Origin of the sequence: Vibrio sp. IB15 (assembly GCF_016406055.1) — a bacterium.
Taxonomy (GTDB): Bacteria; Pseudomonadota; Gammaproteobacteria; order Enterobacterales; family Vibrionaceae; genus Vibrio; species Vibrio chagasii.
The window spans coordinates 1-57,671 of the sequence record NZ_JAEFCE010000014.1 but is presented as its reverse complement, the minus strand read 5'-3'; the positions used below and the strand labels follow the sequence as shown (position 1 = coordinate 57,671).

Here is a 57,671-nt window from a genome sequence, read left to right as displayed (position 1 = left end):
TTTTTGCGCGATGAAGGTGATATGCATATTATTGTTTAATAGCCAAAACATCTTATAGGATAATTTTATAGATTTCGATGTTCTAACAGAAACAATAAACATCAGAATGCATAACAATTTAGCGGCTGTGCTCGAACGAAAGATTACATTCTTGATACTTATTGGCCTGTTATCGTGACCATAATCTTATAAAAAACAATCCATTAAAACGCTCAATGATTGTGTGATCTACCAATAAGTAACGCATTGAACATAAAGACAAAATAACCCTAGTCCACATTTTTAGCAGGCTTGCTTATGTTGTATTTTGAGTTTCTATTTTTGCTTATTGTCCTCTATATCGGTTCTCGTTATGGCGGTATTGGTTTAGGGGTTGTTTCGGGCATTGGTTTGGTGATTGAGGTCTTTATCTTCAAGATGCCTCCAACATCGCCACCGGTCACTGTAATGCTGATTATTCTCGCGGTCGTGACTTGTGCGTCGATCCTCGAAGCGGCTGGTGGCCTGAACTACATGTTACAAGTCGCTGAAAGGGTGCTAAGAAAGAACCCGAAGCGCGTCACCATGATAGCCCCATTTGTTACTTATTCGATGACGTTCCTATTGGGCACTGGCCACGCGGTTTACTCAATCATGCCTATCATTGGTGATGTGGCATTGAAGAACGGGATTCGTCCTGAGCGCCCGATGGCAGCAGCTTCTGTTGCATCTCAACTAGCGATCACAGCATCGCCAATCTCGGCAGCCGTCGTTTATTACTTAGCGCAGCTATCGGATATTCAACATTCTATCACTCTGCTTTCGATTCTATTGGTGACGGTGCCTGCAACACTATTCGGTACTTTTTTACTTTCTCTGTACAGCCTAAAGCGCGGTAAAGAACTGAATGACGATCCTGAGTACCAAGAGCGTTTGAAAGATCCTGAGTGGAAAAAGCGTATTGAGAGCACTACAACAACATCATTAGATGAAGTGCTACCTAGTTCAGCTCGTAATGCGGTATTAATTTTCCTACTTTCTATTGTCGTGATCGTTATTGTGGCGATGGTGCCTGAGATTAGAACCATTGTAGACGGCGACAAGCCAATCAAGATGTCGGTCATCATCCAAATGATGATGCTCTGCTTCGGCGGTATCATTTTGCTGGCAACCAAAACTGACCCACGTGATGTACCAAATGGTGTGGTATTTAAATCGGGTATGGTGGCGGCCATTGCTATCTTCGGTATCGCTTGGATGTCAGATACTTATTTCCAATACGCAATGCCTCAGTTCAAATCTGGCATCGTGGAAATGGTGACCAACTACCCTTGGACGTTCGCACTAGCACTATTCATCGTATCGGTTGTTGTAAACTCGCAAGCGGCAACGGCACGTATGATGTTGCCTGTTGGTCTTGGTCTAGGGTTAGACCCAGCGCTGCTTATCGGCTTGATGCCAGCGGTTTACGGCTATTTCTTCATCCCGAACTACCCATCAGATATCGCAACAGTGAACTTCGATGTGTCTGGTACCACCAAGATTGGCAAGTGGTACTTCAACCACTCATTCATGTCGGTGGGTTTAATCGGCGTCGTAGGCGCATGTTGTTTAGGCTACGCATTGGCTCAGATTTTTATCGCTTAATCTAGCTTTCGGTCGCTCAATTTAACTAGCGATAACGAGATAAGAAACGAAAAACAGCGCCTATTTAGGCGCTGTTTTTGTTTTAACAGGTCTCGTTTATTAGCTTTCAGGGGAGCTATTAACGTGGCTCAAAAGCCAAAGATTGAATTGCTTCTTCAATCGTTGGGAAGTGGATCTTCATCAAGCACACTTCTACCTTCTGGAATTCATGATTTCGAATCAGTTTGGTCACGCTTTCAACCGAATATTGCTCAGGTCGTTTGGTGAGAGATAGTTCATTTGAGCTGGATTGAAGTGAATAGCTTTTACCCTCAGAATCAATGAGGTAATCATCTTCGCTCAAGATCATGTCTGAGCATTCTGCTTGAAAGTCACTTTCGGATGCGACGTAAATCAGCTCATCATCGCCGTCTAGTTTTACTAAAGATGGCCAATGGATCATTACAGCCTCTGAATCATATATGTTGAAGTGTATCGACTATAAACAGTTTTGAGCCTTGGATCATCTATTGATCTAGCTGTCCAAAACGTTACTTACTTAAAGAGCTACTTGCTCAAAGAGCGGCCTAGCGGTGCAAAATAGCCTTGTATCGCGTTGTAGATTTCCTTTCTATGCGCGAGGTCTGGATAGAGGGGGAACATATCCGGCTTTGTTGTGCCATCGACTAGGTACGAGTTTTCGATATCTGAGCAAGATTCAATGGCAGACTCAAAAGCGCGAGCCATCATCTCTGTTGGTAATGAGAAGTAACGGGCAGACGTCGCTTTGTCGGCTATGACACTTCGGGCGACGTAATCGTGTTTATCCAAGTTATTTTCGCTGAGTAGCGTGGCATCGAACAGCGACATCAGACTCTCGTTTAATGGATGAGGTCGCACCTTTCTATCGTGTAACCAACAATCGCTGGCAAACAAGATGTGTTTGCGAGGTCCTGAAGTATCGCCAATCTCAAACGCCTTTTCAGCGATGTAGTGGTCAAATGCATGCCAAAACTCGTGAGCGAGCGCACCTGCACCTGCGTTTTTCGCGAGTGCCAATTCACGCTGGTTGGGCGCGTAATGTGCTTGTACGCCTTTTCTGCCACCACTGCCAAATGCCAACCCAAGTGTGCCACGAAGGCCTATCGTTTCAGGTGGCAGAGCCAAAATATAAGCCAGGTCTGCTAATGAATCGAATATTAAGTTCGCAGCTAAGTCCTTTTCTTCTTTGGTTACCCAAGCGCCCACACGAATGCTTCCCATACCGAAGGTCTGTTTAATATCCATGAAAGACACCTGCTCGCCGTGTCGGTAGTCAGGGCCTTTACGGGTTTTGTACTTAAAGTGGGTTAACTTCAAAGGAGTCCTTAGAAATGAGTGTATAACGTAAATACTACCAGGTACGGCTCAGTGCCTTACAAACCTAAGCCGAGGAAGTTACCACTTTTCGTATCCAATTTCTGAACAAAATGACTTTGAGTTAGGTTGAAGGACCTACCATGAGGTGGGATCGCCTTCGCGTGTGAGCGGAAACAATGGTTCATCGGGTTTAGCGTAACTTAGTCGGTGTAGCCGTTGTGTCACGTGATAGCTGTCTAGCCCTGATATGGCGACTGTGTCAAAAGCCTCTAAATCCAAGTATCCATCAGGCATAAAGGCATTTTTTGGTGCGTGAAGCGTGACGACTTCGCCAATCAACATTTGGGTGTGATTACTTTCAATCTGAATATGCTCTTTCAATTCCAACCCAATTTTCAAAGCGCTTTCTAATACAAACGGCGCTGAGAAGTCATCGTCATAATAAGGTGTTAGGCCGACCGACTCGAACTCAGATACTTCTTTAGGATATCGCGCCGAGGTTTGGTGAGCCTTCTTGAAAAAGTCAGCGCCAATACTGTTAATCGTGAACTGCTTGGTTTCGAGAATGTTGTCCAAGGTGTGGCGGCGTCTTTTACATGGGCGGACAATAAAACCAAATAGTGGAGGGTGAGAGCCTAAATGTACCACCGAGCTTATCACGGCCAAGTTTGCTGCCCCTTGACTGTCACAGCTACCAATCAAATTCGCACTCTTGAATCCTGACAATGAGTTGACTAGACGAGTGCGCTCTCGCTGCTCCATGGCTTGAAGATCGTTCTTTGACAGGGTGATGTCCTTCATACCTTTCTCTTCCTACTTGATTAAATGAACCTGTGTTTTATGAGCCTATATGTACGAACATGGGCTTTTTATCGATCAGGAAAATTATCCGTTTCGTGAGCTATCATTACGTCTGCATGAAAGGTGAGTCTTTTGGGGTTACTGGAACTGATTGGAAGGCGTTAAGTTGTGGAGTAGCACCAAGAAAGTACTACTCCGTTGTTGTTTTGTTAGAAGCACCTGTTGTGTATTAAAGCCGATTTACAGTGATGCATTTTGAATATCATCCAAGGCATCGCAATAGAAAGGGCCACTAAACTCCAATAAGGCTTGCGGCATCTCTATGGTTTCTGCCAAAACGTTGTGCTCATATAAAGATACATTGACCGCAGCCTTCATCGATTTCATGTACTTCTGCTCTCCGCCAAAGATAATCACAGAAGGGAAGGCTAACGGGTAAAAGCTTTCCAGTTCGGATTTTACTTCCATGACCATCTTGTACTTAATTTTGTTCATTTCGAATTTTAAGTACCCTGCGCAGGAATCTACCTCTCTTTTCAGTGAAATATTGCCAATCGCCGGGTAGAAGATCAGGTCATAATTAGGAGAGATATAGCGGCCAGCCCACAGTTCAATATTAGAATTCCCAACTTTTGCGCCTGTAAACATGTAATAGAGTTCATCAGAAAGTCCCATGGTGTAGATCATTCCTGCGCTAGACTCTTTGTCATACCACCCTTTATCAAGCTGAGCGTATCCGCTTCCAAATAGAGATTGCTCACCATCGTAGAAACTGTATTGAATCGGCGTGCCAACGGTGTAAAGAAACCATTTACCTCCGACTCCCGGTAATTCAGGAATAATACCGAAAGGCGTTTGCCCCGGATTTCTGCCACGCCAATAATGAGTATGTTCGCCATCCCAACGCATCGAGAATTGGAAGTCTTCGAAAGTTACATTCAGTGTGTCTTTATTGGCGACGACAATCCCCGGTATTTCGTAATGGAACTGTTCCGAGTCGTTAAAACCACGAAGTATTAACTCATCACGAAAGATGTCGTATTTCACTGTCTTGCCGTTTACCGGTGTAAACGCGAGGTGCACGTATGCCTTAGGCGTTGGGTCAGTAAAGTTAGGAGCGATGTAGGTTTGTAGGCTGATTTTAAAGTAGCCGACCTCTGGAACGGCGATATTGTAGAACCATTGTTCAGCCCAAGTTTGTTGAGATGATGGAGTATGAGGGCGTATATCCTCGAGTGTGGTAGCAAATCCTTGTGCTACGAACAGGCAGCAACATGTTAGCCCTAAGCGCAGTAGTTGGCAGAGGTTCATTGAAGTGATGTCCTTTGTTGGATCCTTTGGAAAAACGAGTATCAGGCATAGAGCGCAGTGCTATATGCCCGACGAGCCGGTTATTTTCGGCAGATGCGAGCGTCAGTGAAGTAGAGCCCTGACTGACAAGTCGTCCCTGATTGACAGTGGGCATCTTCTTGACAGTAACATTCGCCACGCACGTTACATCCTGGTTTTAGATAATCTTCTAATAGCGTTTCACCACTCACACGCTCCCAGAATGGGTTGGTGAAGGTATCGAAAGGGTCCAGCTCCGCTTTGGCTTGCAAGAACTCAGGCCACATCGGGAAGCGAGAGGGCATGTCCTCAAAAATAGCGACTGAGTTTTTACCCCAGTGAGGTCGCGCATCATATTTTCGCAGCGACATTTGCTCTATTTCTAGGTTCACGAAGTAGTTTTTAGGTTCTTTCTTACCCTCTTTACGCAGTGTGTATTCAATGCCGACGAAAGCGGTATCTCGCCCTGCGCTCATTCCTAAATAACTGTCAGAAGCTTTACCAAATCGGAAGTAAATACCATTGAGTGGGAAGCAAGTACGTGGGTGTGCGTCGACGATCTGGCGGACATCATTGATCCAGTTTGGTAGGCGCTCAATGTCGATAGCAACTTCTTGAAGCGCGATAGGCAGACGATCCCAGATACATTTGTTCGGGTCTTTGCATTCGAAGTACTGCATTTGGTCTGAATAGCCGATAGGCTCATCAACTTTCTTACCTGTGACACTGTCTCTGAAGTAGGACTTTGCTCGGCCATTGTAACGAGCGACGGCAGCAAGACATTGCAAACCAGCCCCCGGGAATTCGTGTGCGGCATTAAACAGTAACCCGAAGAAAAACTCTTCCGCATCTGTGACATCGGCTTGTGCATTGTAGGCTTGGCCTTCTGTCTCGATTGGTACTGGGTTGTAAAGTGTGGTGGTGTAACGCCCTAGACCGGGGAACCATGCGATGTTCGCTGAGTAGTTGTTGTGTGCAATATCCAGTACCACGTCTTCAAGGTCGGAATCATCTCGATAACCGGTGACTTCTGCTTTCACTTTAAAGGCATCTTCAAGTTTTAATGTCGCTTCAACCACTACGCCAAGCACACCAAGGTTCACTCTTGCGGCGTCCAGTAAATCGCCCTCAAGTACTCTTACCTCGCCTTGCCCGTCAACAATTTTAAGCTGGGTAACGTAGTCAGCGAGCATGTTGCTTGGTCTATCCAATGTAGAGCCGTGTGTGCCACTGCCCAGCATGCCACCAACGGTAAAGATAGCTAACTCAGTCACCATGTTGATCGCGTAACCTTGCCCGCGCAAGAAGTCATTGAGATCGTTGAACCGCATACCAGCTTCAACGGTGACGGTCTTACTTGTTGCATCGAAGTGAACAATCTTATTCATATTCTTCAGAGTGATTTGAACTTGGTCGTCACCGGCACAAGCAGCATCGATTTGGCTGGCGAACTTGCGATTTCCCGTCATTACTTTTTTACCGCGTATCAGAGCGTCTTGGACGATGTTTTGCACTTCATCAATAGAACGTGGGTCGTAGATCGCTTCGGGGTGGCAAGTGTATGTTCCTTGGTAGTTCGAAATCTCTCTTTCCGGTTCATTGGAATGAAGAGAGAAAGCTGTCCCCATTACAGCAGCAAGCAAAGCGTTACCAAGTACCATGGTTTTTATTTTCATTAAGACTTCCTTGTGGTTTAGTCGAAGTTGATTTTTAAAGGTGGTTTTCTTCATCGAATGGATTAGCCAAATCGAGGCAGAATGTGTTGCTGAATGACTTCTTGAACAGCGCTGCGATGGCTTGATAAACGTGAACTGAAGAAGTCTCCTACGTTGGCTTTATAGGCATCAGCAGGTCTCGGCCCTATCTCTGCTACCCAGAGCGCATGATTCGTCGTCGCAAAATTGAGTTGCGGGTGCCCTAAGATCGCTAATGGACCTTGTGCTAAGTTTTGTGCGTCAAAGATCCAGATCTCTTTGCCATTTCCAATGCCGTAAGTAGGGTGACTACGAACCACGGCTGTGAATATGTAGCCGTCGTCTTGAGAGGTGCTGTTAGGGCGAGCCATAAACTGAGGCGTTCGCATCACACAATCTGAGGGAAATTGATACGCATCGGCGAGATTCATCGAAAGGCAGTCCATGTGCACGAGAGCCGAGGGTTGGTCGGCTTGAGGTAATGAATCGTTGGTGAACCTTCTATTGGGGTAGTGTTCATACGCCTCTGCGACACGCTTAATGACATGGTCTTTGCGATAGCCAACGGCAGCCCAATAAATATGTTCAAATTGCTCTGGGAACTGGAAGTGTCCACGGTACGCGGGATCATTCATATCCCAAAAAAGTTGGTCGTCTCGTATCAGCCTGAAGTCTTCATTTATGTGTCGGACGGATTGCGACTGAACTTGGATCCTTGCGCGTACTAAGCCGCCGACATCAATGGGTGCTGCCGGGTAACCTGCCAATTGACTCGGAGTTCTTCCACCAAACCATCGCTTATCGCGTGTGTATTGGGGCTCCGATTTGTCCATCGCTCCTAGGTATTGACCGTATAGGGTGATTTCGTTGTCATGGTCATCGTAATTACACATGATGTCTGAGGTATCGAAATCCAGTTCTAGGTAGTCGGCAACCACATAATCGCGCCCGAGGTAGAGATCTTTCTTACGAATAATCCAAGTTGGAGTCCGATGTTGCTGAGCATAAACCGACGGTATACCGATCATACGCAGCGGCTCGATTTGCGCTGCAGTTTCAAATACGAGGATGTGGTGGCGTGTTACACCAAGAGAGTGAGCGGTTGCTGCGATAAAGGCAGGCTTACCGTTACGGCCAATAATGTTCCAGCCTTGTAGAGGGTTGTGCTTATCCCATTTCAGAAGCCGTATAAATCCATTTTTAGTACCCGTGTTGGAAATGTTTCCACCGTAGTTAATGGTGAAACATTCATCCGACTCGAGATCAAAATACGGATGGCCTGTGGTACGAACTTGTGGAAACAGCAATTTGTCAGGAATAAAAGGGCTCATCCAAGGTGGAAGACTGCTCTGCCACTCATCATAGTGACCAATCGGTGTGATCAGGTCTAAGCTGAGCGCATCAAATTCGTAGGGAACCCCGCCTTCGTAGCTGAGCGCGAATCGGTTGTCACCTAGGTAGTTGGGCGCGGTATTACAATAGTTGACGAATCCCATCGTCGGGCTGTAATAAGCCATACCACCAAGCAGTTTAAAGCTGTCATAGCCATACGAGATATGCTGTTGCATGATGGCTGACGGGGTGTCAATCATCTTACGCAAGAAAGAAACTTTGCTTGGCGAAAAGTCGAGACGGGTTAGAGCGCCGCGGCCGTTCGGACTCAGGTGGTCTGGCTCCAGTGGTATCCCTTCAGAAAAAAACACATGACCATGGATATCAGCTGGCAATTCTCCACTAAGAAGGTGCAAATCTCCCGAGGTTGCGCTGCGCCCAGCCTGCATAATTGAGACTGGAAATAAGGAAGGATTGTTGCCTTGCGAAGCCAAAAGTTGGGTTGGTACAAAGGCAGCCCCAGCTACGCTTTTCAAAAATGTACGTCTTTTCATTGCTCTGATTTATATGTTTGCCCATGCATATAAACAAAGTAGGTGAGTTTTATTGGCTAGAATGAGTAATGTACAAAACTATGAAAGAGTGCAAAGAAGTCGTGTAATCTGACGGGTGGATTACACGGATTAATATCAATAAGCTATTGATTTAAATGTTTTTAATTTCGTTTTACTTGTATTTGGTTTGGCGAATTTTAACGGTGTGGTTAGCTCTTTATTTCGTTTCTAACGCCTATATTTGAAGAGAGGGTGCTTCTTGATGCGTGGCACCATTACTTTCTGTAGCGTTGTATTTAAAGGCGTGAGATAAGTTAATTTGCTATTGCAGCCATTCGCTATTGAGCGATACCATATAGGGCTATTTCTTTGGAAAAGATTCGATTATGTCAGATGAAAAACTCGCACTAGAGTGGATGCGCCAACAGGCACATAAAGTAGACCCATACGTTATCAACCCATCGTTTGATGAGTGCGTTGAGCTGCTTGATCCTGCTTTTAAGAAGGGCAAGAGTGTTGCGCAGTTAAAGTATCTGTTATCAGAAGCGGATCGTAGAGCTGGCGCGGCAGAACGTAAGCATGCGGCTTTAAAATACGCCAAAGAGAAAAGCCCAAATGCTGGTCAAATCTTGCGACTGCAAAGCAAGCTTCAACAAGTTCAGTTGGCTCTCAAGCTTGCCACTGGCGATAACAATATGACCATATCTCAGTTCTGTGCAGAGTACGATGTCTCTAAGCGTGATGGCAACACCGCATGGAATGAAAAGCTGGTAGAGCAGAACAAAAGAAGATAGTAAAACAAAAAAAGATAGCAAAATGAGCCCTTTGAACGGGCTCATTTTCGTTGTGCGCTTAAGAAAACCTGCTAAGGCCGGATGTTATTGAAGCTGACCTTCTGCATTCCCCCCTCAAGCATCTCCAACTTAACCACATCGCCTTGATATGGTATCTCGCTGTTAGCTGGTCTCGCGTAGTGAAGCACTGCAGGTTTGCCTTCCACTTGTCTGGCATATAAGTAACCAATCAACGCATGCTCAAATTGATGGTAGCCGTTGCCCCAATGAAAAGCCTTAGTGCGCTTAGGTTCAAGCCCTACACCACCATATTTGTGGTCGACCCACACATCGTGAAAAGTCGGCAACGTGTATTGTAGGGTTTCTTTCATCGAACCATCTACAAGCGATACCGTCATTGCCGCTTGGTCGAGCTCAGCCCATTCCCATGACGAAGCCCAATGAGTGTTTGGTCTGCTTTGCCAGCCAGTAATCTCTCGTCCTTGCCATGCCTTCTGAAGCTTGCCGCCAAAGTATTGGGATATATCGGTGAAGTCTTTCTGGTACTGGGCTTGGGCTAAAGTGTCCTTCATCCCTTGCATACCGAACTCTTTCCATTCGGAGTTATCCAGAGTTTGCCCGGTAAGGTAAGTCATCCAATACGCTTTGATGGTGTGACCAAAATCATTGTGATTGGCATTCGGCATCATGGCTGCTTTGCTGTGAATGGCACCGTAGAAGCGTTGTTCATCTTCGGAGTGGTAGTGCTCGATCATGGTTTGTGTCAGCCAATTCAGATCATCAAGCCATTTTGTCTTGGTAGGATCTTTCAGTAGTGGAGCTATTAACAGCATGTAGCCGTTAATCTGGTCAAGTTGTGCAACCAATTCCCGCTGAGTGACTTTGCCATCTTCACCGTCGGCAAGCACCCACGCAAGGCCACTGTTATCGTTAAGTCGGTATTGTTCGAAGATAAAAGCTTGTTGAGCGATGAGAGCGTCTTCTACCTTCTTATCTTGAGTTAGGTAGTAGTACATGGCTAAGCCAACTAGCGCATATGCTTGATCTTGAGCCGTTCGATGTTGCCACTCAAGCCCTGCTTTGCCGTCTTTGGTGAAGCTGATGAAACCACCATTTTGTTTATCTTCTAAGTGTTCAATGAGGTAGTAAGCCCCTTGCTTAGCGAGCGCTAATGCTTGTCTGTCTCCGGTTAGGTGGTAGAGCACGCCATAAGCATAGGTTTGGCGTGACTTCATCCGAGTGAACTCTTTGCCGAAGTGTGGCGTGATCCAGCCTCGATCTAACTCAGGACAAACGTTGGTCACATCAAGCAATATCCCATCATCACAGCGGAAAGTCGGGAAGTTGCCTATCGGTTCTCCTTGAGCACTCGGCATCATCCAATAAGGCGCTAATCCTTCGCTGGCATGAGCTATCCAGTCCTCATCTGAGGGGAGGGATATATTGGCAGATACAGCCAAGCTTGTGACACTGAGTAATACGATAGAGGCTCGTAACATGATGTTTATCTTAATGAATTGAATTTGCTTGAATATAAACAATCAGGTCTGCACATTGTGATTAGGCGATCACAGTCGACAAAATTATTGCGATTTGGGTAAAGGTTCAGGTGACCGGTGGCTAAGTGAATCGACTCGAGAGTGAGCTAGAACCTTCATCATTAACGGATAAATCTAACATTTTTTTATTTGCTTTGTTAAGATGCTAAAAGGAAATAAATTATCGCAAAACGATAATTTATTGTTGATCATCGTTTGTTTTGATCTTAGGATCCTCCTGTAAACTTAACAGGAACATTAACTATGTCTAACATCCAAAAACAAAGCCGACGTGTTCGCATGCTATTGCAGTCTTTTCTTGTGCTTACTCCTATCATGGTGTGCTACTTCTGGTTAACCGTTGAGACTCCCTATGACTTTATAAGTTCGACTGGTATTTTTTACCTCACTTATGACATCGGGAGTTACACGATGTTGCCACTTACTATGACAACAAGAATGGTTGCTGCGTTCACAAGCTTAGCGATGTCTAGCATCCTGATATACGCACTACTCGTTCTGATACGTTTATTCCGTAACTATGAGCGAGGCGAAATCTTCTCTTTTGAAAATGCACTGTCATACCAGAAGCTCGGGTATAGCTTGTTTTATTGGGTATTCGGCTCCGTTATCTATGGCTCATTGATGTCAGTGATTTTGTCGTTCAATAATCCACCAGGTGAGCGTATCTTTGCGATTAGTTTTGAGGGAATGGACTTTTTGACACTTATATTAGGTATAATTATTTTGATCATCTCATGGGTGATGAAAGAAGGTTATATTCTGGCTGATGAGCACAGCCAAACGATTTAAAGGACTTGTCATGACTATCCGCATTAATTTAGACATTATGATGGCCAAGCGAAAAATGCGATTAAAGACATTGGCACAAGAGGTTGGGATAACCGAAGCCAACTTGTCGGTGTTAAAGAATGGCAAGGCCAAAGCGGTAAGGCTATCGACACTAGACAAGTTGTGTGAAGTGTTAGAGTGCCAACCGGGTGACATATTGGAATTTGAAGCGAACGTTCACCAAGAGAGCGTTACTGCTGAATAGCGAGTCAGTAAATCGTATTCCCTTATGAAAACAATGAGTCTCGAAGTTATTCGAGACTCATTCGCTACATGTTAAACAGGCTCTCCTGCCTCGTCTTCTTCAACGATATCTTTTTCTAAACTCGCCTCTGCCAACCATTTCTTTATCGACGGACTATTCAACACACGTTGTTGATACTGTTGGGCTTTATCCGAAAGCTTTATGCCGTAGGTTTCGACTCGCAGTGCTAGAGGTGCAAACATCGCATCGGCAATCGACCATTCTCCAAATAGCCAACCCTCTGGGTATCTCTCCATTTGCTCAGACCAAATGGCATCGATGCGAGCAATATCTTTCTGGGCACCTTCACTCAAAACCAGCTTTCTTTTGGCTCGGCAGTTCATTGGTAACTCATTTCTGATGTTGAAAAAACCAGAATGCATTTCTGCCGAGATAGCTCGGGCTAAGGCGCGTTCAGCAATGGAACTTGGCCATGCAGTACCGTTTAGGTAGGCATCGTTAACGTATTCGAGAATCGCCAATGAATCCCACACTGCAACGTCACCATCAACCAGAGTCGGCACTTTTGCAGTGGGTGTCACTTTCGCTAACGTGTTATAAAAATCTGGGGTGAATAGCTTAAGTTTGATGACGTCTGCGGCGAGGTTGTAGTGATCGAATATTAGCCATGCGCGCAGTGACCAAGTTGAGTAGTTCTGATTAGCGATATAAAGCTGCATAAATGCTTCCTTGCGTCTGGTGGGTATGCATTTGAGCTTAAGGGATTGTATTGCGGCGCACTAACGGATAATTTTGATGCAATACATTAATAAAAACGATGGGTGGTGATTTCAATATGGATATTGATGCGTTGAGAGGCTTTCTTGCGTTTGTGGAGACCAGCAGTTTTACACGTGCTGCAAAGCAGATTAATCGCACCCAGTCGGCCTTTAGCGCTCAGATGCGTAAGTTAGAGGAAGAACTTAACGTTACTCTGTTTCAAAAGGAAGGACGCAACCTAGTATTGACTGAGGCGGGCTTGGCATTGCGTTCTCATGCGGAGCAGCTCGTCGCACTCCACAATACGGCATTGAAACAAGTAAAGCGTTATGAAGACAAACAGCCACTGCGATTAGGTTGCCCTGAAGACTATAACGACAGCATCTTGCCGAAAGTGATTAAGCTGTTGCAGAACGCAGAACCCACGTGCTCCATTCAAGTATTTAGCTTGCCGAGTATTACGCTTAGAGAGTGGCTTGATGATGGTAGGCTTGATGCTGCGATTGTGACCCGCGCTCCCGATAGTGAAGAGGGATATTGGCTAACCAATGATGCGGGCGTTTGGATAAGCAGCCCTGATTTTGTGTTTGATGATTCTAAAACTGTCCCACTCGCATTGTTCCAGACGGATTGTAAATACCATGCTGCGGCAGTGAATGGTTTAACCAAACAAGATACGCAATATCAGCTTTTAGCGTGCAGTAATACGGCTTCAGCGCAGCGTGCAATCGTCAAAGCTGGATTGGCAATTGGTGCGATGGGCAAGCTCAGTGTCACGCCTGATTTGAAGATTCTCGATGATATGCCGCCGTTACCTGCGGTAGACATCGTACTGTTGCTCGCGAGTAAGTATCATCCAGTATTGGACAAAGAGGTACTCAATCAGCTGGTTGAATTGGATTCTAATTAGATCTTGCTCGGTGAGAGGCATTGATTTCGAGAGTGAACAATATATAGAAAGGCCGAGAACATTGCGTTTCTCGGCCTTGTTTTTATGGAAGAGAGGGTGAATTACGAGAGCTTAAATTTGCTCAACTCTCCGTGTAAATCTCCGGCTTTTACTGTCAGCTCATTACTGATTTCTACCGAGGATGTCATGGTGTCCATCACTTCCACAGCGGTGTCGTTAATGATGACTACGTTACGGTTAATCTCTTCAGATACTGAACTTTGCTCTTCAGCTGCAGAAGCGATTTGATTGTTCATGTCGTTGATGACTTCAATGGCTTGGTTAATCTCAGACAGCGCTAAATGTGCTGCTTGAGTTTCGCCCTTGGTATCATTCGCTTGCTTTTGACTTTGTTCCATCAATACCACGATAGATTGGGTCTCTTGCTCTAGGCGCGCTAGCATTGAGCGAATCTCTTCGGTCGAACCTTGAGTACGGTTTGCTAGATTACGCACTTCATCGGCCACCACCGCAAAGCCTCGCCCTGCTGAACCCGCGCGAGCAGCCTCAATGGCAGCGTTCAGAGCCAGTAGGTTCGTTTGTTCTGCAATCCCCCCAATTTCGCTCAAAATACCTTGAATAGCGGTGCTCGAATCGACCAAATTTTGCGTTTGTTGCTGCGCATCATTCACTTGAATGGCTAAGCTATCAACTGCGCTGGCGGCATTGTCCATGCGTGTCATGCCGTTAAGGCTATTACTTTGTACCTGGCTAGCGGCCGCAGCGGCTTGAACGGCTGAGTTCGCTACTTCTTGTGCAGTGGCACTCATCTCATTGATTGCAGTGGCGAGTGAGTTCACTTCGTTTACTTGAGCGTTCAACTGGTCACGGGATACCTCTGCACGCGCTTGACCCTCAGTCGCATTCTTATCGACTTGGTCTGCTGTCGCCATTACAGTAAGCAGCATCTCTTGTATGCGAGATAGGAAGGTATTGAACCAGTGAGCCAGTTGCGCGGTCTCATCTTTTCCTTTTACTTCGATGCGGTAGGTTAAATCGCCTTCGCCCTGTGCGGCATCTTTGAATCGCTCGACCAAGTTATTGAGAACTTTGCCCAGAGAGTTGGCAATCAATGCCATTGAGATGATGCCTAGAAGAACGGCGACGATCCCCGCCCACACACCTTTTTCAAGCGCTTTCGAATTCTGTTCATCACTCCACTGGGTGTATTCGTCGACACTTTTTGCAAGGTGACTACTGGGAACCGACACCATGACTACCCACGGTGCGTCGCTAGTTTCGATTGCAGTTATGGCGTATTCCTCTCCGCCAAATGTAACCAACCCAGCCCCAGACTGTTTAGCGATAGACTGAACTCGCGACCATTCTTTTTCTAGCTCTGGCGAGACTTTCTTACCCACCATGTTTCCAGCGCTGCTGTTGGCTAGGGTGATACCTTTCCATGAAGTGATGAGGATTCTACCTTGTCCGTCGAATAGGTGACGAGCAAGACCTTCACTCTGGCTTTGCAGTTCATGAAGTGACAAATCGAAGCCAAGTGAGCCGATGATCTTACCGTTTTGCTTAATCGGCTGGCTGATGGTCGTGATGAGTTCTTGCTTACCACGAACCGGATAGAAGTACGGCTCCATTACGAATGTTTTACCAGTTTGGTAAGGCATTAAGTGCCAGTCGTCTTTGCGTTCACCATTGCTGTTTAGCTCGGTATTGCTGTAGCTCTCCATTGCGACCGCGTCAAAGCTGTTTTCGTCATTGGGAGAGAAGAAAGGGGCAAGGTAGCCCTGACTATTAAAGCCTAATTCGCTGTCCAAGCTGTTTTCGTCATTGAGATCGGTTTGTTGTGGCCAAGTCTTGTTTTCCCACACCATGTAGCCGGCAAATACGGCTTTGTTTTGTGCTTCTAGCGCGGCAGTAAACTGTTTAACGATAAGGTCTGCGCTAGCGTCCGTTTCTGAACTCAACTCAATGATTGAACGTGCTTGTGTTAAGTTGGCTAGTACCGGGTTCAGTTGGTTGGAAATGTTTAACCCTTGCTGAAGTGCCGTATTTTGTAAGTCGGTTGTCGTAGCATCGGTTAACTGTAGTTTTACTTTCTCTGTGACTTGTTTGTTCACATCAGTAAAAGCGCTAGTGGTCATGCCCATTGCGATCAACAGGGTGAAAGCCATCGCCCCGCCCGCACTCACCGCAATTCGCGTTCGTATACTGTTAAACATATGATCTCTCTAGCTAAATAGTGGTAGTTTGCAGAGATTTTAAACAAGATAAGTGAACGGAAAATGCAAAAAAATGAACACAAAAAGAATAGAGAGATCAAAAATATAAACAAGATTGCATAATGTGCAGTTTTGGCTTTGCTCGCAACGCTTAGATGAATATGAAAATCATCATTTAGTAATCGCTAACTTTATGTATTTATTAGTTTTAGTGATGATTAGGTGAGTTTAATGTTTTAGTAAGGCTGCAATTTTGCCTCTCTAGTTTGTGACCGCGAGTCTATTACTCATTATATGACGACGATCACAATTAAATTTATTTAACCCAATGAATTACCACTCTTTTTATAAGTGATTTAAAGAGGGAACACGTTGTATTAGCTTGCCCGTGTTGTTTTGCTTTGTTTCTTCGGTGGCCTAACGTGGCGTGACAAAATACGACTGCGTTCTTGTTTCACTTCCGTCAGCTTTCTCCATGACCATAAACGCACTCGTGCTTCCTTGGCGCTCACTTCGAGGTCGACGACTGGATTAAGGTAAGGGGAGTCTGGTTCAAGCTCGTGCATCATGACTTCCATAGGTGTCATCTTCCAAGGCTCAAACAGAAGTGGAGTGGGTATGTCTAAAAGTTCGGGTACCCATTTTCGGATGAAGTCCCCATCGGAATCGTGCTCTAGGGCTTGCTTTGTTGGGTTGTAAATTCGGATGGTGTTGATGCCCGTTACCCCAGCTTGCATTTGAAACTGTGGGTAATGAATGCCGGGTTCAAAATCGAGGAACAGCTGCGCTAAGTGTGTGACACCATCACGCCAGTCCATGTTCATATGGTGAGTGAGAAAGCTCACCAGCATTGAGCGCATGCGGAAATTAATGTACCCCGTATGATGTAGGCAGCGCATACAGGCATCGACCAATGGCACACCTGTCATCCCCATCTTCCATGCCTGAAGATGTATCGGATCTTTTACCGTCTCTTTTTGCAAGAGTGCTTCGTAGGCGTGATTGATACAGCGATATTCCATCGCGCATTCCGATTCAAACTTCTGCATGAAATGACAGTGCCAGTGAAGCCTTGATGAGAGCGCAATCAAGCTGCGACGAAACCCTGCGACTTGCCAGTGCCCCAACAGGTGTTGATAAACCTCACGCAGCGATATATTGCCCCAAGCCAAATATGGGGATAGACGTGTACAGGCATGTCGTGAAGCTTCTGGGCTTGAGATGCTGCGATAGTAATCGCGACCACGGCGCTCAAAGAAGTCATTTAATGTTGCCCATGCCAGTGCGCTTCCACCCGTTTGTATGCCTTTAACTTTGGTTAACCAAGCTGGTGGAGGCTCGATTGCGAATATAAGCTCCTGTGCATCAAGGGTATGTAGTGATTCTGTCGTTAACTGATTTTCTTCTATGGGAGCACGCATGACATTGTTCCAGTGCTTGTCCCAACCGATTCTGTCTTTCGACCCTCTTACGACAGCGCCTTGTGCGAACTCTTGCCATGGGATGTTGTGATCTGTAAACCAAGCAGAGAGTTCTCTGTCACGCTCAAAAGTGCAATTTAATCCTATCTCTTGATGAGAGAAGACGTTTTTGATGCGGTAACGAGATTGAATCGCTTTGAAGCAGTCCATCGCACTGCCATGAAGTATTGAAACCTGATGTCCATACTCTTTCAGCGACCGATTCATGCATTGCAGCGACTGCCAAACAAACCGCCAATGTCGCTCAGAGTAGTGGGCATTGTTTAGCAGCATAGGTTCGAAAATGTAGAGCAATATCGTTGGGGGGTGACCTGATAAAGCGTGTTGTAAAGGTGCGTGGTCGGTGAGTCTTAAATCACGCTTTAGCCACACTATGTTGATTGTTTGCATCTGAGCCCTCTTTCGTTTTCAAGCATTACGAATCAGAGGGCAAAACGTCTCACTGGAAGTGAGTTTTATTTTCGATAATGAAAGGGCAGGTTATGATCTCCTGTTTTCATTATTAGAGAATGCCTAAGCTTTTTAGTTTTCGATAAATCGTATTACGGCTGATACCAAGTATGCGTGACGTCTTACTGATGTTGCCTTGGTTGGCTTGATAAGTTTGCAACAAGGTTTCTTCAACGGTGCTTCTTAAATCGTTACTCGCTGTACCTTTTATGGCATTAGAGGTTGTCGATTGGTGGTGATTATCATGCGCTAACGACGTGAGGTGTTGAGCTAGATGGCTGGGCACATGCTCGAGTGTGAGTTGTGGTTCGTCGTTTGCCAGTAAAGTGGCGACTTTAAGTAGGTTGTCTAACTCGCGGATATTACCCGGCCATGAATAGGCGCATAGCAACCCCATCAAATGCGGGCAGATTGTTCGCTCATCTTCAGCGTATTTACGATGAATATGCTCGATTAAAGCATGCTTATCTTGTCGCTGTTGCAAGCTTGGCAAGGTAAAGGCTAAGCCATTGAGTCTGTAATACAGGTCTTGCCTAAACTCACCGGTTGCGACTAACTGCTCGAGGTTTTTGTGAGTGGCAGCGATGATCTGGCAATCGACTTGGTAGCTCTGATTGGAACCGACAGGCACCACGGATTTGTCTTGCAGAACATGCAGCAATCGACATTGAGCCTCTAATGGCATGTCGGCGATCTCATCTAGAAACAGAATTCCCTTATCTGCTTGGCGGATCTTACCTTGGAATCCTTTGTGGCTTGCGCCTGTAAAAGCCCCCGGCGCGTAACCAAACAATTCAGATTCGATAAGATCTTTCGGTAGTGCACCACAATTCACCGCGACTAAGGGCGACGATTTACGCTGGCTTTGCTTGTGTAAAGCCTTAACAAACTCGCCCTTTCCGACACCGGTTTCACCAAGGATTAATAGGCTAATGCCTTTGTCGATAACCTTATTGGCCTGCTGCCAAGCGTGTTCTATCTGTTGTTCACCATGGTGTAAGTCACACGACACTGAAATAGAGCGTGTGCGCTTGGCTGTTGGGCGTTTTAGGTGCTGTTTTTTAAACACAAAAGGTGCATCAATTGAAGTTCGGTTGAAGAGGGTGTCGATACTCTCACCGACGATCGAGGTTTGATCCAATAGTTGTGAAGCGACCTGATTGTGCGCGACCACCTCTCCAGCTTCGTTGGCTATCACAATCCCTTGCCAACCACTATGAAGTAGCGATTTCTCACACGCGAGATCAATGCGAGTCGTGCCTTGTGGTATATGGCTCAATAATTGATTCCCAACAAGCTGAACCATATTTTGAACGAGCAGTTGCACCGAACTATCGTGTTGCTGCTGCTCACTGGTAATGTCCAATACGCCAACCATTTGCCCTTGATGATCAAACACTGGGCTTGCTGAACAACTGATAAATCGATGCTGGTGGATGAAGTGCTGCTCACCAATGATGGTTACAGGTTTAGCTTCCACGATCGCCGTGCCAATGGCGTTGGTCCCTTTGAGTTGTTCCTGCCAACACGCTCCAGAGCTGAGTGCAATCGAAGTCAGTTTTTCCTTGAACCGCTCTTGTCCCCAACTAGCGAGAATCACCCCTTCAATGTCGGTTAAGATCAAACGACTGTCGGTACGTGCAAACATCTGGTTAAACAGAGGCAGTGCATTGCGCTCGACGATTTGAATCAAGCTCGATGACTGATGACGTCGCTGCTTGAGAATCGACTGTGGCAGGCGAATATCTTCGGGAAGACGTCTCTGTTTTAGCCCCGCTTCTGTGCTGCGGTGCCAAGACGATGAAAGCCAATCTGAGGTGTTTGCTTGTTGAAGGTGCATGACTGTTCCATGTCGTAACAGTGAGAGTGTACCAAATTGGAACAGTTGAACATTGGATTGGTTTCCATACAGCTGTTCAATGCCAACTCACTTTGGGTTGTAAATGTTTGGTAATCATAATTTTACAATTTACTAACAACAAGTTTTGAGGTTGTGGCGTGTGATTTGCGTTGTTCTTGTTGTGAAGAAAGCACGAAGTATCAGTGTTTTAAACAGAAAGCATAAACATAGGCGTATTGTCATGAGTTCTTGTCTCAAGAGAAGTCGCCACAAAAATAAGACAGCTCTCGCTTAATAACGAAAAACACATCTAAGAAGGATCTAACTATGATTTACGCACAGCCGGGTAGTGACAACGCAGTGGTGAACTTTAAAGCTCAATACGATAACTTTATCGGTGGTGAGTGGGTGAAGCCTGTCAGCGGCGAGTATTTTGATAATACGTCTCCCGTGAATGGTCAGGTGTATTGCCAAGTCGCGCGCTCAACCGAGGCGGACATTAGCTTAGCACTCGATGCGGCGCATGCAGCTCGTGCGAGTTGGGCTGCGACCAGTGTGACAGAGCGTTCGAATATCCTACTTAAAATTGCTGACCGCATTGAAGCAAACCTAGAAGAGATCGCAGTTGCTGAGACATGGGAAAACGGCAAACCAGTGCGTGAAACTCTGGCGGCAGACATTCCGTTGGTTGTCGATCATTTTCGCTACTTTGCGGGCTGTATTCGAGCGCAAGAAGGCAGCGCAGCCGAGCTTGATTCAAACACTGCAAGCTACCACTTCCCAGAGCCAATTGGCGTGGTAGGGCAGATCATTCCTTGGAACTTCCCAATCTTAATGGCGGCTTGGAAATTGGCCCCTGCACTGGCAGCAGGCTGTTGTGTGGTGATGAAGCCAGCCGAGCAAACACCAACATCGATTTTGGTGATGATGGAGAAGATCGCTGACCTTCTGCCTGCAGGTGTGGTCAACATCGTGAATGGTTTTGGTAGCGAAGCAGGTCAAGCGTTAGCAACTAGTGACCGCTTGGCTAAATTGGCGTTTACTGGCTCAACAGAAGTCGGCCACCATATTTTGAAATGTGCGGCTGAAAGCTTGATTCCATCAACCGTTGAGCTTGGCGGTAAGTCTCCAAACATCTACTTCCCAGACATTTTTGATTATGAAGATGAGTACCTAGATAAGTGTGTAGAAGGCATGCTGCTGGCGTTCTTTAACCAAGGTGAGGTGTGTACCTGTCCATCGCGTGTGTTGATCCACGAATCGGTCTACGACAAGTTCATCACCAAAGTTGTCGAGCGCGCTCAAACCATCAAGCAAGGTAACCCGTTAGACACTGACACTCAGGTTGGCGCACAAGCCTCTCAAGAGCAGTTCGATAAGATTCTTAGCTATCTAGAGATTGGTCGTCAAGAGGGGGCGAAAGTGTTAACTGGTGGTGAAATCGCGCAGCAACCAGATGATCTGGGTAATGGTTATTATATTCAACCAACCATGCTCGAAGGCAATAACAAGATGCGCGTCTTCCAAGAGGAGATCTTTGGCCCAGTTATCGCGGTGACTACCTTTAAAGATGAAGCTGAAGCGTTGGAAATTGCCAACGATACTGAATATGGTTTGGGTGCAGGTGTATGGACGCGTGATGCCAACCTTGCTTACCGCATGGGTCGCAACATTGAAGCGGGGCGTATTTGGGTGAACTGTTACCATGCGTACCCAGCACACGCGGCCTTTGGTGGATACAAGAAATCAGGCATCGGTCGTGAGACACACAAGATGATGCTCGATCACTACCAGAATACGAAGAACTTGTTGATCAGCTATGATACGAATCCGCTAGGCTTTTTCTGATTACACTAAAATGGATTCAGGGGACTATTTGACTCAGTATAAAGCGCCGTATCAACGGCGCTTATTCCCATTTTATTGCCCCGATCCTGAATGCTCTGACTCACTTTTTTGCAGTGTAATCGAGTCGAGTTCACCTAAATGTTTTACAAACAATTCGAGAAGTTTGGGCTGTCTAGGGTGGTATGCACTCAGTAGTACCATCTTCCGGTTGTATTTCTTGTTGGTTATTGGTGTGATGGTGATGTGTTCATCAAAGAGTTCCAAACCAGGCCAGACTGGAACAATTGATACTCCAACCTCTTCCACCACCAGTTGAGCAATCGCCTCAAGGGAATCCAGGTCAAAAATGGTATTCTTGGTCATCCCTGTGTCGTTCATGAATCGTTCCGACATCTGCCCGCCCCAACAGGTAGGGTCATATCTAATATAAGCGTTGTTTTTCAGTATACTTGCAATAGACCCTTGAATCGTTTTGCTATGAATTAATGCAAGAGGCTCATTTCTCAGTTCTCTACATCGTAATGTTTTTGGGATAGCTGAGGGAGGTGCAACGATAATCGCGGCATCAAGGTCGCCATTGATAAGGCTCCGATTTAAGTCGATAGAATTCCCAGGAATGATATGAAATTTAGCCTGCGGTGCAACTTCGCGAATGGACTTGAGAGTCGATGGGATAAACGCGGTTAATGACGTTGAGTTAGCTCCCACTCTTAACGTGCCATCTAATCCCGACCCTTGCGCAACTTCGATAAGATCACGAGTCTCCCTGATAATCGATTTTGCTTTGGGGACAACCGCCAAACAGGCATAAGTGGCCTGAACAGTACTTCCTGCTCGTCTAAACAGTTTACAGTTAAACTCGCTTTCTAACGTTTGAATCCTTTGACTGATAGCTGCTGGTGTTATGCCTTGGGCACGAGCTGCAGCGGCTATTGACCCTTCCTCTACGACTGCGACAAGGCTTTCAAGAAATCGGCTGTCCATAGGTTTCCTTATGAATGAATATATAAAAAATTAGTTTTTCTACTTTTATGTGGTGAGTAAACTAACTACAACTGCGGCTTAAGTCTAGAGTCGATGTCACTTTAAAAGGAAGCTTAAATGAATTTTGATTTGTGGTTTGCGTTTTTGATGGCGTGCATTGTTTTAGCTGTTTCTCCTGGTGCAGGGGCCGTGAATATGATGTCAATAACAATGAAATACGGCTTTCGCCGAAGCGTGATTTCAAACCTTGGGTTACAAGTTGGGAATATGTTCAATATTGCGATAGTTGGTGTTGGGCTTGGTGCTGTTCTTGCCCAATCAGAGGTTGCGTTTAACGCTATAAAGTGGGTCGGGGCACTCTACTTAATTTATTTAGGTATCAAGAAGTTTACCGAGACGGTGGATAATACAGATTACAAAGAACACCAGCAGAAAGTAAGTGGCTTGAAAATGTTTTGTCAGTCAGTGATTGTCAACGTTACCAATCCTAAAAGTATTGTTTTCCTTGTTGCTCTTTTGCCCCAGTTTATTGTGTCAAGCAGTCCCCATGTAGAGCAGATACTAGTGCTAGGTAGTACTTTACTTACCGTCGATATGCTTGTGATGTTTGGTTATGCACTGTTAGCCAGTCGTTTGAGCGGATTGGTTAAGAATCGCCGTCATATGATTGTGCAAAACCGTATTTTCGGCAGTGTATTTATTGGTACAGGCAGTTTATTAGCGTTGGCTGGGCGAAGCTAATATGGGCTTTCAAGGATATGATGAGTTTATTGATTTACTTAACTCAGATATTGCCTCTTTGAAAGCGCCTATTAATGGCGCTTTTTTCATGGTGTAAACTTCTCGAACAAACTTTTTATTATTCGCTTTTAGAAAAGAAGACTTCTGGCTTATGAGTAGGCCCTGAATTGCCTTCGAGTTGAGTCAGTTCCAAACCTTGTTTACCGACCAAAGAAGCGACCATCTGACGGTTGAACGGGTAGTTCTCTGTGTTGTTGATGAACTCTTTTACATCTACCCATTTGGCTTCCGCAATTTCATCCGTGTCTTGAATCGCAATCTCTTGAGTTTGAGCTATCAGGTGGCAAACAAAGTAGAGGTTCGATTTGCCAAACTGATATGGGTGGCGCGTTGCCATGCCAACTACCGATACAAACTCTGCTTTGATGCCAGTCTCTTCCATGGTCTCTCTAACCACAGACTCTTCAATACTTTCGCCTAGTTCAATGTGGCCGCCAGGTAATTTATAGCCCGTCATACCATGTTCTTTGATAATCAGTACTTGGTTGTGTTCATTAGTGATCAATGCGCCAGCACCCAAGGTGTGAGTGGGAATAAAAGGCACAAATTCAACAATCTTGGATTTGTGAATCAGCGTAATTTCGTCCTCTAGGCAGTTGTGGAACACAAAACCAAGTTCGGTCGCTACAGGGATAAGGTGTGATAATGCAATTGGTAAGCTGATCCAAATGATGCCTTTGTTGTTTTGCTTTGAAAATTCGGTGATCTTGTTTAGTTCAGCATGGAATGAGTCAACATCATATGTGACTGTTGCTGGATTGATGATGATGCCGTTAAATTTATCGAGCGTAAATTCCACAGATGATCCTTTATGGTTTTGATTTATTATATGTCGAGAATTTGGTCAGCTTATATCATCTTAGGTGTCGATAACACTCTAATCATTAAAGGATATATACGAGGTAACCCCACGCCTTCGTAAATACAATCATAAGTTGAGTGTTATTGTTAAAATGGTAAATTAATTGTCCTTACTCTTTATTTTAGCGATCGCTTAGGAAGTCAATCAATAACCTTAAATCCCTTTTCTACTAAAAAACTGTGCCTGCCAATGGTATTTCTCCCCCTTATTTAAATGAGTTTTGTATAAATATAATAAGTAAGCCTCTCTTTATAAATGATAGTTATTTGCATTTATTCGCGATACAAGGAAATATACCCAGCGCAAATGAGAATCGTTTACATTATTATTACTATATTCATTTGTTTTTTATTAGATATTACTTATTTATGGATAAAGGTTGGACCTATGGCGTTAAAAGTATCTAAGCTAGCATTTAGTGTGTGTTTATCATTAAGTTCCTTTACTGTTTTAGGGGAAGCTATTGACCCTGATAAATTAGAAGTAATGGTGGTGACGGCTGGAAAGGTAGCCGAAGAATCACAAAAGTCCCCGATCAGTATTTCAGTGTTATCGGATTACGATGTTGAAAGAGCTGGTATCGAAAACACGTTTGATATTGTAAAAAGAACCCCAAATGTCTCCATGATTAAAGCGGGTAACCCTTCCGATGCGAGTTTTCTTTCTATGAGAGGAATTACCCCCACCATGGAAGGCTCACAATCTGTACTGTTTTTAATTGATGGTGTCATGTATCAAACGTTTGACACAGAATTACTCGATGTTGAACGTATTGAAGTATTGCGTGGGCCACAGGGTACCCTATATGGGCGAAATGCTTCATCAGGTGTTATTAGCATCCATACAAAGGATCCTGACTTTTTCACTGAAGGTAGCGCCGGGTTAACCTACGGAAGTTACAACCAAATTAAGGGCAATCTTATTTCGGGCGGTGCTATTGCAGATAGCGATGAGTGGGCATACCGTACTGCGATTCAATATTCGACGGATGACGGCTATTTTACAAGGGACTATGACGGTAAAGACGACGTTAATGACGTAAAAGACTTTAATGGTCGATTAAAAGTTCGTTGGGTACCCGTTGATCAGTCATGGGATGTAATTGCTACTGTCGATGCCCAAAATCGTAAAAATGGCAATATGTCATTCGCTACACTAGACCAAATTAATCAAGATAGCCATAAAGTCTATTCCAACTTAGAGGGGTTAGCGAAAGCTGATATCTTGACTGGTTCAATTCGTGCAAATTATGCTGCAGATAATTTCGATTTTACGTCTATTACGGCTTATACCAAAGAGGATAAAGTTGATAACCAAGATTTAGACTTTACTCAAATTAAAGGTAATAAACTTTTTATTGATTCAGACTTTTCTCGTGTGACACAAGAGTTGAGATTGAGTTCTGATCAAAATGATGCCATTCGTTGGGTGAGTGGTCTGTACTTCTTTGATGAAACTGCCAAAAATGATATTGGCCTTGATATGCTTACCGAAAAAGGCAAGATGTTTAATCAAACCAAATCAAAATCAAAGGTAAGTAATTACGCTGTATTTGGTAATGTTAATTATCGATTCTCTGACAAATGGGAAGCGATTGCTGGTTTACGTTATGATTATCAGAAAGTTCAGTTTGATTATCTTTACCTTGAGAATATGGGATATCCAGATTCAAACGGCTCAGATGCGGCTAGTTTTTATGAATGGTTGCCTAAAGCTGGTTTAAATTTCTACGCTACCTCCGACATTATGATGTTTGCGAGCATCGCGCGCGGTTATAAAAGTGGTGGTTTTAATATGCTAACTCCGCCAACTATTTCACCAAAGTATGATCCTGAATACACAATAAACTATGAATTAGGAATGAAGAGTGAATGGTTAGATAATCGTATTCGCTTTAATTCGTCAGTATTCTTGATCGATTGGAAAGATCAACAAGTTGAACAGCAGGCTTACCCTAAGTCCTTTACCCAAAATGCAGGGGGCACCGTTAGTAAGGGCGCTGAATTTGAGTTGTCATGGTTAATTCAGCCTGGTTTAACGACTTGGGTTAACGGTGGATTTAATGATGCAAGCTTTGATGATTTTGTTAGCAAGGATTACGACATGAATGGTGGCTTCGCCGGTCAACATGATTATAGCGGTAATCGCCCAGCCAACTCTCCTAAATATACTTATAGCCTAGGTGTGGATTATAACTTCTTAGAAAACTACTTTATTTACGCTGACTATAACGTAACGGGTGATTTTTATTTCGATAGTGCTAACACGACTAAACAAGATGCTTATGGCGTTCTGAACTTAAGGGGGGGGTACACAAGCGATAATATTGACCTGACTCTTTGGGCGAAAAATGCATTAGATAAAGAATACCTGACACGTGCCTTCCCTATGGGGGATGCACCAAATGAAAAATGGTACGGCCGCTCTGGTGACCCAGCGACAATTGGTGCCACTGTCAATCTAAAATGGTAGTTCTCCAATAATATACTCCCCCTCTGTTTGAGGGGGATAACTACAAATTATTCGTGTAGGAAAAAAATAATGCAAGAAATTGTAGCTGGCTGGGTGCAGCAAAGGTTAATGCATAATTTTGAAAATAATGCATTAGAAATAGCACTGAATGATTGCACTGGTGAAAAACATCAGAGCTATAGTTATCAAGAACTATTTTATGAAGTGAGTAAAGTTGCTCGAAATATAAAATATTTTTCCGGGGAAAGAGCGTTATTATTATTACCAGGGGACTCAAGCTTTATTTTTTCGTACCTAGCCTGTCTGATGGTGGGGGTTACTGCGGTACCTGTCAATTTGCCTGGTGTTAAACGGTTACAGCGAGTTAAATCTAATATTGAGCATATCCTGGATGACTGTGAACCAAACCTCATTGTTGCTTTGTCAGCGACCAAAGGAGAAATTGAAAAATTTGGTTGGGATATAAACCGAGAAGTTGTATATCTGGATGAGTTATTCGGAGAGAAACAACCACTTTGTTGGAATGACCTGTGCCCACCCACAGGTCCCGTAATGTTGCAATATTCATCGGGCTCAACGGGAAGCCCAAAAGCGGTTTGTAACTATGATAAAAATATTTATCATCAATTCGACATTATGCTTCAAGTAGAACCAAGTCTGCAGCATATCCACACCGCAAATTGGTTACCTTTTTATCATGATCTAGGCTTGTTCTACGGTCTTATGTTCCCTTTATTGTCTGGTGGTACGTGCAGTTTTATCCGGCCAAGTCAATTTTCTGTAGAACCAGCAAAATGGTTAAACATGATAGAGCAGTACCAAGCCACAATTACCGCTGCGCCTGATTTTGCCTACCAACTGTGTGTTGATTCTATTTCAGATCTCCAAGCCAGTGAGCTGGATCTCTCATCTTTGAAGGTCGTGATGAATGCTGCTGAGCCGATTCGAGCTTCAACGATAAGGAGCTTTTCTCAAAAGTTCGAATCGTCAGGTTTCCAGTCATCTAGATTCTTACCTGCATATGGAATGGCAGAAGCCACGCTTATTGTGAGCCATAAACCTGCGAATGCCTCAGCAGCAATGAAGACTTTTGATGTTGGCTGTCTTGCTGAAGGACATGCTGTTGAATCTATGTCGGGGCGGGAGTTAGTGAGTAGCGGTAGCCAGTTTAATTCTTGGCAAGTTGAGATTGTTGACCCTCATACCGGTGCTGCTTGTGAGTTGGGACAGGTTGGTGAAGTTTGGGTTCGCGGTAATAGCGTGGCGAAAGGCTACTGGAATAAAGCTTCGCTCACTCAACAAACGTTTAATGCATCGATAAATTCAAGTTGTGACGATGGGGAGTATCTGCGCACCGGAGATCTGGCATTTAAGTGGGGAGGTGAATTGTATATTTGCGGCCGCTTCAAAGATGTCATTATTGTTTCTGGTGAAAACCATATGCCTAACGACCTAGAATCTACGATTGAGAGCATGTGTGGTGACATCGAGGTTGGGGGGGCTTGCTTTGTTCAAGATATTAAGTCAGGTGAAATCCATGGGTTATGCGAAGTGCATCGCCATACAGAACAAAGACAATTAATAAAAATTTCAAAAACAATTAAGTCGCTTATCGCTAAAAATCATAATTTATCAGTGAGTCAAGTTACCCTCATCGCAAGAGGTTGCTTACAAAAAACTTCTAGCGGTAAGATCCGTCGAAGCTTGATGCTATCAGAGCTCCAAGCACAAAAATTAAAGCCACTATATATATCGTCGCTACCAGCCACTCCCGCTTTCATTACTGACATTTCTGAATACTTGCGAAATTCCCTTGAAGCTATCGTCGGTATTGAGCTAATTGGTGACAAGCAAGGTTTCACTGATGTCGGACTGACAAGTTTGCTTGCGACACAGTGGTGCGCACAAATTTCGAGTCAGCTTGGTATCTCGATTTCACCTGTACAGTTATTTGCTTATCCAAATCTATCCGCTTTTAGTCAGTTTGTTCAACAGCAACACAGGCAGCAGTCCCCAAAAGAGTTGGTGGAGGAGTTTTCATCTCGGTCAACTGATATTGCGATTATTGCAATTAGCAGTCGTTTACCAAAGCAACAAAACGCAAGTTGGGTTGAGTACGCAGATTGGCTAATTAAAGGCGAATCAGCACTAGCGAGTGTGAGTGATGAGTTACGCACATTTTCTTTACCCATAGGTGCGGTTGATAACATAGACAAATTTGATGCTAATTTCTTTGCTATGTCTTCTCGAGAAGCCTGCTTGCTCGATCCACAACAACGCTGGTTGATGGAGTCAAGTTGGCATCTTTTTGAACAAGCGGGTTGGTTACCTTCGAAATTAAAAGGGTTGCCATTAGGTATTTTTGTCGGCCAGGGAAGCCAAGATTATAGTGATCTGTTGGCTAATCAAAACGCTCCTGAGTTTTTAAAAAGTTATTTAATTACTGGTACGAGTCGTAGTGGTAGTTCTGGTCGACTTGCTAAATATTACGGTACAAGTGGCCCAGCTATTACTATAGATACCGCTTGTTCATCATCTATCGTTGCCATTGATATGGCTGTCCAAAACATTCAATCAAAGCGTTGTGAATCTGCAATTGCTGGTGGTGTAAACCTTCTTCTCTCGTCTCAAATAGAGAGTGCTTTACAAAAAGCAGGGATGCTTTCTCCGAACGGGCGATGCGCTACTTTTAGTGCTGATGCTGATGGTTATGCTCGTGCTGAGGGTTTAGGGTTACTACTACTAAAAGATTATGATGCAGCGATAAGAGATGGTGACCCTATTTTAGCGGTTATTGAGGCCACAGGTGTGGCACAAGACGGTGAGAGTAGTAGCTTGACGGCACCTAACCCACTTGCACAGCAAACACTGTTGAAAGAAGTACTAGCGCGCAGTGGAAGAACAGAAAATGATATTGATGCAATTGAAATGCATGGCACCGGCACACCGCTTGGCGACCCTATCGAATTAAGTGCTATTGATGGTGTTTATCAGAGTCGTATTCAACCGCTGCATTTGACTGCAGGAAAAGCGCAGTTTGGTCACCTAGAATCTGCTGCTGGTGTTGCGGGGGTGATTAGGGCGATCGCTCAAATGCGTGCACAAACTGTTTTCCCTCACCCAACGTTTAAATCGTTTAATCCTGAGTTACGGCCTTGGATTAAACGTTATATTTTTGAGAACGACGTTCGTCCAATACCGTTAAGACGCATGGGGGTTAGTTCCTTTAGTTTTACTGGGACTTTGGGTCACATTATTATTCGTAATCATCAAGATGTGACGGATAAATCTGAGTATGTACTACCACAGATAGGGTTCCTTCCCTTAACAGCAAGTCATATTGGTAGTCTTAGCCAATTGGCTAAAGCTTGGATTCAAACTATAGAATCACACCGTCACAATGCTGTTGAGCTATTCCATGCTTGGAGAGATAAACGCGAGCATCACTTACCAATCCGACGATGTGTTCCATTTACAGATATTGAAGACTTACTATGTAAATTAAAACAAATTGCGGTAGGTCAATCTTTCGTTTCGTCGGCATTACCAGCCGAGCTTGAACAATGGTGCAATGGTGCTGATTATGACTGGTCGCACTTTAGTGAGAAAGTGACTTATCCAACCGAAATTTTATTGGCTTTACCGCTATACCCATTTAAACGAGAGAAGTACTGGGTTGAACAGCAAAATACAGGTAGCAAAAATAATATAGAGGAAGCCACTTTACCCACGAAATCAATCATTGATCATCAAGCATTCTTAACTGAATGGCTGAGCGATGTTCTACTTATCGAGCCAGGAGAAATAGGCTTAGACGCTGATTTGATTAACTTAGGCTTGGATTCATTGCAGATGATGGATCTTGTTGATGAAGCGAAAAAGCACAATGTTGTGTTTGAACTTGTTCGGATGTACGAAGCGCCAACTTTAGCTGCGTGGTCTGCATTATGGCAATCATCAGTAAGTTGTGACCAAGTTGCTGAAAAATATCTAGATGCTAAAAAAGAACAAGATACTGAAACAGTATTAACTCACCCTTTCGAGTTGACCAGTGTTCAACAAGCGTATTGGCAAGGTAGGAACAGCACACAAACTCTTGGTGGGGTTGCATGCCAGGTCTACCTAGAGCTTGATAGTGAATGGATCGATAGTGACAAACTTCGTTTAGCGCTTGATCGCCTATATGTCCGTCATAGCATGTTACGAATGAGGATGAATAGCGATGGTCTTGGCTATATTACAGCGAATGCTCCAACGCAAATCCATGAATATGATTGGAGAACTCTTGACTGTGAATTAGCAACAAGTAAACAGGCAGATCTGAGGCGTAATTTAGAAGCGCAGATTCTGGATTTAGAAAATGAATCTGGCTTGGCAATTAATTTAAGTCATAGTCCGCGAGGTAGTCGTCTTCACTTCAATGTTGATATGGTTGTTGCTGATGCATTAAGCATTCAAATCCTGCTTGATGATCTAGCTCAGTTCTATCTCGATGATAATTGTGAACAACTTGCGCAACCAACCCTGCATTTCCCTCAATATCTATCAGCAATACGTGAGCAAGCGCATGTAGAGGCTGATCGTCAATATTGGCTAGCACAACTGCCTAGCTTGCCTTCGGCGCCGCAATTACCGTTGGCAAAACGACCGGAAGAAATCAAACAACCTGTGTTCGTTCACCGTGAATGGCGTTTAGCTGCCGATAAATGGCGAGCATTACAGCAAGCATGCCGTCAACACCGTATTACTCCCTCAATGATGTTGGCGAGTTGTTATGCGGAGACCTTAAGAGGCTGGAGTGATAATAAGGATTTTTGTTTAAATCTTACGATTTTCAACCGACGTCATACTGCCATGGATGTGTCGGGTGTTGTTGCTGATTTTACTACGCTGATGCTATTAGCATGCCGTGATGGAGAAGCATCCAATATCTTAGATAATGCAAGTGCATTGAATCGCCAATTTATGGCGAATCTTGACCATAGTGATTTCGATGCAATTCGCTTGTTAAGAGAGCTTTCCAAGCAGAGAGGCTCTCAAGTTGCCATGCCGATAGTTTTCACTAGTAACCTAGGTAATGACTTCCTTGGCGATAGTTGTCTGGGTGAGATGAATTATGTCATCTCTCAGACGCCTCAGGTTTGGATTGACTGTCAGGTAATGGAGGGAAAAGGGGAGTTGATAATAAGTTGGGATACAGTCGATGATCTATTCCCAGCCAATATGGTCGATCAGATGTTTGCTAGCATGGGGAGGCTAATCACTGAAATAGCGCAGCGACCTAACATGCTGAAACAAACGGTGCCCGCGTTTTTAACCGAAGAAGCAAGAAAAGATCGTGCTTCGAGAAACAGCAGTGACGTGATTTCGTACGCCCCTCGCACTCTCCATCAGCGATTCTTTGAATTGGCAGAGGCGCAACCTGATGCCATTGCGGTTATTGAAAATAAAGCGTCGATGTCTTATCGCCAGTTGTCAGAAAGTGCTGGTGAACTTGCCTATCGTCTCAAGCAAGAAGGTGTACTGTCTGGGGATCGTGTGGCGATTTTATTGCCAAAGGGAGCATCACAAGTTGTCGCGGTGTTGGCAATACACTTATTGGGCGCTAGTTATGTCCCCCTCGATATTGAGCAACCAGTCGCTCGGTTGAATCAAATTATTGAGCAAGCAGCAATTAAAATCGTTGTAATAAATCAGGGTGCTGTGGAGGCAATTACCAACCAAGAAGCAATGGCTGGTTGGTCATTACTCGATATTGATGAACGTGGGCAAGAGCACATCATAGCAACACAAATTGCTTCGGTATCACCACACGATGTTGCTTATATTATTTATACCTCTGGCTCTACCGGTATTCCTAAAGGCGTTATTACTACCCATCAAGCTGCGGCCAATACTATTGATGATATTAATCAGCGTTATCAGTTGGTTAGTGACTGTCGAACATTTGCTTTATCGGCACTGAACTTTGATTTATCTGTCTTTGATATTTTTGGACCACTTTCTGTAGGGGGCTGCGTTGTTGTTCCTCAACAGTCAGAACGAAAAGAAGCAAAAGCGTGGATTTCATTGATTCATGAATATCAAATTACGATATGGAATAGTGTGCCTGCACTGTTCGAAATGTTGTTAATTGCAGCTGAAAATGACACTCGTCAATTGCCAAGCTCGATGACAAATGTTCTGTTGTCAGGCGACTGGGTTGGTTTGGATTTACAACCAAGATTAAATGCTTTGAACCCATCAATTCAATTGACGGCATTAGGAGGGGCAACAGAAGCTGCGATTTGGTCTAATGCTTTTGATGTCAATTACGTAGAGACGGATTGGACAAGCATCCCATACGGTTATTCATTGAGTAATCAAAGTTACCGAGTGATGGATGCCTTGGGCCGAGATTGTCCTGATTGGGTGATTGGTGAGCTCTGGATTGGTGGTCAGGGGGTTGCAGAGGGGTACTTTGCTGACCCTGAAAGAACAGCAGCACAATTTATTTTCCATGATGGGCAACAGTATTACCGAACTGGTGATATGGGACGTTTTTGGTCTAACGGGATCGTTGAGTTTATTGGGCGACGAGATAACCAGGTCAAACTTAATGGCTTTAGGATTGAACTTGGGGACGTTGAACATGCGGCAGAGCAATTTTCTGGGGTGCAAAAAGCGATAGCGCTATTGCTAGATAAACCACAGAAACATATTCAACTTTTTGTTTCTAAACAGCAAGGTGAGGTGAGTGCTCTTCAAACAGAGTATGAAGCTGATATGACGCTGCTTGATACAAAGGTATCGCAACCCACACCACCAAAGCCTGTCGATCACACCGCTATTGAGCAAGCAATGGCAACGCATGTTATGCGTTTGGTGCTCGATAAGATGGTGATAGCAAATAACGTTAAACCGGGTGCGTCACTGACGCTGGATGATTGGCTATGTAGTTTGCATATTACACCTCGTTTTCAAGCTGTATTTGAAAGCTGGTTGCATGTTCTCGTTGAAACAAAGCAATGGTCAGCTGAGCGGGGATACTGGCGTCAAGAGCAAGACGTCGTTAGTCCAATGGTTGCCTACCAAAAGAAGGTCGCGCATATGCCTGCTCATGCTTCAATCTTATCGGCATTAGAAAATAAGGTTGATTGGTATGTTGATTTGATGCAGGGCGAGGTGAGTGAAATTACGCTTATTGATGACCCGGTGTTGACACCTGAAGCGTTAGCATTAATCCACCCTGATTTTTCATCAACGGAACAATATATTGTTGAAACAATAGTCTTACTTTCTAAGCAATTGGGTCGGGCTGTAAACGTTGTCGAGCTCAATGGTAGAACGGGTCATTTAGCATCACATATATTGAATCAATGTGACGCTAGCCAGGTAAGTTACTGCGTAGCTGAACAAGCTAAGTCGGTTCTTGATCAAGCGACATTCCGATTAGCGGGCTATGGGGATCATGCTTTTGCTTGTGCATTAAGCGACGTTGAAAGGCATCGCGCTGATTTGGTGATCAGTAACAATGCACTCCATCGTTTTAATGATGTGAATGAAGGGATTAACCTAATGTCTTCACTTATCGCACCAAGTGGTCATTTTGTTGCGATAGAGACGCAAGCGCTGAGCCCTCTTGCATTATTAACGGTGACATTAATGCAGCCAGAAGCGTTAATGAGAAGCGTAGATCAAAGCCCTTATCATGATTGTCGCCGAGGGGGGGCTTCACCTCTACTTGATGCCCAACAATGGCAAACTAGTTTGCAAACTTCATCACTAAGCATGAATGTCTTGCCTGCAGTAAATAAAGCGAACTTATTAGTGATGACGGGGCGCCAGGCTGAAACCCTTGCTGTGTCGGATACCTCTCAACTGGCTGACTGGTTAGCATTACAGCTACCCAATTATATGTTGCCTCAACACATTGTCGTTTGTTCAACAATGCCTTTAACAAACAATGGCAAAATTGACCGTACTCAACTGCGCTTATCAGCTGCCAATATTGCTATGGTTACTCATGAAGATAAACAAGATTGCGTAACCGACAATGAAAAGTATGTTGCAGAGGTTTGGGCGCAAGTTCTTGGTGTAACACCATCACGTACAGATAATTTCTTCCTGTTAGGAGGCGATAGTCTTCATGCAACAAGAATTACGGCGGCATTGGGCGAGGTTGGCTTTAATAGTGTGAAGTTGTCCGATGTCTTTTCACTTCCTGTGTTGAGTGACTTTGCTCGCCATTTAGAATTTGATGCAGGTGAAATTTCATCACAAATCACGTTAGTGCATAACGAGAATGAACGTTATCAACCTTTTGTGCTGACTGATGTTCAACAAGCCTACATTATGGGGCGAAACGAAGGCTTTGTGATGGGCGGTGTTGGCACACATTTCTATTCTGAATTTGAAGCTGATGGCTTTGATGTGACGCGTCTAGAGCAAGCGCTTATGCGTTTAATTGAGCGTCATGACACCCTTCGTATTGTGTTTGATGACCAAGGGCAACAAGTTTGTATTCCGTCAGCACTTTACTGTCCGATGGAGATTGTCTCTTGTACTGAAAAACAGTGGGAAGAAGTTGTTACTCATCAACGTGAGGTGCTATCTCATCGAGTGTTAAATCCTCAGGTATGGCCGCTTTTCCACCTGACACTCATTGAGTCTGAATGTGGGAAAAAACGGCTATGTATCGGCTTAGACAATGTCATTCTTGATGGTCTTAGCATGCGGATTTTCTTTGCTGAGCTTGGAATTTTATATCGTGATTTGGAAGCCGACTTGCCAGAGTTGGGGATTACGTTCCGTGATTATCAACAGCAAGTTTATCTGCAAGAAGAGCATGAATCCCAAACATTAGCGAAGAGTTATTGGTTAAGCAGACTGCCTAGTTTACCGGAGGCTCCGCGTCTGCCGTTAAGCATGGAGCCAAATCAATTAGAGAAGCCACGCTTCGTTCGACGCCAATCCTGCTTGTCTAAAGAATTATGGAGCCGTTTAACAGAGAAAGCACGAGAGTGTGCGATCACGCCGTCTTGTTTGTTGCTTAACTGTTATGCGCAAGTATTGGCAAAATGGTCCGAATCCTCATCGCATTGCATCAATGTTACTTTGTTTGATCGCAAGCCTGTCCATGACAATATTCAGCACATTATGGGGGATTTCACCTCACTCTTGTTACTCGAGACCAATCAAATTGCAGGTGAAAGTTGGTTGCAAAGTGCTGAGCGTTTGCAACAGCAGTTATGGCAAGACTTGGAGTACGCCGATGTTTCTGCTGTTTGGGTGATACGCGAGTTAGCCAAGTTAAAAGAAGTGACTGATTTGAGTATGCCAGTGGTGTTCACTAGTGCACTAGGTGCGGACACTAGCCTTGATGAGTCTTCTGAGTTAGGCATTACCCGATCTGTATGGGGCGTATCTCAAACACCTCAAGTTTGGATTGACCATCAAGTATTTGAGCAAGATGGAGAATTACACTTTAACTGGGATGTTGTCGAGGCGTTGTTCCCTGACGGTGTAGTTGATGCAATGTTTAATTCATATTGCCAATTATTGGAGCAACTTGCTGACTGTGATTGGTCACAGCCATCGCCAATAGCGTTACCTGCATCACAGCGAGAAGTTCGCACTCTTGTTAACAGCACTCAGGACGTGGTGCCTCTGCGAGCAATGCACATTAGTGTGTATGAAAAAATGCAAGCAGCACCTGAGGCGACGGCGATTGTCGCTAATGGTCAGCGCTATAAGTATCGAGATCTGCATACAAAAGTGAGTCAGGCAGCGTACCAGTTGCAAAAACATGGAATTGCTAAAGGTGATTGCGTTGGTGTCATGTTGCCGCGCTCTATCGAGCAGATTGTTTCTGTCCTTGCAATTCAGTGGATTGGAGCGGCTTATGTACCATTAGCAACTGATTGGCCAAAAGCTCGAGTTGAGTCTGTATTGGCGCAAGCATGCATCAAGTTCGTGATTTGTGACCGCAACGAGTTGTTTGAGAATGGTGGCCAAGGGATCAATGTTGAAAGCTTGCTGGCTTCTGAAGAAGCTTTGGTTGAGCCCCTTCAGAGCACGCTTGATGAGTTGGCTTATGTGATCTTCACCTCAGGCAGTACAGGAACACCGAAAGGGGTTGCGATCACTCATGGCGCGGCCATGAATACCATTGAAGCGGTCAATCGTCAGCACAATGTAACTGCAGATGACAGTGTCTTAGCGTTATCAGCCTTGTACTTCGACCTATCAGTATATGACATTTTTGGCTTGCTGTCTGTTGGCGGGAAATTGGTGCTTATCAACGATGAGCAAACCAGAGACGTTGGCGTTTGGTTAGAGTTGGTTCAGCAGCATCAAATTACCTTGTGGAATACCGTACCAGCATTGTTAGAAATGCTTTTGATGGGGAATGAGTCACAGGCTGAATGTCAGCTATTGACCTCATTGCGCTGCGTTATGTTGTCAGGTGATTGGATCAATCTGGAATTACCTGAACGCTTACGTCGTAACAGTTGTCTTGCCAAATTCGTGGCGATGGGAGGTGCGACTGAAGCTGCAATTTGGTCGAACTATTGTGTTGTTCAGCAAGTTGAAAAGCAATGGCGTTCAATTCCTTATGGTAAGCCTTTACCAAATCAATGTTTTAGAGTTGCAAGTGATATTGGTGATGACTGCCCTGACTGGGTTGCCGGTGAACTATGGATTGGGGGAGATGGTGTCGCCCAAGGTTACATTGGTAATGAGGAATTAACTCAGCAGCAGTTCTGTGAACATCAATCACAACGTTGGTATCGAACCGGTGATATAGGGCGCTACTGGCCTGATGGAACTATAGAGTTCCTTGGGCGTCGTGACCACCAGGTTAAAGTGGCAGGGCTGCGTATTGAACTCGGTGAAATAGTGAAAGCACTTAAGTCATGCGCTGGAGTGAAAGATGCGATTGTATTGATTGAGCATCATGATTCTCGTCCTAAGATTCATGCTTATTTGTTGTCGAATATGGCCGTCGAACTGTCGATTATTCAGCCGCAATTATTAAATTATTTACCAAGTTACTCTATGCCTGATGGCTACGCCGTACTTCAAGAATGGCCACTCACAGCTAACGGTAAAGTCGATCGAAATGTATTAAAAACCTTGGAACTTTCAATTTCTAATGAGAGTGAGTTTGTTGCACCAAGTACAGATGAAGAGATTGTTCTGACTCAAGCAATGCAACAAGTTCTTGGTATTAATACGCCAATTAGCGCGAGCGATAACTTCTTTGCCTTAGGCGGAGATTCATTTGTTGCGATTCAGCTAGCTAGCACACTCCAACAACAGCACGGCATTACTTTGCCACTTCACGCTGTGTTTAATTTACAAACGATTTCACGTATTGCACTTGCTCTTGAGACCTCAGAAAAAGAGAGCAACGAGGTTGATTTTGAGGAAGGAATCTTATGAAAAAAGGAACAACATTAATGTCACCATTAGCGTTACTGCAACAGTTAGAAGCCAAGAAAGCCGAGTTTTGGCTTGAAGCTGATGCCTTGAGGTTCAGAGCTCCTCAAGGCGTAATGACCAAAGAGGTTGTTGAGCAGCTGAAAGCAGTAAAAAGTGAATTAATAACAATACTAAAAGAGCGTGAATTGGGCGCTGTTCTTTGTCCTAGTATGAAAGATAAATATGAGGTTTTTCCGGTAAATGATGTACAGGCCGCTTATCTTATTGGACGGCAAAATGTGTTTGAGTTCGGTGGCACAGGCTGCCACGGTTACTTTGAGCTCGAATTTGCACATCTTGATGTTGAGAAGCTAAACCAAGCTTGGAATAAGCTCATTGAACGCCATGAGATGTTGCGAGCTATAGTCTTTTCTAATGGTACTCAGCAAATACTATCACAAGTACCTGAGTATAAGATTGAATGTGATTTGCAAACTGATACGAGGCTAACGTATCGGGCAAACATGTCCCATCGCGTTTATGACACTGAAGCATGGCCTCTGTTTGACTTAAAAGTAAGCGAGTCGGAAGGTAAATCATACCTGCATTTTAGTATTGACCTATTGATTGCAGACTTTATGAGTATTCAGGTGATTTTGTCTGAGTTGATTCATTTTTATCATGAGTCTGAATTGGTGCTAGCGCCTCTTAGCTTATCGTTCAAAGATGTCATGGAGTTTGAAAAACGACAGAAGCTGACAGACAAATATGCGCAAGCGAGACAATACTGGCAAGACCGAGTGCCTCATTTGCCAATGGCACCAGAGTTATCACTCCTCGCTGATATTAATGATGGTTTGACGTCGGAAGCTAAGAAAGAAACACCGCATTTCACTCGCCATGAAATGCAATTAGCGCCAGAGCAATGGGCTGAACTCGAAAGTCAATGTAATCATCAAGGGGTTAGTCCTTCATCGCTATTACTGACGCTCTTTAGTGAAGTGTTAGCTAAGTGGTCTAAATCAAAACATTTTTGCTTGAACATGACGGTAATGAATCGTGAACCGATCCATCCAGATTTACTCAACATGGTGGGGGATTTCACGAGTGTCAACTTGCTGGAAGTGAATCTTACGGAGTCACGAACCTTATTAGCACAAGTGAAAGAGCAGCAGAATCAATTGTGGCAAGACTTAGAGTATAAAGCGTTTAGTGGCGTTGAGGTTATGCGTGAAATAGCCCGACAACGTGGTGCTGATTATGCTCGCATGCCAATAGTCTTCACGAGTGCATTAGTCGGTAGTAATAGAGAGCAAGTTTCAGAGACCAAATCTCAGTACGAGATGGGGATGGAGGTTGCATATGGTGTTAGTCAAACGCCTCAAGTTTGGATTGATTGCCAACTTATGAATCGAGACCGCAGTTTGTACATCAATTGGGATGTACTTGACGGCATATTCCCTGACTCAATGATCGAGTCAATGTTTACTTGTTTTGAAGGTGCGATTGAACAAGTCATTGCTGGTGGGCTTCAGCTGTGGGATCAAGCTACTCGCTTTGCTTTACCGAATAAACAACAACAGGTTCGCGAACAGGTAAATAATACGATTAAACCTGTTGCTGAATCTATGTTGCATCAACTGGTGTTAGAGCAAGCAGTGTTAACGCCTGATGCGACAGCACTGGTTACGCCCGAACAAACACTGACATACGATGAGCTGATCGTTCGTTCAAAGTCACTGGCGAGCAAGTTACCAAAGGGAGTTCGTATTGCGATTGCGATTGATAAAAGTGTTGAACAAGTTGTTTCAACATTAGCAACGTTATTAGCTGATGGGGTGTATTTACCGCTTGACGTTAGTCAGCCGGTTTCTCGTATGAAACAAATTCTGTTTGATGCCGATGTAGAGTTGGTGTTGACGCGCTCAAATGAACTTGCCCAACAGCTAGCAGACGATGGGTTTGAGGCCGTCAATATTTGTGATGCGCAAGCGCTACAAGGTCGTGTTCATAACATTGGCAGTACAGAGATAACTCAGTCATCTGAACGACTGGCTTACATTATTTATACCTCTGGTAGTACAGGAAGCCCCAAAGGTGTCATGGTAAGTCATCAAGCGGCTGTGAATACTGTGGTCGATATCAATCGTCGCTTTGACATTACAGCAAGCGATGTGGTGTTTGGATTGGCTAAACTAAGTTTTGATCTCTCAGTTTATGACATCTTTGGTACCTTAGCTTGTGGTGCTACGTTGGTGCTACCTTGCGAGAAAAATATTCAAAACCCAGCAGAATGGACTCGTCAAATTCGAGAACATAACGTCAGTGTTTGGAACTCTGTACCTGCGCAGATGACAATGTTAACGCGATATTTAGCCGACGAATCACTACCTACGCTGGATAGTATTAAATGCGTAATGATGTCTGGTGATTGGATTCCGGTCGCATTACCTAAAGCGATTGCTACCTTGATACCTGACGCCCGACTATACAGCTTAGGTGGCGCGACAGAGGCCGCTATTTGGTCTATATATTTCCCAATTGATCCTACCTTTGATTATTACACTTCTATTCCTTACGGTACTCCGTTATCAAATCAGATGTTTGCTGTACTGGATGACAAAGGTATGGCCTGCCCTGACTGGGTTGCAGGTGAACTGTGTATTGGCGGTAGCGGGGTAGCGCTCGGGTACTGGCAAGATGAAGAGAAAACGGCTGCCCATTTCTTCCAAGATGCGTATACCGGAACACCTTGGTATCGAACGGGTGACCGAGGTTATTACCGAGATGATGGTGTAATCGTGTTTGTTGGTCGTGATGACAACCAAGTAAAAGTACGAGGATATCGAGTTGAGCTTGGTGAAATAGAATCAGCGCTTGAGCGTCAATCATCAGTATCTCAAGCTGTCGTCTTAGCGCGAGGAGATAAGCATAATTATCACCTTCAAGCTTACATTGAGCCGGCTATTTACCAAAATGATGCAAAAAGTACTTTGTTCTCGCATCAATTTGCAGAGACGGAAACCGAGTTAACTTTGACGGCAGAAGCTATTAGGCAAACAGTGCCAGAGAAGTCGGTAACAGACTTTGTTTATTATTTAGATAGAGTCGCTTTGCTCCATATGGTTCAAGCATTGCAATCAAGTGGAGGATTAGGTGAAGGTCAACAGAAAAACATCGATGACATGATTGCTGATGGTAATTATGCGCCTCGTCATAAACAATTATTAAGTCGATGGCTAAAAGCGCTTATTGAAAATCAGCTAGCACGACATGATGGAGAAACATACGCTTTACTACAGCAAGTGAGCGAAGATGATATCTCGTTATGTTGGAAAGGATGTTACGAAGCACTGGAGTGTTTGGATGGTGATAAAGGCTTAGTTAACTACCTTGAGCGAAGTAGTCAATGTTTGCCTGAGTTACTGCGAGATAAGGCCGATCCTCTCGATTTGTTGTTTCCTGATGGCAAGTTAGATGTCGCGACATCAACTTACCAAAATAACTTGATCAGCAAAATTATGAATAAAATGTTGATCACAGCGGCGTTAAGTAAAGTAAAGCATTTAGCTGAACGTGCTCAGCCAATTCGTATCCTAGAGATTGGTGCTGGTGTTGGTGGTACAAGTAACGAGCTTATTCCGGCTCTAGCAGCACATAATGTCGAGTATACCTTTACTGATGTTTCATCATTTTTCCTCAATGAAGCTAAGCTTCGTTATCAAGGTTATGATTTTGTTGATTATCGCTTATACGATTTCAATCAACCTGCGTTAGAGCAAGGTTTTGATTGCGGTCAGTATGATCTGGTTGTTTCTTCTAATGTGTTACATAACGCAGTTGTTGCGCGTGAAGGGTTAAATCACTTACGTGAGTTAATGAAGCCAGGGGCTTGGTTACTTGTAATTGAGGCGACAAGAGATAATTACCAACTTATGACTTCAATGGAATTCAAACATGGCTTGACCGCTCATAATGATGAACGTTTAGCATTAAATTCTCCATTTATGCCTCAGGAACGTTGGTTAAACGCAATGTCGGATGTAGGGGCTGAGCAGTTATTTGCGTTCCCTAATAATCAAGAAGCCTTATATCAATTAGGTCAAAGTTTTATGCTGGCCCAATTCAATGGTCAGAAGCATGAATGTGATAAGACTGAAATCTTAGAACAGCTTAGTAAAGAGTTACCTAGTTATATGGTACCTGCACAATTGGCTGTCTTAGACCGTTTTCCGCTTACAAATAACGGTAAAATAGATAGAAAGGCGTTACCTGAAATTATAGGCCATCAAGAGACTCTACAAAATGAGGTATCAGAAGACCTTGATCAACTTGAGACGTTATTACTATCGTCATGTCGGGATGTGATTGGTAACCCTAATATGGGGCCAAATGATGATTTCTTTGGTGCGGGTGGTGACTCATTATTGATAACGCAGTGGGTGAGTAGGATCAGCCAAGAATTAGGTGAAGAATTTGTTCCCTGGGAAGGGACACTTCGCCAGGTATTGCAAACCCCCACTATTAAAGAGCTTGCGATCTTCTTACGAAAACAAACGCCAATTCAGCAGCACTGCAGTGCGATTGAAGATAGTTCAACGGCTTTGCAACGTATTAAAGAAGGTGACGGCGCACCTATCATTATTCTTCATGATGGTAGCGGCACTGTAATGCCTTGCTTAGCACTCGTAGAGCACCTTACAGCGCCAGTTTATGGCATTAGTGTTCAGGATAGACAGCAATATTTAACCATTCCAAGTGAACATTTGATCGTTGAATTAGCTGATCAATACAAAGCCTTATTGGAAGATAATTTTGACTTGTCTAAATGCCATCTTTTTGGTTTTTGTATGGGGGGGTTAATTGCTTTTGAGCTGGCAAGACAAGCGATGGAATGTGGCTCTCCGTTCGCATCATTGACGATCGCAAGTAGTTATCAAATTCCGTACAAAGTAAATGACCCTATGATGACGGATGTCGCTCTTGCTAAAGAACTGAATGTACCAAACCCTTGGGGCGGTATTGATTTACTTCAGCTTGAGCAAACTTATTTGGCTTTATTAGCCACTAAGCCTAATCAAATTAATATTGAAGATGTAGTGGCTAAAGCTAAACAGCTCGGCTTTGATAAACTCTCACTAAATTATGCGAGTTACGCAAAAGCAAATGAAGCACAGCGTATCGCTTATTTCCAAACAGTACTTGATATCCAATCAAATCAACAAACGGCAAAAGTAGGAGATATTTCTCAGCTCTATCCAGTGTTCCATCACAGTTTGCAGGCTGTGACTCATTATGAACCATCTTTTTATAGTGGTGATTTCACTTTCGCTTGTCAGCAAGATGAAACTTATTTACTGCCCACGCTTAAAGCCGATATGCATGACTTTTGGCAGCAATATAGTGTTGGTGACATTGATGTTATTTCACTTGAAGGTGATCACTTCACCTGTATGCAATCATCTCAAGTTTTACCTCTAGCTAAGCACTTAAACACAGTTGCTGTGCAAGGAGGAAAGCATGAATAGAGTCGCCATCTTCGGAGCTTGTGGTGAAGTGGGACAACATATAGACCAAGCGCTTTGTGCGCTTGGTTATCAAGTTACGCGAATAGGACGGCAGCCACGTCCTGACTTAACACATTATAGGATTGTTGATTTGTATGATCAGAAGGAGGTGGCAGCTGTTTGCCATCATCATGATTTGATCATAAATGCAGCAGGGCCTGCGTCGGCGATTCGAGACAATATAGCTCGCGTTGCAATAGACACTCATACCTTATATGTCGATGTGGGGGGGGAGCAGGATGTTTTCGGTCACGTTCAGCAGCAGTTGCAGGGTCGAGACTTACCAGTTAGCTGTGTTTTTGGAGCGGGTTTTGTTCCCGGTTTTACCTCGTTGCTTCCTTTTATTGCCAAAGAAAAGCTACAAGAACTGCACAGTATCGAGCTTTATGTAGGGGGTATTGAAGCATTTACATCAACGTCTGCGATAGATTTTATTGCAAGCTTAGGGGGTAATGATGCTTTAAGCGGGGTGGTAATTAGAGATGATATAAAGGTGAGAGAGGGGACAAGAGAGGGGTATCAACCACTACCTGAGGGAAAAGAATTTACCGCATTACCTTATTTGAGTGCTGAGCATCAACGCGTCGCTAACACACTTTCAATATCTAACTTCGCGGCCTTTAATTTAGTCGCTGATCGACAGTTATTAATGTCAGCAAATGAAAGTGCTAAGGAGCAAACTGCAGCGTTAGTTAGTCTGAGTCAATCCATGGTTCAGAAGCATGGTACTCAGCAATATTGCGTAATGGATGTGCAAGGTTGGATTGCTCAACAGCCAGTTAATTTAACGCTTCGTTGTAAGTTTAATAATGGCTATCGAATGACGGGACTGGTCACCGCTTTTACTGCGCACCAATTGTTAACGCAATCATCATCGCATTTAAATAATGGGGTGTTTTGGCTTTCTGAAATAGTTGAAACAGGTCATTTAATCTCGTTTTTGCACGAACAAAATATGTTTAGTCATTGGGACCTCTCGATTGAGCCTAATTATGAATTAGCGTTTGAAGAGGGAGCTTTGTGATGAAAACATATCGTGTTGTTGTATGTGGAACGCTTTTTGGTCAGGTATACCTTTCCGCATTTAAAAGCCAATTCCCAGGATTTGAACTTGCTGGAATTTTAGCAAGAGGAAGTGAACGCTCGTTAACAATAGCTAAGGAGTATGGTGTGCCTTTATATCGTGAGGTGTCAGAATTACCTCAAGATATTGATATTGCATGTGTTGTTGTTCGTTCTGCAATTGTAGGGGGGGCTGGGTCACAACTTGCCCGCGCATTATTAGAAAAAGGCATACATGTTCTGCAAGAGCATCCCGTTTATGAAAAAGATGTCGTGGAATGCTTAAAGTTAGCGAGGAAAAATGGATGTCATTACCAAATTAATACTCATTATCCTAATGTGCCAGCTGTTCGCCACTTTGTTGAGTACTTAAAGAAAGCGCGTGAAACTCAGCAGCCTTGCTTTATTGAAGCGACCTGTGGAGTACAAGTGATTTGCGGCTTGCTCGATATGTTGGGACAGGCATTAGGAGGGGTTACGCCATTTGAGTTCCATTCTAATGTTGATTGGTCTGAGGTGAGAAAATTAAAGTCGGAGCTATTACCGCCTTATCAAGTAATTCACGGTGTTTTTGCTGGGGTTCCGCTCATCTTGAAGATTCAGAACCAGTTGGATCCAGGCGACCCTGATAACCATTTCCACATTATGCATCGCATTACTGTGGGGTTACCGAGTGGCAATTTGGTGTTAGTTAACACACATGGCCCAGTGTTATGGAATAGAGCTTTTCATATACCTCGAACCCCTGAGGAAAATGGGATGAGAGAGTTGCTCGATAAACAACAAGCGCCAGAGTTTTATCAGCCCGCTTCTTGCGAGTTTCTATACAAAGAAATGCCAAGCTTAGAAGAAATTATTGACGAACACTGGTCAGAGGCAATCAGAACAGCATTACATAGCATGGTAAGTAATATTGAATCACCAACCCCTGCATCAGCACAGTTCTTACTAGGACAAGCATCAGTATGGCGATCTTTAATGGGGTGTATTGGGAATCCTGAAGTCATTTCGGCGCAAGAGCCAATGTTAACGAGCCCTTCTATTGAAGGTTGGTTGGTTGAATATCATCAGGAGAGTGAAAATGCATAAGCAATTGAAACTCATCAAACCAGGCACACGTAGGCAGCTAATCTGTTTCCACTTTGCTGGAGGGAATGCGGAATATTTCATGCCGTGGCGTGACCATATTGATGAGCATACCGCTGTTTATGCAGTGCAACTCTCAGGTCGTGGTCATCGACTATCAGAAAAACTCAAGACTTGCTTACACCAGTGTGCTGATGAGGTTGCGCAAAGTTTATCTTTTTTGCCTCATCGCCCCACCTCCTTTTTTGGCCACAGTATGGGCGCCGCTTTGGCGTTTGAAACCGCAATACGCTGGGAGCAGCAGGGTCGTAAATTGGCGCATTTCTTTGCTTCAGGACGAATTCCACCGCATAAAAGTAGAGGGACCAACTACCATAAGCAAAGTGATGATGCTTTGGTTAACAAAATCATGGGGTTAGGGGGAACATCAGAGGTTGTTTTTGATAACCCAGCCCTTAGAAAGTTAATGCTACCCATTATTCGTGCTGATTTTGAGGCAATAGAAAGCTATCAACGAGACTCTTTACCAACACTTTCCTGTCCTCTTAGTGCTTTGCTGGGTGAGGGAGATACAGAAGTAACAGAAAGTGAAATTCTAGATTGGTCATTAGCAACTGTGGGGGAGTTTGGTTTTCAGCGTTTTTCTGGTGGGCATTTTTACCTTAATAACCTCTGTCCTACATTGTTTGACTACCTTAAAAATAAAATGTCTTAGTTCTTTATTGGGGGCGTAAGGTGAAATTTTACGCTTTTGTTTTTTATTTCTTTATATAGGCAAAAAAATGAAAGGAACGCCGTTTTCTTGGTTAATTCAATTGGTTGCAAACCAACGCCGTAAGCTTTTATCGTCTATGGTATTAGCCGTTGTTTATTCTTTACTTACGGTAGTACCATATTTTATTATTTATCATTTGGTTGATGGATTTATCAATGATGCTATTGCTGACTCCTATATTGTCTGGCAATTAGTTTTACTTGCTACGATTGCATTAGTGATGAAAATGCTGTTGCAACTAGCATCTGGATTATTGTCGCACAAAGCCGCTTTTCAACTATTATTTGAAATACGCCAACAAATTATTGACAGCGTAGGGCAGTTATCATTAGGTGAAAGTAATAAACAAGCTGCGGCATCAATGAAAAAAATTATTTCAGATGATGTCGACAGAATTGAGACTTTTATTGCCCATCATTTACCAGATATGGCTGCTGCGATTGTGAGCCCTTTAGTTGCTTCACTGCTCTTGTTATATATCGATTGGCGATTGGCACTTATAGCTCTCTTACCTTTACCTATCGCTTTGGTTTTACAAGCTCTTATGTTCAAAGGCTTCAACGTTAGAGTAGATGAGTACCATAAAGTCGTTTCCAATTTGCATATTAGTGTTGTCGATTTTGTAGCATCTATACCTGTAGTAAAAGCGTTTAACATGACGGTCGATTCGCATCAAAAATATCGAGATGCAGTGAATGAGCATCATAAACTGGTGACGAATTGGTTATTAGATACAAAAACGCCAGCATCTTTATTTAAGTTATCGCTTGATCTTGGTTTGCTTTTTTTATTACCTGTTAGTGTATGGTTATACGCTCAAGGTGATTTAACGCTATCGACATTATTTATTTTTATATTACTGGGCGTGGGGTTGATGGAACCTCTTTACAACCTTATTCAATTTGGTGGTATGTTCAGTGAGATGCTAAAAGGAGTTGAAAAGATAAAATACTTCTGTGAAATAACTCCTCAGAGTGAGGGCTCTCAACAGCAAACTATAGCACATACAGGTATCACTTTTGATCATGTAACGTTTCGACATAATAAAGCGATTAAAAGTACTGTCGATGATGTTTCTTTTACTGCTTTGCAAGGAAAAATTACCGCTATTGTGGGGCCATCTGGCGCCGGTAAAACAACAGCGGCTCAGTTGATTCCTCGATTTTTTGAATACCAGAGTGGTGAGATCACTATTGGTAATAAGTTGGTAACAGATTTTCCATTTGTTCAGTTGATGTCGCTTGTTAGTTTTGTTTTTCAGGATGTTTATATTTTTGAGCAGACTATCAAAGAAAACATTCGGATGGGTAATGATGAGCTTTCCGATGAAGACATAGTTAATGCAGCGAAAGCAGCTTGTGCTCACGAGTTTATTTTGTCATTACCAGAAGGCTACGAGACGATAGTTGATCAAGGGAGTTTAAGTGGTGGGCAAGCTCAAAGAATTGCGATTGCTCGGGCTATAGCTAAAGATTCGCCTATTTTGATCCTTGATGAAGCAACGGCTTATGCTGATGCGCGCAATGAAGTTCGCATCCAGCAAGCAATTTCAAGTTTAATGCGAGGCAAAACAGTATTAGTTATTGCGCATCGTTTAAATACGCTTACTCATGTCGATAAAATTATTGTTATGGATAAAGGTAAAAAAGTGTCAGAAGGTACACATGGTGAATTGCTAGAAGGCTGCGAGCTATATCAGTCCATGTGGGAAGCACACCAAGAAACTAAAGCTTGGCACTTTGGGCAATCATCAAAGGGTCAAGAGACTATGACAGTGTCAGAGGGTGTAGAGTCATGTTGAGAATAAATACTTTAAAGCATTTAACCGGTACGTCTCTGAAAGGTTTAAATCGAACTGTATTTCTGACAGTGCTTGATGCTTTCTTTGCTTCTGCTCCCTATGGCTTTCTTTATTATATTCTGCTGGATATGTTAGCCGATAAGCCAGATATACAGCATCAATTTATGTTGGTGATCGGATGTGCTGTCATGATGATCATACGTGCCCTATTGGCACGAGTCATCCACGTGAACATTTCTCTTATTGGTTTTGATGCAGGAAAGCAAATTCGTCAGCGTTTAGGTGACCATTTACGGAAAATGCCAATGGGTTTTTTCCAGCGTTCTGATTTTGGCAGTGTTAATAACACCTTGCTAAAAGACATTGATATGATTGAGCGGATTTTTACTCATTTGTATGCACCAATTATAGCCACTGGTTCAGTATTGTGCTTTTTTGCCTTAGGCTTGATAGTTAAAGATTGGCGAATGGGGCTGGCTATGATGTCAACCTTGCCATTAGCTTGTTTCGCTTACTTACTAACGCGAGCTTATGCTAGGAAGTGGCAAAGTCACATGCAGCATTTGATGCATCAACTGAATGATGCCGTAATGGAGTATATGAATGGCTTAAAGGAACTCAAGTCATATAGCATGATGGGGAAAGCTTTTTCACGTTTAAATGATGTTTTAACATCAACACGTAATCAAGCCTTAAAAGCTGAGAAGGCAGCTGTATGGCCTGTATACAGCTTTAATGTACTGGTGGAGTCAGGCTTAATTGTGTTGCTGGTTGTACTTACTTGGGCTTGGTTAGAGCGTACAATAGCTTTACCGGAAGTATTATTATTTTTGATTGCAGCAGTTCGTTTTTTCAGGCCATTACTTAACATGTCAATGTTTTTGGCTGAGCTAAATTATTTAGATCTGGCTGTAAACCGAGTTGATGAAGTGTTGTCATTACCTACTATGCCACATGGTCAAGGCCGACCGCAGATTTCAAATATGGCGATCACCTTTAATGATGTGAGTTTCACTTATCCGGGTTCAAAAGATCCGCTTTTTGATAGTTTAAACCTAAAGCTCCCTCACAATAAAGTAACCGCACTTGTCGGCCCATCAGGCTCAGGTAAATCGACAATTGCGTCATTGATAGCTCGTTTTTGGCAGCTTGATTCAGGCTCAATCTCAATAGGAGAACAAGGAAGTCAGGTTGATATTGCAAGTATGCAAGTTGAGCATTGGCTTCAGCATGTCAGTATTGTGTTTCAATTGAATTATATTTTTAATGACACACTGGCGAATAACCTTCGTGTTGCTAAACCAGGTGCGACAGATGATGAATTGTGGCGTGTTATAGAGCTCGCGAAACTCAAAAATTTAGTGGCAGAGATGGAAAAGGGGCTTGACACCGAGATTGGTGCTGGTGGTGTACACTTATCAGGCGGTGAAAAACAGAGACTTTCAATTGCTCGTGCACTTCTTAAAGATGCGCCACTTGTTATCTTAGATGAAGCCACAGCCTCTCTAGACCCTGAAAATGAGCGAGATATCCAGGTTGCAATGCAAGCCTTAGTTCAGAATAAGACCGTACTTGTTATAGCTCATAAGTTATCAACAGTTCAATACGCTGATCATATTGTTGTTTTAGACTCAGGGAAGATCGTTGAGCAAGGGGGGCACGACACTTTGCTGCAAAATAAACTTCTTTATAATGAGCTTTGGAACCTTCAACAGCAAGCTCAAAGTTGGCACTTTATTTCGTAGTTTTTTGTTATTGAGAGAAAGCTGGCAAGATAACGTTTTGCCAGCTTTTAGTTTCTTGGTTTATACAAGCATAGCGTTGTGATCTCATTTCTCTTGGTGTCATAGCGATAGTTACACGTGATAATTGTGTTGATGTTAAATTTTTTGTTAAGGTTCGTGGATGTAGAAAAGGTCAGAATTGATTGGTGATGATTAATATTGACTAAATTAACAGCATCAAAATTGACTATTTCCATAATATGTGGGTATATAGCTTTGTATATGCTCTCTTTAGCCGAAAATAACAATGTAGTGCAATATTCATTAGAGTAATTAAGCTTCTTCAATAGCAATAATTCTGTTATGTCAGCAATAAGTGGTTGGATGCTTTTGCTCTGTTGCTGAGACATTAAAGTCTGGATATCGATACCAAATGAAAGGTTGTCGCCTGAGTGTTCTTTTTTACCGACTATTGCAATAGCACTATTATCGGTATGAGATATTGAACCTGTTAATCCACAAGGCCATTTCGGCGAACGATCTGCGGAGATTGGTACGTCGATTTCGTAACCCAAATTCCTTTTTATCAAGTACTTTGTGCATATCCGACCTGCCAAAAACTCCCTCTTTCTTTTGGGTACAGACTCTCTGACTGAATTTGGATATTCAATATCAAAGTGAAAAAATAAGTTTTCCCTAAATTTATCTGGAGAAAAACTAATTCTCATTATATCTAAAGATTTACCTTGATAATCAAAATTAAAAAAATTGAAGTCATTAATAAATTCTGATGATAAATTTTCCATTACTTTAAGGTTATGACCAAATTACTTGTTGCAAATAATTATCATTTACTTTCTTTTATATGTAAAGCATAATTTAGTTTCTCAGAAACCATACATTAATTTACCTATTGAACAGAAATGAAATTAAGGACTTTTATGGAAAGCTGCAATATTAAAGGTGAGAGTGAGAATTTTAGATCTAAACAAAGCAATGTCTTTTTTGTCATTATTTGTAGTCTGTATTTTGTTCAGGGTATCCCTATTGGTTTAACATTCCATGCTATTCCTACACTATTAAAAACACTCGGTTTACCACTAGAATTGATCTCAATGGTACCGCTCGCTGGAATTTTTTGGGCCATTAAATTTTTGTGGGCGCCATTAGTGGAAAATAATTGGCTAGGCTCTCTTGGGCGAAGAAAGTCATGGATCATACCTATGCAATTGGTGATGGTAATGACACTGATAACATTAGCGATGATTAACGTTACTGAACAGAACTTGGCCATAGTGACATTATTACTCGCGATCATTTCTATTGTGGGAGCGACACAAGATATTGCGACCGATGGTTTAGCAGCTGATCATACAGAGAAGTCACAACTCGGTTTAGTGAATGCGATTCAGGTTTCAGGAATTATTATCGGGATGTTAATTGCGGGCCCGTTTGCAATGGTTGCCTTTGAATATGTTGGGTATCGGGTGACTTTACTACTATTGGCCGCAATAGTGTGTGTATGTCTAATACCAATTATCACTTGGCAAGAGCCGAAAGTGAAGCACAGCAGTACAACAGCAAAAGCATCCCTTCTCAAGTTTTTCAAAGCCCCAAGAGCGACTTCAACTTTGGTACTATGTTCATGTGCCACTTTGTGTGGAGTCATCACAATGGCGCTGTCAAAATTTATCTTGGTTGACTTATCTTGGTCTATGTCGCAAGTAGGAATGCTAACAGGAGTTGGTCATTTGCTAGTAATGCTTGTAGGTTGTTTCATTGCTAGCAACCTTATAAAGCGTTGCGGATATCGCTCAACATTGCTGTTCGGCTTGCAGTTGGTTATGTTCGGTGGTTTTCTTTGGATAGCGATCGCCGAAGATTGGCTTTTGGGTGCATGGTGTGTGTGGTTAACATCTGTCATTGTAGGTTTGGGGATGGGTTTTATTGCGGTAAGCACCTATACATATTCAATGCGTTTTTCTCAGCAGACTTTGCAGCCTGCAACAAACATTGCTTTCTTTCAGGGAACACAGACTTTTGGAGAGATAGTCTTTTCTTCTTTAGCCACAAGTTTAGCGGGGGTTAGTGGATATAGTAGTGCTTTGGTGCTCGGAATAGTGATTGCATTGTCTTGCTTATTTGCAGTGTTGAAATCGACTCATTATCGCCACTGGAGTGATGCGTACAATGACTGAGTTTAATCAATATTTGAGCAAGTGAGCAAACGCCATAGACTGAATACGTATTGTTCTCTAGGAGCACATTGCGCTCGGCTTGGACGCCAGAGCGCAGTTTTAAAGTTGGAGTTATTTGAGTTCGTATCTAACGAACGTAGTTCGCATCAACGCTGACATACCAGTGTTGAAGCTTGCCGTCGGTTTTTTTGATCCACAAATCGTTGGTGTAACTCTCAATCTTGCCGTTAACCGTAAGGTTGAATGTGTTCTCGTCGAAGTCGCCAAGCTTCACAAACTGATCGGTCGTAATCAAAAACGGGTCCATGTCATCGACACCAACGGCATCGGATATCACGTAGTAGTGATAAGTAAATGGCTTGCTCGCGTCATTTGGGTTGCTGCGATACGCCACAAGCTTGAACGGTTCCGTTAATGGAGTATCGAGCGTTTGCTTGTCCATCGTCGCGGGGATTGGAATAAACAACCAAGCGGTAAACAGGCCGCAAGCCAAAACCATCAGGAAGAAAAGAGTCTTAATTGCTTTCATAGCAACCTTCAAAATAGGTGATGTTGAAGGTGCTATGGTAACAGGTTTGATTTGTCGATTGTAAGAGTATGAATAAGTGAAGGCGGCACCACTCTGTTAGGAAATTTGAACAAATTGACTCACTGTTCATAATTTGTTGTTTGTAAATCTGAACGAGTAAGCCCCTTACGACAACTCATTGTTTAATTAATGAGCGTGGCCTTGTGATAGGTTGATCAACATGACGCCTGCGGCAACAAGCCCCATGCCAATCCAAACTTTTGTGTCCAGGTGTTGGCTGTAAACGAAGGTCGAGATTAAGCTCACTGTCAAAATGGCTAGTCCAGCCCATAGAGAGTGCACCACACCAACAGGCATCCCCTTCATCGCTTGGCTCAAAAATAGAAACGCTGCCAAGTGCCCTGAGATCACCAGCAATGCGGGCACTGGCTTAGACAAACTAAACCCGTCAGTGGCTTTAAGTGCAACGTGAGAAAGTGCTTCAGCCATTACGCCCATCATCAAGAAAAACCAGCTCATATTCGTACCTTTATCTTTGTATTGTTTGTGTTGGTATAGCGTTGGAGTTTAAAAGTGTTAATCGTTGTTTAAGATAGTTGCAGCCAAACAGCAGGCACAAAAAAGCCCACACCTCACGCTTTTGCAAGGTGTGGGCTAAATAGGTGTTGCTACTTGTTTAGGTAAGCCGCGTGGAACTCAATATGCTCATCAATAAAGCTAGAGATAAAGTAGTAGCTGTGGTCGTAACCTGGCTGCATACGTAGCTCTAAATCGGCATTGGTTGTCTTCGCTGCTTCTACCAATTGCTCAGGTTTCAGTTGTTCAATTAGGAAGTTATCCGCTTCGCCTTGGTCAACCAACATTGGCAGTTTAGTGCCTTTGGTTTTTAGAAGCTCAGAGGCGTCGTACTGCTTCCACTCTTCAATATCTAAGCCTAGATATTGGTTAAATGCTTTTTGGCCCCAAGGACATTGCATTGGGTTACTGATTGGGCTAAATGCAGAGATAGAACGGTAGCTATCTTCGTTCTTGATACCAATCGTTAGGGCACCGTGTCCACCCATGCTGTGACCAGAAATTGATTTCACTGATGTCACAGGGAAGAAAGACTCAATCAGTGCAGGAAGCTCTGTTACCACGTAATCGTACATGTGGTAATGGCTGTCCCATGGCGCTTGAGTAGCATTCACGTAGAAGCCTGCACCTTGGCCTAAGTCGTAGCTTTCATTGTCAGCAACGTTCTCACCACGTGGGCTTGTATCTGGTGCAACAATAGCGATGCCTTGCTCAGCCGCAGCTTTAAATGCGCCGGCTTTTTGCATAAAGTTTTCATCGGTACAGGTTAGGCCTGATAACCAATATAAAACAGGAACTGGGTTTTCTTTGCTTGCATTGGGTGGCAAGAAAATCGCGAAACGCATATCGCAGTCAAGCGTTGCAGAAAAGTGGGCGTATTGTTTGTGCCAACCACCAGCAACCTTTGCTTGGCTAATGTTTTCGATTGTCATTTATTGTGCTCCGTAGGTTGATGGTTTCGGAATTAATGTATTTGATTTTCTATAGCTTAAGCTAAAGGTTTCACCACCCACCGGGCAGGAGGTGGTGAAGACAGTTTCGCTCTGATGTTTAAATCAGAACAGTGGTCTCGACACCTAGGTGCCGAGACCAAGGAGAATTATCTGTCCATGTGTAACACAGTACGGATAGATTCACCTTTGTGCATGAGTTCGAATGCGTCGTTTACTTCGTCAAGGCTCATTGTGTGAGTGATGAACTCTTGAAGACCAAACTCACCCGCCATGTAACGGTTTACGATTTCTGGAAGCTCAGAGCGGCCTTTAACACCACCGAAAGCAGAACCACGCCATACACGACCTGTTACTAGTTGGAATGGACGAGTTGAGATCTCTTGACCTGCGCCTGCAACACCGATGATTACAGATTCGCCCCAACCTTTGTGACAACATTCAAGAGCTTGACGCATCACGTTTACGTTACCGATACACTCGAATGAGTAATCAACACCACCATCTGTCATCTCAACGATAACGTCTTGGATTGGCTTGTCGAATTTCATTGGGTTGATGCAGTCAGTCGCGCCAAGTTGTTTCGCTAGCTCGAATTTGCTCTCATTGATATCAACACCGATGATTTTGCTTGCACCAGCCATACGAGCACCGATGATTGCAGAAAGACCGATACCACCTAGGCCGAATACAGCAACTGTGTCGCCTTTTTCAACTTTAGCTGTGTTCAGTACCGCACCCATACCAGTGGTTACGCCACAACCTAGAAGACAAACTTCCTCAAGAGGTGCTTCTTTAGCTACTTTCGCTAGTGAAATTTCTGGAAGTACCGTGTACTCAGAGAAAGTAGAACAACCCATGTAGTGGAAGATTGGCTCACCGTTGATAGAGAAACGGCTTGTGCCATCTGGCATTAGGCCTTTACCTTGAGTTTCACGAACCGCTTGGCAAAGGTTAGTTTTACCAGACTTACAGAATTTACATTCGCCACACTCAGCTGTGTAAAGTGGGATAACGTGGTCGCCAACTTCAACGCTTGTTACGCCTTCGCCAACCATTTCAACGATACCGCCACCTTCGTGACCAAGGATAGAAGGGAAGATGCCTTCTGGATCGTCACCTGAAAGAGTGAATGCGTCAGTGTGACAAACACCAGTAGCAACGATACGAACAAGTACTTCGCCAGCTTTTGGCAGTTCAACGTCAACCGTTTCACGCTTTAGCGGCTCGCCCGCTTTCCAAGCAACCATAGCTTTAGATTGGATATGAGTTTGACCAGGTTTGATTTCGATAGTCATTGGATGCTTCCTTTATATGTCAGTACAGCGGATAACTTTGCAATTAAGTTCAACTCGTTAAGCGTAGTCGAGCTTAATTGTTTCCGCTCTCTCGTTTTGTTGGAGCTAGTATAGGTGTGAGTACGGGTTTTGATAATCCCTCTAAATGGAAAATTATTATTACTTATTTGTAATAATTGATGGGGTTTGAAGGGGTAGCGAAAGGAAAGGTGTTGCTAAGAGAATCTATCGAAAGTCTATACCGTAACTAGGTAGAAGGGACATTTTCTGGAAATAAACAGAGCATAAGCTTGCCGCCTATTTTCTAGTTGTAGGTTTGAACATGCTTTTATCTCTCCCACCTCCAGTGATGCTATCACTTGCCATTGTGCTTGAAGTTGTCGCCACTTCTTTATTACCCAAAACGCAGCAGTTTACTTCTTTGCCCGCGAGTGCCGCAGTATTGGCTGGCTACGGCTGTGCTTTCTATCTATTGTCTCTAACGGTGCAAACCATGTCTTTGGGTGTGGCGTATGCGATTTGGTGTGGGGCCGGGATAGTGTTAGTCGCAGCACTGTCTTGGCTAGTTTACGGACAAAAGCTCGATATCTACGCAGTCATCGGTATCGCTTTGATTTTGGCAGGTGTGGTAATTATTAACCTGTTTTCGACGTCGGTGAGTCATTAGGGGCTAGATTGTTTTTGCCCCTATTCAAGTTAAAACCTATCTCAACATATCTTGTCTGAGTTTAAGCTATATCCTTTTAAACCACTGAAATCAGTTCAAGGTAATCACGTTTCTTAGAAGTTGACATTGTCAGATTTCGGTATAGGATGCATAGAAAATACCTCTTCCATTAAAGGATATACGCCAATGAACAACTAATTCTGTTTCATCCATTTAATCATCGGATTTACAGGATCAGTAGGCGTAGTCTATCTTTCATATCTACAAATTAAAGAATCAGCTTAAGATTTAAAAGTTCATATTGAACTGAGTTCTACGTCTATCTTCCTAATTAATAGGAGGCTTTATGCCCAAGATAAGTACAGGTATCATAAATCACAATAGTTTAGTTTGGGATAAATTCGCGCTAGCTGAAGCGGATTGGTCAAAACCTGTGTCGCAAGAAGTAATTGAGCAAGCCAAGTTGGGAAACTGGTCCGTTCATATTACAAAGCAACCATTAACCGAAAGTTGGCTTCCGAAATGTATAGAGGGCAAAAAAATATTGTGTTTAGCCTCTGCAGGTGGTCAACAGGCTCCTGTTCTCGCGGCAGCAGGTGCAATAGTTACGGTATATGACCTCTCTCGAGAACAGCTCAATAAAGATAAATTCGTCGCTAAACGAGACGAACTGAACATTACCACTATTCAAGGAGATATGAGAAACCTTAGTATCTTCGAAGAGCAGACATTTGATTTTATCATTTCTCCAATATCAAATTTGTATATCCCTGATCTCAAAGACCTTTGGAATGAATGTTACCGAGTCCTTAAAACGAAGGGGATTTTATTAACTAGTTTTTATAACCCTGTATTATTCATTTTCGAAAGAAATAAAAAGCTAGAAGAGCAAGGGCTCATAAAACCTAAATATGCGATACCGTATTCTGATAAAACTAGTCTTACCCAAAATGAATATGAAGAAAAGCTATCTACAGGACAGGCCATTGTTTTTGGACATACTTTAACAGAGCAAATCGGAGAACAAATTAATTCCGGTTTTGTAATTGCTGGTTTTTATGAAGACGAACACCCAACCCCGCGATTTATTATTGAAAACTATTTACCAACAATGATTGCAACTAAAGCTATAAAGCTTTAGATTGCTTTCGCAATGTTTATTACGAAAGAATGACGATATGTAAGGGAAGGACTTGATGCACAATAGGTTCTTTCGGGCTTAATTTTGTCCAAGAATTTCTCAGGTTGAATTTTTACCCGTGGCACTTTCTAGCTCGAAAGTGCCCCATTCCTTCTCAGCGCTAAAGTCTAACCATAATCTGCAATTGTAAGATTGCCTTACCTGT

The 57,671-nt window shown here is 43.5% G+C and carries 36 protein-coding genes; 18 read left to right on the top strand and 18 right to left on the bottom strand.

The features are described from left to right. The first annotated feature begins 297 nt into the window (after window positions 1-297). Complete coding sequence (locus JC606_RS07380) at window positions 298-1,626, top strand: anaerobic C4-dicarboxylate transporter (protein WP_198778322.1); 1,329 nt, start codon at window positions 298-300, stop codon at window positions 1,624-1,626. A 118-nt stretch (window positions 1,627-1,744) separates the two neighbouring features. Here the strand turns inward: JC606_RS07380 and JC606_RS07375 are convergent, their stop codons facing one another. The 6 genes from JC606_RS07375 to JC606_RS07350 form a co-directional block, all read right to left on the bottom strand. Beyond that, window positions 1,745-2,068 carry a DUF4144 domain-containing protein gene (locus JC606_RS07375; RefSeq protein WP_198778321.1) on the bottom strand — a complete coding sequence of 108 codons (324 nt, stop codon included), beginning with the start codon at window positions 2,066-2,068 and terminating at the stop codon, window positions 1,745-1,747. A 104-nt stretch (window positions 2,069-2,172) separates the two neighbouring features. After that, the gene (locus JC606_RS07370) at window positions 2,173-2,964 is read right to left on the bottom strand and encodes a CLCA_X family protein (RefSeq protein ID WP_061033031.1); all 792 of its coding nucleotides are present in this window, start codon (window positions 2,962-2,964) and stop codon (window positions 2,173-2,175) included. A gap of 135 nt (window positions 2,965-3,099) precedes the next feature. Beyond that, on the bottom strand, window positions 3,100-3,765 hold the full coding sequence (locus JC606_RS07365; RefSeq protein ID WP_198778320.1) for a flavin reductase family protein: 666 nt from the start codon (window positions 3,763-3,765) through the stop codon (window positions 3,100-3,102). A gap of 240 nt (window positions 3,766-4,005) precedes the next feature. Further along, window positions 4,006-5,076 carry a hypothetical protein gene (locus JC606_RS07360; protein WP_198778319.1) on the bottom strand — a complete coding sequence of 357 codons (1,071 nt, stop codon included), beginning with the start codon at window positions 5,074-5,076 and terminating at the stop codon, window positions 4,006-4,008. An 80-nt stretch (window positions 5,077-5,156) separates the two neighbouring features. Then, window positions 5,157-6,770, bottom strand: a complete 1,614-nt coding sequence (locus tag JC606_RS07355; RefSeq protein ID WP_198778318.1) for an FAD-binding protein — start codon at window positions 6,768-6,770, stop codon at window positions 5,157-5,159. Window positions 6,771-6,832: 62 nt separating this feature from the next. Beyond that, complete coding sequence (locus JC606_RS07350; protein WP_198778317.1) at window positions 6,833-8,674, bottom strand: carotenoid oxygenase family protein; 1,842 nt, start codon at window positions 8,672-8,674, stop codon at window positions 6,833-6,835. 386 nt (window positions 8,675-9,060) lie between these two features. On the opposite strand from JC606_RS07350, the gene JC606_RS07345 reads away from it, so the two are divergent. After that, window positions 9,061-9,468 (top strand): hypothetical protein, encoded by a 408-nt coding sequence (locus JC606_RS07345; protein WP_102425500.1) that lies wholly within the window; start codon window positions 9,061-9,063, stop codon window positions 9,466-9,468. Between the two features lie 71 nt (window positions 9,469-9,539). Here the strand turns inward: JC606_RS07345 and JC606_RS07340 are convergent, their stop codons facing one another. Beyond that, a complete protein-coding gene (locus JC606_RS07340; RefSeq protein WP_198778316.1) occupies window positions 9,540-10,967 on the bottom strand; it encodes an N-acylglucosamine 2-epimerase in 1,428 nt (475 codons plus the stop codon). A gap of 303 nt (window positions 10,968-11,270) precedes the next feature. Here JC606_RS07340 and JC606_RS07335 point away from each other — a divergent pair, with 303 nt between their 5' ends. Both JC606_RS07335 and JC606_RS07330 read left to right on the top strand, forming a co-directional pair. Continuing rightward, complete coding sequence (locus tag JC606_RS07335; RefSeq protein ID WP_198778315.1) at window positions 11,271-11,819, top strand: DUF2975 domain-containing protein; 549 nt, start codon at window positions 11,271-11,273, stop codon at window positions 11,817-11,819. A gap of 10 nt (window positions 11,820-11,829) precedes the next feature. Beyond that, window positions 11,830-12,063, top strand: a complete 234-nt coding sequence (locus JC606_RS07330) for a helix-turn-helix domain-containing protein (protein ID WP_102425503.1) — start codon at window positions 11,830-11,832, stop codon at window positions 12,061-12,063. 71 nt (window positions 12,064-12,134) lie between these two features. On the opposite strand, the gene JC606_RS07325 is transcribed toward JC606_RS07330, so the two are convergent. Then, window positions 12,135-12,782 carry a glutathione S-transferase family protein gene (locus JC606_RS07325; RefSeq protein WP_198778314.1) on the bottom strand — a complete coding sequence of 216 codons (648 nt, stop codon included), beginning with the start codon at window positions 12,780-12,782 and terminating at the stop codon, window positions 12,135-12,137. Window positions 12,783-12,880: 98 nt separating this feature from the next. Between JC606_RS07325 and JC606_RS07320 the strand changes: the two genes are divergently transcribed. After that, entirely contained in the window at window positions 12,881-13,732 is an 852-nt protein-coding gene (locus JC606_RS07320) for a LysR family transcriptional regulator (protein ID WP_198778313.1), read from the top strand. A gap of 101 nt (window positions 13,733-13,833) precedes the next feature. Here JC606_RS07320 and JC606_RS07315 read toward each other — a convergent pair whose 3' ends face one another. From JC606_RS07315 to JC606_RS07305, 3 genes are all read right to left on the bottom strand, one after another. After that, the gene (locus JC606_RS07315; protein ID WP_198778312.1) at window positions 13,834-15,948 is read right to left on the bottom strand and encodes a methyl-accepting chemotaxis protein; all 2,115 of its coding nucleotides are present in this window, start codon (window positions 15,946-15,948) and stop codon (window positions 13,834-13,836) included. Window positions 15,949-16,325: 377 nt separating this feature from the next. Then, window positions 16,326-17,819, bottom strand: a complete 1,494-nt coding sequence (locus JC606_RS07310) for a cryptochrome/deoxyribodipyrimidine photo-lyase family protein (RefSeq protein ID WP_137406850.1) — start codon at window positions 17,817-17,819, stop codon at window positions 16,326-16,328. Between the two features lie 112 nt (window positions 17,820-17,931). After that, complete coding sequence (locus tag JC606_RS07305; protein WP_198778311.1) at window positions 17,932-19,719, bottom strand: sigma-54-dependent Fis family transcriptional regulator; 1,788 nt, start codon at window positions 19,717-19,719, stop codon at window positions 17,932-17,934. Between the two features lie 327 nt (window positions 19,720-20,046). Here JC606_RS07305 and exaC point away from each other — a divergent pair, with 327 nt between their 5' ends. After that, on the top strand, window positions 20,047-21,567 hold the full coding sequence (gene exaC, locus JC606_RS07300) for an acetaldehyde dehydrogenase ExaC (protein ID WP_171730946.1): 1,521 nt from the start codon (window positions 20,047-20,049) through the stop codon (window positions 21,565-21,567). A 72-nt stretch (window positions 21,568-21,639) separates the two neighbouring features. Here the strand turns inward: exaC and JC606_RS07295 are convergent, their stop codons facing one another. Then, complete coding sequence (locus JC606_RS07295; RefSeq protein ID WP_137406853.1) at window positions 21,640-22,551, bottom strand: LysR family transcriptional regulator; 912 nt, start codon at window positions 22,549-22,551, stop codon at window positions 21,640-21,642. Between the two features lie 117 nt (window positions 22,552-22,668). On the opposite strand from JC606_RS07295, the gene rhtB reads away from it, so the two are divergent. Continuing rightward, on the top strand, window positions 22,669-23,292 hold the full coding sequence (rhtB, locus tag JC606_RS07290) for a homoserine/homoserine lactone efflux protein (protein WP_137406854.1): 624 nt from the start codon (window positions 22,669-22,671) through the stop codon (window positions 23,290-23,292). A gap of 118 nt (window positions 23,293-23,410) precedes the next feature. Here rhtB and JC606_RS07285 read toward each other — a convergent pair whose 3' ends face one another. Next, window positions 23,411-24,151, bottom strand: a complete 741-nt coding sequence (locus JC606_RS07285) for an NUDIX hydrolase (RefSeq protein WP_137406855.1) — start codon at window positions 24,149-24,151, stop codon at window positions 23,411-23,413. A gap of 450 nt (window positions 24,152-24,601) precedes the next feature. On the opposite strand from JC606_RS07285, the gene JC606_RS07280 reads away from it, so the two are divergent. From JC606_RS07280 to JC606_RS07245, 8 genes are all read left to right on the top strand, one after another. Further along, window positions 24,602-26,686 carry a TonB-dependent receptor gene (locus JC606_RS07280; protein ID WP_170222420.1) on the top strand — a complete coding sequence of 695 codons (2,085 nt, stop codon included), beginning with the start codon at window positions 24,602-24,604 and terminating at the stop codon, window positions 26,684-26,686. 69 nt (window positions 26,687-26,755) lie between these two features. Next, window positions 26,756-38,113, top strand: a complete 11,358-nt coding sequence (locus JC606_RS07275; protein ID WP_198778310.1) for a non-ribosomal peptide synthetase — start codon at window positions 26,756-26,758, stop codon at window positions 38,111-38,113. Further along, window positions 38,110-43,620 carry a non-ribosomal peptide synthetase gene (locus JC606_RS07270; protein ID WP_198778309.1) on the top strand — a complete coding sequence of 1,837 codons (5,511 nt, stop codon included), beginning with the start codon at window positions 38,110-38,112 and terminating at the stop codon, window positions 43,618-43,620. Before JC606_RS07275 ends, JC606_RS07270 begins: the two co-directional genes overlap by 4 nt. Continuing rightward, window positions 43,613-44,683 carry an NAD-dependent epimerase/dehydratase family protein gene (locus JC606_RS07265; protein ID WP_198778308.1) on the top strand — a complete coding sequence of 357 codons (1,071 nt, stop codon included), beginning with the start codon at window positions 43,613-43,615 and terminating at the stop codon, window positions 44,681-44,683. Before JC606_RS07270 ends, JC606_RS07265 begins: the two co-directional genes overlap by 8 nt. Then, entirely contained in the window at window positions 44,683-45,810 is a 1,128-nt protein-coding gene (locus JC606_RS07260) for a Gfo/Idh/MocA family oxidoreductase (protein WP_198778307.1), read from the top strand. Before JC606_RS07265 ends, JC606_RS07260 begins: the two co-directional genes overlap by 1 nt. Then, a complete protein-coding gene (locus JC606_RS07255; RefSeq protein ID WP_198778306.1) occupies window positions 45,803-46,522 on the top strand; it encodes a thioesterase II family protein in 720 nt (239 codons plus the stop codon). The genes JC606_RS07260 and JC606_RS07255 overlap by 8 nt, the downstream gene beginning before the upstream one ends. 67 nt (window positions 46,523-46,589) lie before the next feature. Then, a complete protein-coding gene (locus JC606_RS07250; protein ID WP_198778305.1) occupies window positions 46,590-48,383 on the top strand; it encodes an ABC transporter ATP-binding protein in 1,794 nt (597 codons plus the stop codon). Next, window positions 48,377-50,128, top strand: coding sequence for an ABC transporter ATP-binding protein (locus JC606_RS07245; RefSeq protein WP_198778304.1), 1,752 nt, complete (start codon window positions 48,377-48,379; stop codon window positions 50,126-50,128). The genes JC606_RS07250 and JC606_RS07245 overlap by 7 nt, the downstream gene beginning before the upstream one ends. 47 nt (window positions 50,129-50,175) lie before the next feature. Here JC606_RS07245 and JC606_RS07240 read toward each other — a convergent pair whose 3' ends face one another. Beyond that, entirely contained in the window at window positions 50,176-50,913 is a 738-nt protein-coding gene (locus JC606_RS07240) for a 4'-phosphopantetheinyl transferase family protein (protein ID WP_198778303.1), read from the bottom strand. A 117-nt stretch (window positions 50,914-51,030) separates the two neighbouring features. Between JC606_RS07240 and JC606_RS07235 the strand changes: the two genes are divergently transcribed. Then, complete coding sequence (locus tag JC606_RS07235; protein ID WP_137406864.1) at window positions 51,031-52,305, top strand: MFS transporter; 1,275 nt, start codon at window positions 51,031-51,033, stop codon at window positions 52,303-52,305. Between the two features lie 127 nt (window positions 52,306-52,432). Here the strand turns inward: JC606_RS07235 and JC606_RS07230 are convergent, their stop codons facing one another. From JC606_RS07230 to JC606_RS07215, 4 genes are all read right to left on the bottom strand, one after another. Beyond that, entirely contained in the window at window positions 52,433-52,834 is a 402-nt protein-coding gene (locus JC606_RS07230) for a hypothetical protein (protein WP_198778302.1), read from the bottom strand. A gap of 186 nt (window positions 52,835-53,020) precedes the next feature. Then, a complete protein-coding gene (locus tag JC606_RS07225) occupies window positions 53,021-53,353 on the bottom strand; it encodes a DMT family transporter (RefSeq protein WP_008218062.1) in 333 nt (110 codons plus the stop codon). Between the two features lie 149 nt (window positions 53,354-53,502). Next, window positions 53,503-54,342 carry an S-formylglutathione hydrolase gene (gene fghA, locus JC606_RS07220; protein ID WP_198778301.1) on the bottom strand — a complete coding sequence of 280 codons (840 nt, stop codon included), beginning with the start codon at window positions 54,340-54,342 and terminating at the stop codon, window positions 53,503-53,505. Window positions 54,343-54,509: 167 nt separating this feature from the next. Then, on the bottom strand, window positions 54,510-55,658 hold the full coding sequence (locus JC606_RS07215; protein ID WP_137406866.1) for an S-(hydroxymethyl)glutathione dehydrogenase/class III alcohol dehydrogenase: 1,149 nt from the start codon (window positions 55,656-55,658) through the stop codon (window positions 54,510-54,512). A gap of 322 nt (window positions 55,659-55,980) precedes the next feature. Here JC606_RS07215 and JC606_RS07210 point away from each other — a divergent pair, with 322 nt between their 5' ends. Both JC606_RS07210 and JC606_RS07205 read left to right on the top strand, forming a co-directional pair. Continuing rightward, a complete protein-coding gene (locus tag JC606_RS07210; protein WP_198778300.1) occupies window positions 55,981-56,325 on the top strand; it encodes a DMT family transporter in 345 nt (114 codons plus the stop codon). A 346-nt stretch (window positions 56,326-56,671) separates the two neighbouring features. Beyond that, window positions 56,672-57,466, top strand: a complete 795-nt coding sequence (locus JC606_RS07205; protein WP_137406868.1) for a class I SAM-dependent methyltransferase — start codon at window positions 56,672-56,674, stop codon at window positions 57,464-57,466. Window positions 57,467-57,671 lie beyond the last annotated feature (205 nt).

Excerpts from the sequence above, each read along its gene's own strand:
- JC606_RS07335 (WP_198778315.1), top strand. The coding sequence starts at position 11,271 with ATGTCTAACATCCAAAAACAAAGCCGACGTGTTCGCATGCTATTGCAG.
- JC606_RS07315 (WP_198778312.1), bottom strand. The coding sequence starts at position 15,948 with ATGTTTAACAGTATACGAACGCGAATTGCGGTGAGTGCGGGCGGGGCG.
- JC606_RS07280 (WP_170222420.1), top strand. The coding sequence starts at position 24,602 with ATGGCGTTAAAAGTATCTAAGCTAGCATTTAGTGTGTGTTTATCATTA.
- JC606_RS07325 (WP_198778314.1), bottom strand. The coding sequence starts at position 12,782 with ATGCAGCTTTATATCGCTAATCAGAACTACTCAACTTGGTCACTGCGC.
- JC606_RS07240 (WP_198778303.1), bottom strand. The coding sequence starts at position 50,913 with ATGGAAAATTTATCATCAGAATTTATTAATGACTTCAATTTTTTTAAT.
- JC606_RS07215 (WP_137406866.1), bottom strand. The coding sequence starts at position 55,658 with ATGACTATCGAAATCAAACCTGGTCAAACTCATATCCAATCTAAAGCT.
- JC606_RS07375 (WP_198778321.1), bottom strand. The coding sequence starts at position 2,068 with ATGATCCATTGGCCATCTTTAGTAAAACTAGACGGCGATGATGAGCTG.
- JC606_RS07365 (WP_198778320.1), bottom strand. The coding sequence starts at position 3,765 with ATGAAGGACATCACCCTGTCAAAGAACGATCTTCAAGCCATGGAGCAG.
- JC606_RS07350 (WP_198778317.1), bottom strand. The coding sequence starts at position 8,674 with ATGAAAAGACGTACATTTTTGAAAAGCGTAGCTGGGGCTGCCTTTGTA.
- JC606_RS07330 (WP_102425503.1), top strand. The coding sequence starts at position 11,830 with ATGACTATCCGCATTAATTTAGACATTATGATGGCCAAGCGAAAAATG.
- fghA (WP_198778301.1), bottom strand. The coding sequence starts at position 54,342 with ATGACAATCGAAAACATTAGCCAAGCAAAGGTTGCTGGTGGTTGGCAC.
- JC606_RS07340 (WP_198778316.1), bottom strand. The coding sequence starts at position 10,967 with ATGTTACGAGCCTCTATCGTATTACTCAGTGTCACAAGCTTGGCTGTA.
- JC606_RS07250 (WP_198778305.1), top strand. The coding sequence starts at position 46,590 with ATGAAAGGAACGCCGTTTTCTTGGTTAATTCAATTGGTTGCAAACCAA.
- JC606_RS07310 (WP_137406850.1), bottom strand. The coding sequence starts at position 17,819 with ATGCAAACAATCAACATAGTGTGGCTAAAGCGTGATTTAAGACTCACC.
- JC606_RS07230 (WP_198778302.1), bottom strand. The coding sequence starts at position 52,834 with ATGAAAGCAATTAAGACTCTTTTCTTCCTGATGGTTTTGGCTTGCGGC.
- JC606_RS07275 (WP_198778310.1), top strand. The coding sequence starts at position 26,756 with ATGCAAGAAATTGTAGCTGGCTGGGTGCAGCAAAGGTTAATGCATAAT.
- JC606_RS07255 (WP_198778306.1), top strand. The coding sequence starts at position 45,803 with ATGCATAAGCAATTGAAACTCATCAAACCAGGCACACGTAGGCAGCTA.
- JC606_RS07355 (WP_198778318.1), bottom strand. The coding sequence starts at position 6,770 with ATGAAAATAAAAACCATGGTACTTGGTAACGCTTTGCTTGCTGCTGTA.
- rhtB (WP_137406854.1), top strand. The coding sequence starts at position 22,669 with ATGAATTTTGATTTGTGGTTTGCGTTTTTGATGGCGTGCATTGTTTTA.
- JC606_RS07235 (WP_137406864.1), top strand. The coding sequence starts at position 51,031 with ATGAAATTAAGGACTTTTATGGAAAGCTGCAATATTAAAGGTGAGAGT.
- JC606_RS07260 (WP_198778307.1), top strand. The coding sequence starts at position 44,683 with ATGAAAACATATCGTGTTGTTGTATGTGGAACGCTTTTTGGTCAGGTA.
- exaC (WP_171730946.1), top strand. The coding sequence starts at position 20,047 with ATGATTTACGCACAGCCGGGTAGTGACAACGCAGTGGTGAACTTTAAA.
- JC606_RS07270 (WP_198778309.1), top strand. The coding sequence starts at position 38,110 with ATGAAAAAAGGAACAACATTAATGTCACCATTAGCGTTACTGCAACAG.
- JC606_RS07265 (WP_198778308.1), top strand. The coding sequence starts at position 43,613 with ATGAATAGAGTCGCCATCTTCGGAGCTTGTGGTGAAGTGGGACAACAT.
- JC606_RS07225 (WP_008218062.1), bottom strand. The coding sequence starts at position 53,353 with ATGAGCTGGTTTTTCTTGATGATGGGCGTAATGGCTGAAGCACTTTCT.
- JC606_RS07360 (WP_198778319.1), bottom strand. The coding sequence starts at position 5,076 with ATGAACCTCTGCCAACTACTGCGCTTAGGGCTAACATGTTGCTGCCTG.
- JC606_RS07210 (WP_198778300.1), top strand. The coding sequence starts at position 55,981 with ATGCTTTTATCTCTCCCACCTCCAGTGATGCTATCACTTGCCATTGTG.
- JC606_RS07205 (WP_137406868.1), top strand. The coding sequence starts at position 56,672 with ATGCCCAAGATAAGTACAGGTATCATAAATCACAATAGTTTAGTTTGG.
- JC606_RS07295 (WP_137406853.1), bottom strand. The coding sequence starts at position 22,551 with ATGGACAGCCGATTTCTTGAAAGCCTTGTCGCAGTCGTAGAGGAAGGG.
- JC606_RS07345 (WP_102425500.1), top strand. The coding sequence starts at position 9,061 with ATGTCAGATGAAAAACTCGCACTAGAGTGGATGCGCCAACAGGCACAT.
- JC606_RS07305 (WP_198778311.1), bottom strand. The coding sequence starts at position 19,719 with ATGCACCTTCAACAAGCAAACACCTCAGATTGGCTTTCATCGTCTTGG.
- JC606_RS07380 (WP_198778322.1), top strand. The coding sequence starts at position 298 with ATGTTGTATTTTGAGTTTCTATTTTTGCTTATTGTCCTCTATATCGGT.
- JC606_RS07320 (WP_198778313.1), top strand. The coding sequence starts at position 12,881 with ATGGGTGGTGATTTCAATATGGATATTGATGCGTTGAGAGGCTTTCTT.
- JC606_RS07245 (WP_198778304.1), top strand. The coding sequence starts at position 48,377 with ATGTTGAGAATAAATACTTTAAAGCATTTAACCGGTACGTCTCTGAAA.